Origin of the sequence: Arthrobacter sp. Ld5, assembly GCF_051172775.1 — a bacterium.
Lineage (GTDB): Bacteria > Actinomycetota > Actinomycetes > Actinomycetales > Micrococcaceae > Arthrobacter_D.
On record NZ_JBPKBO010000003.1, the window covers coordinates 1 to 54,109 of the forward strand.

Annotated in this window: 61 protein-coding genes and 1 pseudogene (1 of these 62 cut by a window edge); 33 read left to right on the forward strand and 29 right to left on the reverse strand. The window is 64.2% G+C overall.

Features of this window, described 5'->3' with window-relative positions; all coding sequences use genetic code 11:
• Positions 1-231: 231 nt before the first annotated feature.
• The 4 genes from ACSGDB_RS01235 to ACSGDB_RS01250 all read left to right on the forward strand — a co-directional run bounded on the left by ACSGDB_RS01235 (position 232) and on the right by ACSGDB_RS01250 (position 3,252).
• Positions 232-693 (forward strand): MerR family transcriptional regulator, encoded by a 462-nt coding sequence (locus tag ACSGDB_RS01235; RefSeq protein ID WP_434992179.1) that lies wholly within the window; start codon positions 232-234, stop codon positions 691-693.
• A 130-nt stretch (positions 694-823) separates the two neighbouring features.
• Positions 824-1,870, forward strand: coding sequence for an NAD(P)-dependent alcohol dehydrogenase (locus ACSGDB_RS01240; protein ID WP_434992180.1), 1,047 nt, complete (start codon positions 824-826; stop codon positions 1,868-1,870).
• Positions 1,871-2,036: 166 nt separating this feature from the next.
• Positions 2,037-2,606 carry a DapH/DapD/GlmU-related protein gene (locus ACSGDB_RS01245; RefSeq protein WP_434992182.1) on the forward strand — a complete coding sequence of 190 codons (570 nt, stop codon included), beginning with the start codon at positions 2,037-2,039 and terminating at the stop codon, positions 2,604-2,606.
• A gap of 175 nt (positions 2,607-2,781) precedes the next feature.
• Complete coding sequence (locus tag ACSGDB_RS01250) at positions 2,782-3,252, forward strand: GNAT family N-acetyltransferase (RefSeq protein WP_434992183.1); 471 nt, start codon at positions 2,782-2,784, stop codon at positions 3,250-3,252.
• A 576-nt stretch (positions 3,253-3,828) separates the two neighbouring features.
• Here ACSGDB_RS01250 and ACSGDB_RS01255 read toward each other — a convergent pair.
• Both ACSGDB_RS01255 and ACSGDB_RS01260 read right to left on the reverse strand, forming a co-directional pair.
• On the reverse strand, positions 3,829-4,119 hold the full coding sequence (locus ACSGDB_RS01255; RefSeq protein WP_434992184.1) for a hypothetical protein: 291 nt from the start codon (positions 4,117-4,119) through the stop codon (positions 3,829-3,831).
• A 134-nt stretch (positions 4,120-4,253) separates the two neighbouring features.
• Positions 4,254-4,895, reverse strand: a complete 642-nt coding sequence (locus ACSGDB_RS01260) for a hypothetical protein (RefSeq protein WP_434992185.1) — start codon at positions 4,893-4,895, stop codon at positions 4,254-4,256.
• A 94-nt stretch (positions 4,896-4,989) separates the two neighbouring features.
• On the opposite strand from ACSGDB_RS01260, the gene ACSGDB_RS01265 reads away from it, so the two are divergent.
• Positions 4,990-5,661, forward strand: a complete 672-nt coding sequence (locus tag ACSGDB_RS01265; RefSeq protein ID WP_434992187.1) for a TetR/AcrR family transcriptional regulator — start codon at positions 4,990-4,992, stop codon at positions 5,659-5,661.
• A gap of 150 nt (positions 5,662-5,811) precedes the next feature.
• On the opposite strand, the gene ACSGDB_RS01270 is transcribed toward ACSGDB_RS01265, so the two are convergent.
• The 4 genes from ACSGDB_RS01270 to ACSGDB_RS01285 form a co-directional block, all read right to left on the reverse strand.
• Positions 5,812-6,693: an ABC transporter permease gene (locus tag ACSGDB_RS01270; RefSeq protein WP_434992189.1), complete on the reverse strand. Its 882-nt coding sequence runs from the start codon at positions 6,691-6,693 to the stop codon at positions 5,812-5,814.
• Complete coding sequence (locus tag ACSGDB_RS01275; RefSeq protein ID WP_434992191.1) at positions 6,690-7,667, reverse strand: ABC transporter ATP-binding protein; 978 nt, start codon at positions 7,665-7,667, stop codon at positions 6,690-6,692. The genes ACSGDB_RS01270 and ACSGDB_RS01275 overlap by 4 nt, the downstream gene beginning before the upstream one ends.
• Before the next feature lie 366 nt (positions 7,668-8,033).
• Entirely contained in the window at positions 8,034-9,185 is a 1,152-nt protein-coding gene (locus ACSGDB_RS01280; RefSeq protein ID WP_434992192.1) for a GDSL-type esterase/lipase family protein, read from the reverse strand.
• Positions 9,186-9,535: 350 nt separating this feature from the next.
• Positions 9,536-10,129, reverse strand: a complete 594-nt coding sequence (locus tag ACSGDB_RS01285) for a TetR/AcrR family transcriptional regulator (RefSeq protein ID WP_434992193.1) — start codon at positions 10,127-10,129, stop codon at positions 9,536-9,538.
• A 589-nt stretch (positions 10,130-10,718) separates the two neighbouring features.
• Between ACSGDB_RS01285 and ACSGDB_RS01290 the strand changes: the two genes are divergently transcribed.
• Together ACSGDB_RS01290 and ACSGDB_RS01295 are read left to right on the forward strand one after the other, a co-directional pair.
• Positions 10,719-11,243, forward strand: a complete 525-nt coding sequence (locus ACSGDB_RS01290) for a small multidrug efflux protein (protein WP_434992194.1) — start codon at positions 10,719-10,721, stop codon at positions 11,241-11,243.
• 221 nt (positions 11,244-11,464) lie between these two features.
• Positions 11,465-12,220, forward strand: a complete 756-nt coding sequence (locus ACSGDB_RS01295) for a MerR family transcriptional regulator (protein WP_434992197.1) — start codon at positions 11,465-11,467, stop codon at positions 12,218-12,220.
• 691 nt (positions 12,221-12,911) lie between these two features.
• Here ACSGDB_RS01295 and ACSGDB_RS01300 read toward each other — a convergent pair.
• Positions 12,912-13,760, reverse strand: a complete 849-nt coding sequence (locus tag ACSGDB_RS01300) for an alpha/beta hydrolase family protein (RefSeq protein WP_434992572.1) — start codon at positions 13,758-13,760, stop codon at positions 12,912-12,914.
• A gap of 229 nt (positions 13,761-13,989) precedes the next feature.
• Here ACSGDB_RS01300 and ACSGDB_RS01305 point away from each other — a divergent pair, with 229 nt between their 5' ends.
• Entirely contained in the window at positions 13,990-14,616 is a 627-nt protein-coding gene (locus ACSGDB_RS01305) for a TetR/AcrR family transcriptional regulator (RefSeq protein WP_434992198.1), read from the forward strand.
• 236 nt (positions 14,617-14,852) lie between these two features.
• Here ACSGDB_RS01305 and ACSGDB_RS01310 read toward each other — a convergent pair whose 3' ends face one another.
• Complete coding sequence (locus ACSGDB_RS01310; RefSeq protein ID WP_434992199.1) at positions 14,853-15,743, reverse strand: alpha/beta fold hydrolase; 891 nt, start codon at positions 15,741-15,743, stop codon at positions 14,853-14,855.
• 87 nt (positions 15,744-15,830) lie between these two features.
• On the opposite strand from ACSGDB_RS01310, the gene ACSGDB_RS01315 reads away from it, so the two are divergent.
• Positions 15,831-16,337, forward strand: coding sequence for a CGNR zinc finger domain-containing protein (locus ACSGDB_RS01315; RefSeq protein WP_434992201.1), 507 nt, complete (start codon positions 15,831-15,833; stop codon positions 16,335-16,337).
• Between the two features lie 206 nt (positions 16,338-16,543).
• On the opposite strand, the gene ACSGDB_RS01320 is transcribed toward ACSGDB_RS01315, so the two are convergent.
• The 6 genes from ACSGDB_RS01320 to ACSGDB_RS01345 form a co-directional block, all read right to left on the reverse strand.
• Positions 16,544-16,999 (reverse strand): NUDIX hydrolase, encoded by a 456-nt coding sequence (locus tag ACSGDB_RS01320; RefSeq protein ID WP_434992203.1) that lies wholly within the window; start codon positions 16,997-16,999, stop codon positions 16,544-16,546.
• On the reverse strand, positions 16,996-17,577 hold the full coding sequence (locus ACSGDB_RS01325) for a GNAT family N-acetyltransferase (RefSeq protein ID WP_434992205.1): 582 nt from the start codon (positions 17,575-17,577) through the stop codon (positions 16,996-16,998). The genes ACSGDB_RS01320 and ACSGDB_RS01325 overlap by 4 nt, the downstream gene beginning before the upstream one ends.
• A 42-nt stretch (positions 17,578-17,619) precedes the next feature.
• Positions 17,620-18,147, reverse strand: coding sequence for a tetratricopeptide repeat protein (locus ACSGDB_RS01330; protein WP_434992207.1), 528 nt, complete (start codon positions 18,145-18,147; stop codon positions 17,620-17,622).
• A 47-nt stretch (positions 18,148-18,194) separates the two neighbouring features.
• Positions 18,195-18,854, reverse strand: coding sequence for a uridine kinase (locus ACSGDB_RS01335; protein ID WP_434992209.1), 660 nt, complete (start codon positions 18,852-18,854; stop codon positions 18,195-18,197).
• A gap of 14 nt (positions 18,855-18,868) precedes the next feature.
• Positions 18,869-19,330 (reverse strand): AAA family ATPase, encoded by a 462-nt coding sequence (locus ACSGDB_RS01340; protein ID WP_434992211.1) that lies wholly within the window; start codon positions 19,328-19,330, stop codon positions 18,869-18,871.
• A 260-nt stretch (positions 19,331-19,590) separates the two neighbouring features.
• Complete coding sequence (locus tag ACSGDB_RS01345) at positions 19,591-20,811, reverse strand: epoxide hydrolase family protein (RefSeq protein ID WP_434992213.1); 1,221 nt, start codon at positions 20,809-20,811, stop codon at positions 19,591-19,593.
• 103 nt (positions 20,812-20,914) lie between these two features.
• Between ACSGDB_RS01345 and ACSGDB_RS01350 the strand changes: the two genes are divergently transcribed.
• Positions 20,915-21,439, forward strand: a complete 525-nt coding sequence (locus tag ACSGDB_RS01350) for a MarR family winged helix-turn-helix transcriptional regulator (protein ID WP_434992215.1) — start codon at positions 20,915-20,917, stop codon at positions 21,437-21,439.
• Here the strand turns inward: ACSGDB_RS01350 and ACSGDB_RS01355 are convergent.
• The gene (locus ACSGDB_RS01355) at positions 21,401-21,799 is read right to left on the reverse strand and encodes a VOC family protein (protein WP_434992217.1); all 399 of its coding nucleotides are present in this window, start codon (positions 21,797-21,799) and stop codon (positions 21,401-21,403) included. The genes ACSGDB_RS01350 and ACSGDB_RS01355 overlap by 39 nt on opposite strands.
• A gap of 139 nt (positions 21,800-21,938) precedes the next feature.
• On the opposite strand from ACSGDB_RS01355, the gene ACSGDB_RS01360 reads away from it, so the two are divergent.
• The 4 genes from ACSGDB_RS01360 (at position 21,939) to ACSGDB_RS01375 (ending at position 24,381) form a co-directional block, all read left to right on the forward strand.
• Complete coding sequence (locus ACSGDB_RS01360; protein WP_434992219.1) at positions 21,939-22,454, forward strand: putative immunity protein; 516 nt, start codon at positions 21,939-21,941, stop codon at positions 22,452-22,454.
• Positions 22,455-22,600: 146 nt separating this feature from the next.
• Positions 22,601-23,212 carry a hypothetical protein gene (locus ACSGDB_RS01365; RefSeq protein ID WP_434992220.1) on the forward strand — a complete coding sequence of 204 codons (612 nt, stop codon included), beginning with the start codon at positions 22,601-22,603 and terminating at the stop codon, positions 23,210-23,212.
• 312 nt (positions 23,213-23,524) lie between these two features.
• Positions 23,525-23,863, forward strand: coding sequence for a hypothetical protein (locus tag ACSGDB_RS01370; protein WP_434992222.1), 339 nt, complete (start codon positions 23,525-23,527; stop codon positions 23,861-23,863).
• Between the two features lie 77 nt (positions 23,864-23,940).
• The gene (locus ACSGDB_RS01375; protein ID WP_434992223.1) at positions 23,941-24,381 is read left to right on the forward strand and encodes a DUF805 domain-containing protein; all 441 of its coding nucleotides are present in this window, start codon (positions 23,941-23,943) and stop codon (positions 24,379-24,381) included.
• A 124-nt stretch (positions 24,382-24,505) separates the two neighbouring features.
• Here ACSGDB_RS01375 and ACSGDB_RS01380 read toward each other — a convergent pair whose 3' ends face one another.
• Both ACSGDB_RS01380 and ACSGDB_RS01385 read right to left on the reverse strand, forming a co-directional pair.
• The gene (locus ACSGDB_RS01380; protein WP_434992226.1) at positions 24,506-25,834 is read right to left on the reverse strand and encodes a hypothetical protein; all 1,329 of its coding nucleotides are present in this window, start codon (positions 25,832-25,834) and stop codon (positions 24,506-24,508) included.
• A 907-nt stretch (positions 25,835-26,741) separates the two neighbouring features.
• Positions 26,742-27,383: a Pr6Pr family membrane protein gene (locus ACSGDB_RS01385; RefSeq protein WP_434992229.1), complete on the reverse strand. Its 642-nt coding sequence runs from the start codon at positions 27,381-27,383 to the stop codon at positions 26,742-26,744.
• Between the two features lie 461 nt (positions 27,384-27,844).
• Between ACSGDB_RS01385 and ACSGDB_RS01390 the strand changes: the two genes are divergently transcribed.
• Both ACSGDB_RS01390 and ACSGDB_RS01395 read left to right on the forward strand, forming a co-directional pair.
• Positions 27,845-28,543 (forward strand): class I SAM-dependent methyltransferase, encoded by a 699-nt coding sequence (locus tag ACSGDB_RS01390; protein WP_434992231.1) that lies wholly within the window; start codon positions 27,845-27,847, stop codon positions 28,541-28,543.
• A gap of 58 nt (positions 28,544-28,601) precedes the next feature.
• Entirely contained in the window at positions 28,602-29,126 is a 525-nt protein-coding gene (locus ACSGDB_RS01395) for an NUDIX hydrolase (protein ID WP_434992233.1), read from the forward strand.
• A 132-nt stretch (positions 29,127-29,258) separates the two neighbouring features.
• Here the strand turns inward: ACSGDB_RS01395 and ACSGDB_RS01400 are convergent, their stop codons facing one another.
• Complete coding sequence (locus ACSGDB_RS01400) at positions 29,259-30,191, reverse strand: aminoglycoside phosphotransferase family protein (RefSeq protein ID WP_434992235.1); 933 nt, start codon at positions 30,189-30,191, stop codon at positions 29,259-29,261.
• A gap of 95 nt (positions 30,192-30,286) precedes the next feature.
• Between ACSGDB_RS01400 and ACSGDB_RS01405 the strand changes: the two genes are divergently transcribed.
• Together ACSGDB_RS01405 and ACSGDB_RS01410 are read left to right on the forward strand one after the other, a co-directional pair.
• Positions 30,287-30,733: an NUDIX domain-containing protein gene (locus tag ACSGDB_RS01405; RefSeq protein ID WP_434992236.1), complete on the forward strand. Its 447-nt coding sequence runs from the start codon at positions 30,287-30,289 to the stop codon at positions 30,731-30,733.
• Positions 30,734-30,787: 54 nt separating this feature from the next.
• Positions 30,788-31,225 (forward strand): HIT family protein, encoded by a 438-nt coding sequence (locus tag ACSGDB_RS01410; RefSeq protein WP_434992238.1) that lies wholly within the window; start codon positions 30,788-30,790, stop codon positions 31,223-31,225.
• 172 nt (positions 31,226-31,397) lie between these two features.
• Here the strand turns inward: ACSGDB_RS01410 and ACSGDB_RS01415 are convergent, their stop codons facing one another.
• The gene (locus tag ACSGDB_RS01415) at positions 31,398-31,787 is read right to left on the reverse strand and encodes a GNAT family N-acetyltransferase (RefSeq protein WP_434992239.1); all 390 of its coding nucleotides are present in this window, start codon (positions 31,785-31,787) and stop codon (positions 31,398-31,400) included.
• 71 nt (positions 31,788-31,858) lie between these two features.
• On the opposite strand from ACSGDB_RS01415, the gene ACSGDB_RS01420 reads away from it, so the two are divergent.
• The 3 genes from ACSGDB_RS01420 (at position 31,859) to ACSGDB_RS01430 (ending at position 33,936) form a co-directional block, all read left to right on the forward strand.
• Positions 31,859-32,383: a GNAT family N-acetyltransferase gene (locus ACSGDB_RS01420; protein WP_434992241.1), complete on the forward strand. Its 525-nt coding sequence runs from the start codon at positions 31,859-31,861 to the stop codon at positions 32,381-32,383.
• A complete protein-coding gene (locus ACSGDB_RS01425) occupies positions 32,380-33,003 on the forward strand; it encodes an HAD family hydrolase (protein WP_434992243.1) in 624 nt (207 codons plus the stop codon). The genes ACSGDB_RS01420 and ACSGDB_RS01425 overlap by 4 nt, the downstream gene beginning before the upstream one ends.
• A 159-nt stretch (positions 33,004-33,162) precedes the next feature.
• On the forward strand, positions 33,163-33,936 hold the full coding sequence (locus ACSGDB_RS01430; protein ID WP_434992245.1) for an ANTAR domain-containing protein: 774 nt from the start codon (positions 33,163-33,165) through the stop codon (positions 33,934-33,936).
• Between the two features lie 77 nt (positions 33,937-34,013).
• Here the strand turns inward: ACSGDB_RS01430 and map are convergent, their stop codons facing one another.
• On the reverse strand, positions 34,014-34,805 hold the full coding sequence (map, locus tag ACSGDB_RS01435; protein WP_434992248.1) for a type I methionyl aminopeptidase: 792 nt from the start codon (positions 34,803-34,805) through the stop codon (positions 34,014-34,016).
• A gap of 74 nt (positions 34,806-34,879) precedes the next feature.
• On the opposite strand from map, the gene ACSGDB_RS01440 reads away from it, so the two are divergent.
• Together ACSGDB_RS01440 and ACSGDB_RS01445 are read left to right on the forward strand one after the other, a co-directional pair.
• On the forward strand, positions 34,880-35,182 hold the full coding sequence (locus ACSGDB_RS01440; RefSeq protein WP_394253509.1) for a helix-turn-helix domain-containing protein: 303 nt from the start codon (positions 34,880-34,882) through the stop codon (positions 35,180-35,182).
• A 96-nt stretch (positions 35,183-35,278) separates the two neighbouring features.
• Positions 35,279-35,572 (forward strand): DUF4287 domain-containing protein, encoded by a 294-nt coding sequence (locus tag ACSGDB_RS01445; protein WP_434992250.1) that lies wholly within the window; start codon positions 35,279-35,281, stop codon positions 35,570-35,572.
• 405 nt (positions 35,573-35,977) lie between these two features.
• Here the strand turns inward: ACSGDB_RS01445 and ACSGDB_RS01450 are convergent, their stop codons facing one another.
• Positions 35,978-36,535, reverse strand: coding sequence for an ArsR/SmtB family transcription factor (locus ACSGDB_RS01450; protein WP_434992253.1), 558 nt, complete (start codon positions 36,533-36,535; stop codon positions 35,978-35,980).
• A 74-nt stretch (positions 36,536-36,609) separates the two neighbouring features.
• Between ACSGDB_RS01450 and ACSGDB_RS01455 the strand changes: the two genes are divergently transcribed.
• From ACSGDB_RS01455 to ACSGDB_RS01470, 4 genes are all read left to right on the forward strand, one after another.
• Positions 36,610-37,878: an MFS transporter gene (locus ACSGDB_RS01455; protein WP_434992255.1), complete on the forward strand. Its 1,269-nt coding sequence runs from the start codon at positions 36,610-36,612 to the stop codon at positions 37,876-37,878.
• Positions 37,879-37,937: 59 nt separating this feature from the next.
• Complete coding sequence (locus tag ACSGDB_RS01460) at positions 37,938-38,486, forward strand: adenylyl-sulfate kinase (protein WP_434992258.1); 549 nt, start codon at positions 37,938-37,940, stop codon at positions 38,484-38,486.
• A gap of 148 nt (positions 38,487-38,634) precedes the next feature.
• Positions 38,635-39,273 carry a hypothetical protein gene (locus ACSGDB_RS01465; RefSeq protein ID WP_434992260.1) on the forward strand — a complete coding sequence of 213 codons (639 nt, stop codon included), beginning with the start codon at positions 38,635-38,637 and terminating at the stop codon, positions 39,271-39,273.
• A gap of 420 nt (positions 39,274-39,693) precedes the next feature.
• Entirely contained in the window at positions 39,694-40,272 is a 579-nt protein-coding gene (locus tag ACSGDB_RS01470) for a dihydrofolate reductase family protein (RefSeq protein ID WP_434992262.1), read from the forward strand.
• Positions 40,273-40,436: 164 nt separating this feature from the next.
• Here the strand turns inward: ACSGDB_RS01470 and ACSGDB_RS01475 are convergent, their stop codons facing one another.
• The gene (locus ACSGDB_RS01475; protein WP_434992263.1) at positions 40,437-41,099 is read right to left on the reverse strand and encodes a hypothetical protein; all 663 of its coding nucleotides are present in this window, start codon (positions 41,097-41,099) and stop codon (positions 40,437-40,439) included.
• 967 nt (positions 41,100-42,066) lie between these two features.
• On the opposite strand from ACSGDB_RS01475, the gene ACSGDB_RS01480 reads away from it, so the two are divergent.
• Positions 42,067-42,282, forward strand: coding sequence for an AsnC family protein (locus tag ACSGDB_RS01480; protein ID WP_434992265.1), 216 nt, complete (start codon positions 42,067-42,069; stop codon positions 42,280-42,282).
• Positions 42,283-42,527: 245 nt separating this feature from the next.
• Positions 42,528-43,436 (forward strand): serine hydrolase domain-containing protein, encoded by a 909-nt coding sequence (locus ACSGDB_RS01485; protein WP_434992266.1) that lies wholly within the window; start codon positions 42,528-42,530, stop codon positions 43,434-43,436.
• 125 nt (positions 43,437-43,561) lie between these two features.
• On the opposite strand, the gene ACSGDB_RS01490 is transcribed toward ACSGDB_RS01485, so the two are convergent.
• The 7 genes from ACSGDB_RS01490 to ACSGDB_RS01520 all read right to left on the reverse strand — a co-directional run bounded on the left by ACSGDB_RS01490 (position 43,562) and on the right by ACSGDB_RS01520 (position 50,066).
• Complete coding sequence (locus tag ACSGDB_RS01490) at positions 43,562-44,065, reverse strand: GNAT family N-acetyltransferase (RefSeq protein WP_434992269.1); 504 nt, start codon at positions 44,063-44,065, stop codon at positions 43,562-43,564.
• Between the two features lie 60 nt (positions 44,066-44,125).
• Positions 44,126-44,656 (reverse strand): hypothetical protein, encoded by a 531-nt coding sequence (locus tag ACSGDB_RS01495; protein WP_434992270.1) that lies wholly within the window; start codon positions 44,654-44,656, stop codon positions 44,126-44,128.
• Positions 44,657-44,819: 163 nt separating this feature from the next.
• Positions 44,820-46,007 (reverse strand): FAD-dependent monooxygenase, encoded by a 1,188-nt coding sequence (locus ACSGDB_RS01500; protein ID WP_434992271.1) that lies wholly within the window; start codon positions 46,005-46,007, stop codon positions 44,820-44,822.
• Positions 46,008-46,047: 40 nt separating this feature from the next.
• Positions 46,048-46,812 carry an SDR family NAD(P)-dependent oxidoreductase gene (locus ACSGDB_RS01505; protein ID WP_434992274.1) on the reverse strand — a complete coding sequence of 255 codons (765 nt, stop codon included), beginning with the start codon at positions 46,810-46,812 and terminating at the stop codon, positions 46,048-46,050.
• Between the two features lie 324 nt (positions 46,813-47,136).
• A complete protein-coding gene (locus ACSGDB_RS01510; RefSeq protein ID WP_434992277.1) occupies positions 47,137-47,610 on the reverse strand; it encodes an SDR family NAD(P)-dependent oxidoreductase in 474 nt (157 codons plus the stop codon).
• 243 nt (positions 47,611-47,853) lie between these two features.
• Positions 47,854-48,744, reverse strand: a complete 891-nt coding sequence (locus ACSGDB_RS01515; protein ID WP_434992280.1) for an aldo/keto reductase — start codon at positions 48,742-48,744, stop codon at positions 47,854-47,856.
• A gap of 62 nt (positions 48,745-48,806) precedes the next feature.
• Positions 48,807-50,066, reverse strand: a complete 1,260-nt coding sequence (locus ACSGDB_RS01520; protein WP_434992281.1) for an MFS transporter — start codon at positions 50,064-50,066, stop codon at positions 48,807-48,809.
• Positions 50,067-50,247: 181 nt separating this feature from the next.
• On the opposite strand from ACSGDB_RS01520, the pseudogene ACSGDB_RS01525 reads away from it, so the two are divergent.
• The 4 genes and pseudogenes from ACSGDB_RS01525 to ACSGDB_RS01540 form a co-directional block, all read left to right on the forward strand.
• Positions 50,248-51,145 (forward strand): annotated as a pseudogene (locus tag ACSGDB_RS01525) (IS5 family transposase).
• Between the two features lie 18 nt (positions 51,146-51,163).
• Entirely contained in the window at positions 51,164-52,060 is an 897-nt protein-coding gene (locus ACSGDB_RS01530) for a helix-turn-helix transcriptional regulator (protein ID WP_434992282.1), read from the forward strand.
• 109 nt (positions 52,061-52,169) lie between these two features.
• Entirely contained in the window at positions 52,170-53,141 is a 972-nt protein-coding gene (locus ACSGDB_RS01535) for an aldo/keto reductase (RefSeq protein ID WP_434992285.1), read from the forward strand.
• A gap of 226 nt (positions 53,142-53,367) precedes the next feature.
• Positions 53,368-54,109, forward strand: partial view of a Na+/H+ antiporter gene (locus tag ACSGDB_RS01540; RefSeq protein WP_434992287.1) — the 5' portion only. It continues 872 nt past the right edge of the window; only the first 742 of its 1,614 coding nucleotides appear in the window; its start codon is at positions 53,368-53,370; its stop codon lies beyond the right edge, outside the window.

Below are 54,109 nucleotides of genomic sequence, written 5' to 3' on the forward strand. Positions count from 1 at the left end.
TCTACAATCATGAACGGCCCCACGGCTCCCTCGACGGAATGACACCCTCGACATACTGGAAACGCTGGACCGCAGAGAACCAATTAGCTATCGCATAGCAACTGGACTGCTAACGGGGACCCAATCAGAGCCAGCTGGACACCGGGAGTAGGACGTGGCGCTGTATCGGGTTTCCTCACCGTGTGATGCACGGCTTGTCTTCAAGTACTTGAAGTTCCTATCGTTGATGGGGTGAGCGCACCAGGCATCAGGAAGACGTACAGGATCAGGGAAGCAGCAGCCTTGACGGGGCTTCCGGCCAGTACGCTGCGTTATTACGAGTCGATCGGTGTGATCACGCCGATCTCTCGCGGCGCGAGCAGCAATCACCGGGTGTACACGACGGAAGACCTCGATCTGTTGACCTGGGTTTCCTGTCTGAGTGCGACGGGAATGTCCGTGAGTGACATGCGCCGCTACATCGGCAACGGGGCGCTCGGTGCGGACGCGGCCCCGGAGCAGATCGACCTGTTGATGGCCCAGCAGGAGCAGCTCACCCTCGAAGCGAAGTCCATTGTCCTGCGCAGACGCTACGTTGCACTGAAGATCGACTACTGGCGAGCAGTCCAGGCCGGCGACGATTCCAGGGCCGACCGGCTGTCGAATGACGCACGCTCCATGGCCGATGACCTCAAGAAAACCAAGAAGCGCTGAGCAACCCACGCCTCCGGCGGGGCGGTGCAGGAAACGCGCCCCGGCGACGTCGTCTACAGCGAATGCAACGAGGAACACTGGCACGGCGCTACCGCTGACCGCTTCAACTGAACACCCAAGGAGAACACCGATGACCACCACCGTCCACGCCTATGCCTCACCCTCCGCTGACGGGGACCTCGTCCCCACGACCATCGAACGCCGCGACGTCGGAGCCCACGACGTCCTGATCGAGATCAAGTACGCCGGCATCTGCCACTCCGACATCCACACCGTGCAAGGTGACTGGGGTCCCCAGCCCTACCCCCTGGTGCCCGGGCATGAAATCGCGGGCATCGTCGCTGAGGTCGGCTCCGCGGTGACCCGCCACGCCGTCGGCGACCGGGTCGGCGTCGGCTGCCTGGTCAACTCCTGCGGCGAGTGCAAGAACTGCGCCGCGGGCGACGAGCAATACTGCGTGAATGGGTCGGTCGCCACCTACGGCGCCACCGACCGCGACGGGACCATCACCCAGGGCGGCTACTCCACCCACGTCGTCGTCACCGAGGACTTCGTGCTGAGGATCCCCGAAGGCATCGGACTCGACGCCGCCGCGCCCCTGCTCTGCGCCGGCATCACCACCTACTCACCCCTGCACCGCTGGGGTGCCGGCCCGGGTAGGAAGGTCGCCGTCATCGGCCTCGGCGGCCTCGGCCACATGGCCGTCAAGATCGCCCACGCGATGGGCGCCGAGGTCACCGTCCTCTCGCAGTCCCTGAAGAAGCAGGAGGACGGTATGCGTCTTGGCGCGGATCACTACTACGCCACCAGCGACGACGCCACGTTCACCGAACTGGCCGGATCGCTCGACCTCATCATCAACACGGTCAGCGCCGCGATCGACATCAGCGCCTTCCTGGGGCTGCTCACGGTCGACGGGGCGATGGTCAACGTGGGTGCGCCCGCCGAGCCGCTGCCGGTGAACGCGATGGCGCTCATCGGCGGTCGGCGCTCGTTCGCCGGCTCCATGATCGGCGGCATCGCCGAGACTCAGGAGATGCTCGACTTCTGTGCCCAGCACGGCATCGGCGCCGAGATCGAGGTCATCCCGGCCGGGAAGATCAACGACGCCTACGAGCGCGTCCTCGCCTCGGATGTCCGCTACCGCTTCGTCATCGACGCCGCCACCTTCGCGTAGCCCACCACTCCTGCCGGAACTTGACGCAACCCCTACCACCGCGCCGTACTGGAGCGCGGTGGTAGGGGCGCCCCGCCCCCTCGACGGCGACGGCGAAGGCCTCGCGCTGCTGCGCAGCCGGACCGCCACCATCCCACCAATCAGCACTCTGTCGGAGGAAAGAACCGTGGAACTCAACGACCTACTGACTGCCCTGAACGCGGGGACCCCCATCAATGGTGACTCTCCCTTGCATGAGGTGATGCACGACGTGAGCCGTGAAGCATTACGGATCACAGGTGCGCTCAACGGTGGCTATCGGGAGCCGGCGCGCGTCCGACAGTTGATGTCCCAACTGATAGGCAGGCCCGTCGACGACTCGGTGACAGTGTTCCCGCCGTTCTACTCGGACTTTGGCAAGAACATCATTCTGGGCGAGCGAATCTTCATCAAAGCCGGATGCAAGCTGCAGGACCAGGGCGGAATAACCATCGGAGATGACTGCCTGATCGGGCACAACGTGGTGATGGCGACGCTCAACCACGACCTGCACCCCAACAAGCGCGCCGATATGCACCCAGCCCCGATCGTCATCGGCCGGAACGTCTGGGTTGGGTCCAATGCGACCCTCCTCCCAGGCATCACGATCGGAGACAACGCCGTGATTGCGGCTGCAGCCGTCGTCACGAAGGACGTACCCGCCAACGCCGTCGTCGTGGGATCACCCGCACGAGTCGCTCGGATGATCCAGGACTGACGGTTACGGAGGGGTCCGCCAGGGACGAGACGCTTTCCGCAAGGGACTGTAGGAAAGACGGTGGTTGAGGGTTCGGTCTGATCCGAGAGATCTTCGATCAAGGAGGTCGCTCCACGCCCGCTACCGGTGGGCCTTCAGAGCACGAATACTTCCCCAGCAAGGCCGCCGCGCTGAGATGTCTCTACCTCAGCCTGAAGCTGGTCGAACGCGCCCCGCAAACGGGTGCGGATCGACGGTCTCGTCGGGGGAGATCCCGTTCGATCTTGGCGAGGTCGCCAATCGCCAGCTGCGTCGTTGGAGCAACGCGCTGTACAGGGCGCTGGATACGGGCTTTCCCCCGTACGGTGCTGAGGCCGACTTCGAGCGGGTGACTGCTGAAATCGAGCGGCGCGAATCCGAAGCCCAGGAAGCATCCGCGCCGTCCCTTACACGGGACATGGTTCGTGACAATCCGATCAATAAGCGTTTCGAGTTCTTCCGCGATGGCATGCTCGCGGGGTACGTGAACTACACGATGCGGGCAGGAGTCCTAACGTTGCATCGGACCGTTGTCAGCGACGCCTTCGACGGTGCCGGTATCGACGGAGTACTGGCGCGCCGGGTGATTCTCGCTGCGCACAAGCGCCGGCTGGCAGTATCGACCTAGTGCCCGGCGTTTCAAGGTTTTCTTCACGAGAACCCGCAGTACCGCCAGCTGATGCACACCTTCAATACTCCCGGCGCACAACCAGGATCCAAGCCGGAAGCAAACTGAGCGCCTGTTCCGGAAAAGGCTTCGCAGTGATGGACCGCTCTCCACAAGGAGAAAGTCCTCACAGGCTGGATGAAAACCGAGCCTTCAGCAGCCCCCAGCTCGGTGGTCACATCGAGGCGCATGACGTCTCCTTCGGCATTCGGTACATGCGAGACCCACGTTGACGTGGCTTTCGGCGCCGTGGAGCCGCGAGGCACGCTGACGGCGGCGCGTGAAGGGAGCGAGGCTCTGGGTTGAAATCCTGTTGACGGCCTACCACCGGTCTCGGCGGCCGGACTTGCGGACGCGCAGCGCGCACAAGCTCCAGAGCCGCGCGGTAGAGAAGTTCATGCGTTGGTTTCAGGCAGGCTCGCTCCACATCCCTGCAGCCACTTGGGACGGCGAGCATGTTCACCCCGGGGCCGACATCAGCAGGCCGAGCGGACCGGGGCGAACCGCGCTGCGTCGGGCGAACTCGCCAGGATCGGATCACCAGGAGGAGAGGTAGGCCGGTCCGCCTTCGAAGGAGAACAGGGATCCGTTCTCGTGCTCAGCGGTCTCGGGGACCGGGGTCTGCTCCGCGCGGAGGTTTCCTATCGCCCTGTCCCACGCGACGTCAGGACCACCCCTGCTGGCGAACGCGGCGTCATCGACCAGGCCGGCGGAGTCGCCGAAGCTGATGACGGTCAGCGGCGAGAGATCACCGATGAACAGGCGATAGGACGGCGACGGATAGTCGTCCTCCGGGAAGGCCTCCGCCGGCCGAAGCCGCGGTGGCACGCGGGCGAAGGTGTCATCACGTGTCAGGTCATCCGGCGCTGGTCGATCTGAGAGAAGAGAGGAGACCAGTGCTTGCCGTTGCTGCATCGGCGACGGGTCGGGCGATGTTCTGCATCCTGTTTCCTTTCGTGGGCTCAGCTGGCGAGTTCGTCGATCCAACTCGATCGCATCCGTAGGGCTCGTTCTGTACTGCCTATGACAGCCGCGAGCCCGAAGAGCAGATCGATCTGGAGGGGAAGCTGCACGGGGGAGCTGAAGCTTCCGATCGCATCGGCGATGGCCGGCATATGCGAGATCGATTCGATGATCTGCGGCACTGTGATGCACAAGCCGATGACGACAAACACGGATGAAACAATGCCGATCACTCTGCTCAGGCCGGGATGTTGGTGATGCAACCGAGCACGACGCCCTTCCGCGGATGCGGGGTCGGGAGTCAGCTGCTGCTCGGCCCCGTCAAGACGCACGTAGTGGCAACGTTTGAGTCCGAAGCCGTTGATAGCAACCTCGATGTGACCGCCCGGCACGGAGAAGCGTGTCGGCATCCTCGCGAAAGAGCGCAGGGAACCATCCACGTAGAGGCGTGCACGGATCTCACCGTCTGTCATGTCGCCGGCGTGACGGACGTCGACCGTGTAGATGGTTGGCGTGCCGTCAGGAGAGGGAAGCCTGATGGATCGGAGAGATCTGCCGAACATCTGCCACCAGCGGTACCGACGAAGCGGCTCACCCGATCCGGCCCGCACCCGACGACTGCCCCACGGCTTCATCCTCATGTCCCCACTCCTAATCGCAGCTAGTACAGTGTGATAACAACCGTGAAACACGCTAGCACACTGTATTAGTCGGTGTGACTCCAGAGAGGGAGAGATGGAGACCCCAGCGAACGAACAGGGCACGCGCAGCAAGATCCTCATCGCTGCAGCAACGATGCTAGGCGAGAATCCGACCGCGCGGTTGAGTGTGCGTGCAGTTGCGGCTCGGGCTCAGGTGAGCACGGGGTCACTACGGCACTTCTTCCCGACCCAGCGCGATCTCATCGATACCGTCATCGCCGGAATCTACGACCTCGATATCCCGGACGATCCGATCAACGATCGCCTGCTATCGCCGACCGAGCGCCTCGTTGCGTGCTTGCGCCTGCTCCTGGCGCAGGTGGGTACGGGCGATCGCGCCCGGAAGCAGTGGGGGGATTTGTATGAGACGTATGTGGCAGTCACTCCGTCTCAGGATGCGACGGCGACCTACCTCGCGCTCGAGCGATTGGGGCGCCACCGCATCGAACGATGGCTGACCGTGCTCATAGAGGAAGGCGCCATCCCCGCGGGAGAGATCGAGCAGCGGGCGCGATTCCTGGGGACGGTGATCACCGGTCTTACGAACGAGCGTGCGCTGCCCGCCGACGGAGTGCGGGTCGAAACCGAGACGGAGACTCTCCGTCTCGCCGTCCACGCCGTGACCACGGTGTCGCGCCATCTCTCGCCCGAAGGTGTTGTCGACGCCGGGAACGCTCACGTTATCGCGAGGGCTCCACGAGGTTGAATCGAGGGCTTCACCAGCGCGACCAGGGGGAGTTGTCCATTGTGGTGCGCCTTCCGGCGTCGAGGAAGGCTCGGTGAGGAAACCTCAGCGTTCGCTCTGTGGTTCCCTCACCGAGGGTTTGTGGCCCTGGCATTGGCCAGAGTGGTGTCCTTAGACGTCACGCTTCTTGGTGACGATGAGGGCAGCGGCGAGGAATGCCAGTGCCCAGACGCCCATGACAAGTCCGCCCTGGAACTGAGTCAGGGCGTTGTCGGCTGCGGTCACGGCGACCATTTGGTTACCTGCTTCTTCAGGCAGGAACCGCGCAGCGTCGGAGACCCAGTCAGCGAGTCCTGACAGGAGCTGCATGATGACTGGCAGGACGAAAAGAATGCCGACAGCCGTGACGACGCCGCCCGCGGTGTTGCGTAGCAGGATGCCCAGGGACATCGAGATGACTGCGACGAGCGCGAGAAATGTTCCGGTGTTGATGATGCTCGCCAGAACGCCGCTTTCGGTGAGAGCGAAATCTATGTTCTGGCCTCCAAGGATGGGCTGGGCGATCAGGTAGGACACCAGGGCGCTGAGTAGACCCACGAGGAAGGAGACGGCTGAGACGATCACCGTCTTTGCCAGGAGCGCCTGGGTGCGCCCGGGGACCGCAACCAGGGTGGAGCGAATCATTCCCGTAGCCCACTCGGAGGCGATCAGCACGACCGCTAGGGAAGCGATGAGTAGCTGCCCGAAGACCAATCCGGACGATGGTACGGTCAGCGCTTCATCGGCGGGGCTACCGGGGCCCTGCGCCTGAAGATTGGCGGGGACATTGCCGTCACTGATCGCCTCCGCGAACTGTGCGTATCCCCAAGCGGACAGTGCGGCAAGAGCGACCATGACCACGACGGTGGACGCGATCAGGATGACGGTCGAGCGCACCGTGGTGACCTTGATCCATTCGGATTTGAGCACCCGGGAGAAGGTGATGCCGGAGCCTGGCTGGAGCCCGGATCCGTGTGTCATTGGTGAGGGCGATGAAGTTGTGTGCGTGCTCATGGTCGGCGTCCTTCCACGGGGATGGTGATCTGTGCGGTGTCCTCGGTGGTGTCCAGGACAGCCGGGGAAAGGCTCTGAGACTGGTATTCGACCTCGGCCTGGGTGAGCTGCAGATAGGCGTCCTCTAGGGACACCTGCAGTGGCGTGAGTTCGTACACCAGAACGCGTTCGCGGAGGGCGGTCTCGGCGATCCGGCGCGGCTCGACCCCGGTGATCTCGACCAGTTCGGGCTCGAGCAGCTGGGAGCTGACGCCCTCGCCGGCGAGGCTGCCGAGCAGGTCCTGGGGCCGGTCCGCCCGCACCCTGACCCGGGCCTTGCTTTGACCGTCGATGATGGACTGGATGGGGGCATCGGCGATGATGCGGCCGCGGCCGATCACGATGAGGTGGTCCGCGGTCAGCGCCATCTCCGACATGAGGTGCGAGGACAGGAAGACCGTGCGCCCCTCGGACGCGAGGCCCTTCGCGAGGTGGCGCACCCACTGCACGCCCTCCGGGTCGAGGCCGTTCACGGGCTCGTCCAGGATGACGGTGTGGGGATCGCCGAGCAGGGCCGCCGCGATGCCGAGGCGCTGGCCCATGCCGAGGGAGAACCCGCCGACCCGCTTCTTCGCCACCGATTCGAGCCCGGTGAGCTCGATGACCTCCCTGACCCGGCTGTTCGGGATGCCGTGCGTCGCCGCCATCGCCCGGAGGTGGTTGTAGGCGGAGCGCTTGGTGTGGACGGCTTTCGCGTCGAGGAGCGCACCCACCTCCCGGAGCGGTGCCCGGTGCTGGGCGTAGGGCCGCCCATTGACGGTGACGCGCCCGCCGCTGGGACGATCCAGTCCCATAATCATGCGCATCGTGGTGGACTTGCCGGCACCGTTCGGGCCGAGGAAGCCGGTGACCTTGCCGGGCTGGACGGTGAACGAGACGGCGTCGACCGCCGTCTTCGCGCCGTAGCGCTTTGTAAGACTCTGAGCTTCAATCATGGGCACATCCTTCCAATTGCTGTGTGTGTCGAAATTGCTTCCCATGCCCCCGGGGATAGGACGTAGCCATGGCCAGGGGCGCAGGTCACCTCGCACCTGTCATTCGCGCGGGTCCACGCCAACACCGGGACCAGTCGCCTGTGTCCATTGGCCGCGGAGGATGTCGACTCGCTGACGCATCCTGCAACAAGTCAGGAATACGAAGGTGACACCGAGAGGGAACCTCATCACTCTAACACACTGTACTAGTACGGCGTATTAGGACTAAGAAGGCGTTTGCGGCGTCCGCCGCGTCACCGGTAGGGGCTGATGATGGCGAGCGTGAGCGCGGCGCAGAGAGCGAGGGTGGAGGAATGGGGCGTGGGCTCAGGCGGACGCGAACGCGCCGCCGGTCCCGAATGCGAGCTCGGCGAATCGCTCGCCGATGAGGCGGTGTGCCTCCGGGCCTGGATGCAATGCGTCCGGTAGCGGATGGATTACGGTGTCGGCGGCAGCGTAGAGCTTGAGGCCGTCAAGATAGTGAAGGTTCGGGTCGTCCCGGCGAGACGCGGAGATTTCAGCGAGGGCATCGCGGATCACCCGCAGGGTCAGCCGTCCCTGGGTGATGTCGTCGGGTGTGCCGGTGGCGATGAACTGCACTGTGTCGGTGCCAATGGTTGAGACGTCGATGGATCCAGGTCCGGGGGTGTTCTCGTGGATGCCACAGTACAGAGGCGATACCAGCAGGAGCGGCGTCGTGGGATGGCCGTCGCGGATGGTGTCGAGGAATCCGTGAACGGCGGGGACGAAGCTGCGCAGCCTCATCGCGTCGAGGTTCACGACGTTGATGCCGAGTTTCAGGCTGATGAGATCGGCAGGAGTGTCGCGGATGACGCGGGCGAGGAACGGATCGATGAGGGCGCTGCCGCCGAAGCCAAGGTTGTGGAGTCGTGCGCCGGCGCGGTGTGCGGCGATGACTGGCCAGGTCCCGGTGGGATGAGTGGTGTTGGATCCCTGACTGATGGAACTGCCGTGATGAACCCAGATCCGGCCGGTCTTCGGTGAGGGTTCGACTGGTGCGTCCGAGCGCAATCCGATCAGGTCTACCGCTTCATTGTGAGGAAGCCAGAACTCGACCGTCTTCCGCCCGGTAGGGAGGCTGTCCAGAACGATGTGGTCCACGCCTCCGGCGGTGGTCGAGCTGCCTCCGGTCGCCAGGTCGAGTTCGATGGCGTCGCCCTCCGTGAGTGGATGCGTCCGAATGTGAGCGTCGTCGACCACGATGTCGATGGCGCCGCGTGGCCGCTCCATCGTCCGGTAGCCGACCCGGGTGGATTGGACGTCGAGTTCGATTCGTTGCGCTTCCGTCCGGACGGCGATGCGCGCCCCAGAGGGTTGGGCTTCCATCAGGCGCAACTGTGGATCGATGTCCCGTTCCCGAACGTGTAGGGGGAGTCGATGCGGGCGCAGCCCGCGGTCTACGCGCTCAACCTCAGCGACTCCGTGGATGAGTTCTGGACTGAGGGGGGTGCTGATCATTCGTGGTCCTTTCCGCGGCCGGGCGACAGGGGAGTTGATGGGGAGGAGTGACTTCAGGGTGGCTGGAGCTCGGCATGCCGTCATGTCCCGGAATGCAGGTTCCCCGTGCAGGCCTACGAAACCTGGCGATGAGGGTCTCGGGAACTGTGGCATTTCAGTCAGCGAACACTGTGTTCCCGCCACATGGGCAAATCACGAAGGGGAAGAAACCCCTCGGCGTGAGCTGTTGTGGGAACGAGCCCGCGATGGCGCGGAAACTACACGTGGCCAGGGCCGGTGCAGTCGCACACCGCGGGTGGTTTCGACCTCGGCCGCACCAGCGACGCGTTCTGCCGTGACAGGCGTCCTCGTCAACGGGACTCCCCAGAGTTGTTGATGGTCGCCGTCCAGTCCGAGAGGACGAGGTGCAGAGCGGACAGCAGGTGAGGCCAGGTGTCCGCCGTTGCCGGCAACCTGTGGGAGAAGCTCCCTGCCCGTTCGAGCTCGAGGAACCCGTTCAGGGCGCCACCGAGAATGCGGATGGCGTGCGTCCGGTCGTCTCCAGCGATTCCATAGCCTCGAAGCACGGCCTCGGTAACGCGGACCAGACGTGCCGCCTCCGAACCCTGAACAGCCGTGGCGCCTGCTCGACGTCTGAGTGCGTCCCACCGTCCTGGGTGCTCCTGCATGTAGTCGCGGTGTGCCTGGGCGAAAGCGGTCAGAGCGTCCTTGCCGGACCTGCCGGCAATGCCCTCGGAGATACGGTCAGCGAGCTGACTGAGCGCCACATTCGTGATGCCGTCGTGGAGGGCGCCCACGTCGCGTACATGGGCATAAAGGCTGGGAGATCGCACATCGAACGACCGGGCAACAGCTGCCAGGGTGACGTGTTCAAGTCCGTCTCGGTCTGCGAGCTCCGCGGCCCGCTCGATGACCGCCGAGCTACTGAGCGATGAACGAATCATGAAACAAGCCTAACACAATTAGGCGTTGGTTTAATGTTGTTAGTCTCGACGTGTACATGTCGTGATGCGCAGTATGCGGTCGGGTAGGAAGAACCCGGCGCATCCCGCATCGGCCGCCACGTTCAGCGTCCTGACGGCGGCCGTGTTCCTCCACGATGTGCCGAAGGACCAATGCGACCAGGTAGTCACGTGGTCGGCTGCGGATGTCGAAGCGGCCGGGTATTCGCCCCTGATCGGCGAGCACATCGCCGATAAGTGCATTGAGAACCAGATGTCGAGAATGAGCAGCGGGCAGGCTCGATGCCGCCTTGGACTCCCATCCGGATCACCATGCCCGCAAGCCCGGCCCATTAGAGACAATCGCTCCCAGCCGTCCCGGTGACCGTGGATCGCTTGGACGTACTCACACCGTAGTAGTCGATGTGTCAGGGAACTCATGCCGAGTCCTTGACCCTGTTGTAGGCACAGCCTCTTCACTGGTTTCAGCACACGGCATCACGCCGTGGCCGAGCGCGGCCAGCGCCGCAACAGAAGCTCGACAACGGTGGAGTAATCCATACTCGCCGCTTGGGATTCGAAGGAGAACATCATGGACAACCCGTATGAGGGTATGCAGGAGTGGGTTCAACAGCTCCCCGAGATGGTGCAGCCGTTGGGTGTCGCCGTCGCGGGGATGATCCCGTATATCGAGGGCGAGGGAGCCGCTGGCATCGGCATCCTCCTCGGAATCAACCCTGTGGTGGCAGCGGCCTCGGCGATGATCGGCAACTTCCTGAGCGTGATTGCCGTTGTAACCATCAGTTCCCGGGTACGTGAGAAGGTCGTGGCTTCCCGAGGAGGAGGGCACGAGCCGGCAGGTTCTGCATCCGTTGCTCCGTCAGCCCGGCGCGCGAAGGGGCAGCGGCGTCTGCAGGGCTGGCTCTCTCGGTTCGGGGTGCCGGGTGCAAGTCTCCTCGCCCCACTCGCTCTTCCCACGCAACTCACCGCCACGTTCTTTGCGGCGTCGGGAGTCAGGAAGGAGCGAGTCCTGTTCTGGCAGGCAATCGCCATCGTGGTGTGGACGATCGCCATCTCCGTGCTTGCGACCGGGCTTCTCGAAGTTCTGGGCTGGTGATGGAAACCTGGATTGGCGGCGTCTCACGGCAGGGAACGATCGACGGCGCCGCGATCGACCTAGTCCGCCCTGTACCGCTTCTGGTGCCGACTCACAGGAGCGGCTCTCGCTACACCCCGGTTGCGGGATGGGAACATGAAGTCTCCTTCCAAAGCCCCGACTGACACAGCAGGTGCGGCCTGACTGAACCGGCGACCACGATCGAAGAAGGGGTGACGAGCATGGCTTGGAGCACTCAAGGAATTGCCGAGCTGGCCGGAACGACGGTGAACACTGTTCGCCATTATCATCGGGTCGGACTTCTCGAGCAGCCGGACAGGATGTCCAACGGCTACAAGCAGTACGAGGTCCGGCACCTCGTCCGCCTCCTGAAGATACGTCGTCTCCGGGATCTCGGCGTACCGCTCGACCAGATCGACGAAGTGACTCTCGATGGTGATTCATCGTTCGAGGCGCTGAGGGCGATCGATGCGGACCTCGCGGTGAGCATCGAGAGGTTGCAGCGTGCCAGGGCGGAGATCCAGGCGATCCTGCAGGGGTCCTCGGTGACGGGCGTCCCGGCGGGGTTTGAGGACGTCGCGCCACGTCTTTCCAAGCAGGACCAGTCGTTGATGCTCATCTACTCCCAGTTGTATGACGACGACGCGATGCAGGATCTGCGGAAGATGATCAGAGAGGACGACGCTTCGGTAAGCAAGGAGTTCGACGAATTGGCGCCCGACGCCGACGAAACCGTACGCGCCGCACTCGCACAACGCTATGCACCAACCATTGCTTATGCCATCAGGGACTACCCGTGGCTCACGGACCCGGGAAAGCACCTGTCGAAGAGCCTGGAGGTGACCCAGAACGCGGTCGTCGAATCGCTCACCACTTTGTACAATCCGGCACAACTGGACGTCCTCGCCAGATCGAGTGTCATCGCTGGCGGCATCCTCAAGTCCGAACAGGCCACGAAGGAAGAGCACTCGCCCTGAGGAGGGGGCGTCGTGGCCGCCAGAAGAGCGGACACGCGATAGGTGCCAGGTGACACGAGAGGCATCGGACGCTTCGAGCTGACACGGTTCCGGTGCCTGCCGACGCCTAGTGACATCGACAAAGCCCTGACTGCGGCGTCCCATCGTTGAGTCGGGCCTTCCGCGGCCTCCGGGAACGACCCGTGCACACGAGATGCGCGGATTCCTTCATGACCAGAACTGCCTGCGGACCTCGTCGTTGCCATACATTCCGTGAAGGACGCAGCAGCCGCCACCACGTCGACATCGAGACCGACCACGTCCCTGGTCGAGGTGACCCCGACTCGCCGCAGGGGTAACGGCGCATTGCGTCAGCTGGTCAATGCGGTGCGACCATCCAAGCGGGACAGGGACCAGCTGAGTGCTGGTCGCGTAGCGGAGTACGTGAATCGCCCCTTCGCCATGGCCCAGCCCGACGATGCGTGAGGAACCGATCACGTCCATCCGGGTGAGTACCTGGACAGCCGCGACCAGTTCATCCAGGTGAGACTGCATGTGATGTGAAGGCACGCTCCCGGAGTGGTCATCGTTCAAAACGATCTTGACCATGTAAAAACGACGATGACCGTCTCAGAAGCCACGCGCAGGCCATCGTCTCAACCAGTTCAAATGTCAGGTCGCTCGCCGTGAGCCGGCATGAATAGCGAGGGGCTCAACTGTGTGCCAATGCCTTGCTCTGGGCGCGTCCGATCGGATCGGCGCTGTCACTGAATGCTGCACGCGCCGTGGACCAGCTGTTCTCGTCCACGTGGAGAGCGGTACGGAGGTAGGCGGTGCTCATCCGTTGGATGACGGCGACCCGCTCGGGGTCTTCATCGGTGGTTTCGGCGACTTCGTAGCCGACGATCCCGCCGAGAGCGTGCTCGGCACCGTAGAAGGTCAGGAGGTCGGTGGCGCCCGGGCTGTACGTGTAGGCGTCGGTGAACCAGTCAGGCCCGCGGCTGGACATCTTGGACTGGTCGTGATCACCTGCGACGACGAGAGTCGGCGTAGTCAGTTCCTGAAACGAGGGGCGCATGAAGGGGAAGTTGGCCTGAGCGAACGGATGCAGGTGCTCGCCGCCGACTCCGGTTGCCGCGAACAGGATGCCCGCGGTGACGCGGCTATCGGACATGTCCTCGCCAACTTGCCCTGCCTCATCGAAGATCCGCGCCCCCAGGAGCGCCTGCGCCGTCTGACCACCCCAGGAATGACCAGTGGCGGCAACGCGGCTGCGGTCGATGCGGCCGGCAAGTCCGGGGACCGCGGCCTCGATGGTGTCCAACTGGTCCAGGACACGCCTGAGGTCCGCGATCCGCTCGGTCCAGATACTCGAAAACACCGGGTGGTCGAACTCGAATCCGTTCCGTCGGGAGTCCAGGTGCGTGGGCTGGATCACGAGGAACCCTCGCGAGGCCCAGAATTCGGTGAGAGGCGCGTACCCATCGAGATGCCACCCATTGCCATGGGAGAACAAGACGATGGGTAGGTTCGTGCCGGCGACAGGGGCGGACACGCGCACTTCCAGTTGGACAGCGCGGCCGGGAGCGGTCAGTCGAACGGGGGCAACTGAGGCTACAGGCGTGCCGGTGCCAATGACCGAATCGAGCGTCCTGACCAATGATGGAGTCAAAGTATTTTCCTCTCTTGGGACAGCGCTCTGCGATACTGGTTATCGGAGCGCCGTTCCGCAACATTACGGAACTCTGCTCCGTAATGCAAATGTTTTGCCACGCCCGCTAGGAGAGCGCATGACTGATGCCCAGATCGAGCAGTCGCACGGTGAGCAACCCAAGCAGGTCGGTCGCCCACGGCGTAGCCAGCAGGCGCTGCTCGACGCGGCTGCCGCGGTGTTCGTGAATTCCGGCGTCGACGCTCCGGTCCGGGAGATCGCAGCGAGGGCCGGCGTGGGCGTGGGGACCATTTATCGCCACTTTCCGACACGCCCGGAGCTGGTGGTCGCCGTGTACCGGCACCAGGTGGAGGCGTGCGCAGATGCCGGTCAGCGATTACTTGCGGAGAGTGCGACGCCTGAACTGGCTCTACGTTCGTGGGTGTCTCTGTTCGTGGAGTTTCTGATCACCAAACACGGGCTCGCCGGTGCACTGCAGGGCGATAGTGCGGGGGCTGATGCCCTGCACTCTTACTTCGTCGATCGCCTGGTCCCTGTCTGCGGCTCGCTCCTTGGCGCCGTCCGCCAGTCGGAGACCGCAGCGGCGCAGGTCGATGCGTATAACGTCCTCAAGGGCATCGGAAATCTATGCATCGGCGCCGCGCACGACCCTCGATACAGGGCCGGCACCCTCGTGCAGCTTTTCATCTCGGGCGTACTTGCCCATGGAAGCCCTGTACAGCTGCCAGCTGAGGAGTCGGGGTGAGGGCGCGGTGGTACAACACTTGCACCTGATTCTCATCTCCTTCTACGGTTCAGGTCGCAATCCCTAGCCGAAGTGACGATGGCGCGGATTTCCCAACGGTCCCGGTGCCACCACAGCAGCGAGCTGTGACCCTTCACTTCCTCATTTCTATACAGCTTCCTGATTCGTAGCCGGAGATGTTGCGCTGAGCACGCCCCAGCGCAACTGCGCAGATCGACTCCGATGCGCTCGGGCAATCAGTTCTTGGTACTCGGTGTGCTTGTAGGTTGGAAACCGGCTCTCCATTGGCGGATGGTGGTGGTGACGTCGTCGAGGTGGGATTCGAGGAGGAAATGGCCGCCGTCGAGGAGTTCGATGCGGGCGTGGGGTGCGTCGTGGAGGAACGCGTGTGCTCCTTCGGGTCCGAAGATTTCGTCGTTCTTGCCCCAGATCGCCAGGACGGGCACGTTGGAGGTCCGTAACCAGTTGTGGACGGCCGGGTAGAGGTCCCGGTTGGTTGGGTAGTCGGCGAAGAGCGCCAGTTGCGCCTTGTCGACACCCGGTCGGCTGAGTAGTGCGAGATCGTGCTCCCAGGCGTCGGGGTCGATGGTGGTTGGGTCGGGTACACCGTGGGTGTACTGCCATTCGACGGCATTGCGGCCTAGAGCCGGGCGGAGTGCTTGTTCGTTCTTGGCGGATGGGTCCGCGTGATACGCCCAGATAGGTGCCCAGAAGTCGGGGACGAAGCCTTCTTCGTAGGCGTTGCCGTTCTGCGAGATGACGCCGTTGATTGCGCCCGGGTTGGCCAGGGCGAGGCGCCATGCAATGGGTGCACCGTAGTCCTGCGTGTAGACGGTGTAGGCGCGCACGTTCATGGCTTCGAGGAATGCGGCAGTCACCTCGGTCAATGCGTCGAAGGTGTAGTCGAAGTCCTCGACGGAAGGGGCGGAGGACCGGCCGAAGCCGATATGGTCCGGTGCGATGACGTGATAGGTGTCCGCGAGACGTGGGATGAGGTGGCGGAACATGTGCGAGCTCGTCGGGTAACCATGCAGCAGAAGGAGGACCGGCGCGTCAGCGGAACCGGCTTCCCGATAGAAGACCTCAAGCCCCTTGACGGTGATCGTGCGGTGGTGAACAGCTGGCATAGGACTAACCTTTCAAAATTGTTTTACTGGTTAGCAAGACGGTAGCATGGACACATCGGTGCTGCTTGGAGTGAGGGAGGGTTTCATATGGTCGAGGATGAAGATCTGTTGTTGGCGGTACTCAACAGTGCCCCGGTAGTTGGGGGACGGCAGTCGGAAGAGTTGACCGCTGAGTCCTGGCCTGAGTTCACGGCGCGGTTCGGGGGTACGGGTTCGCCGGGGGAGCGTGAGCAGGTCCGACAGGTGCGCGACGTGCTTCATCATGTGATCCGCGGTGATGCGGATGCGCTCGATGGGTTGGCGGAATCACTGGAGGACGCAGTCCTGGTTCCGCAGGTCTCAGCGCACGGCATTCATTGGGCGCTCTCGACTCACCCCGACGGGCGGATCCCGGCTCGTGCGGTCATGGCTTGGTCCAGGATCCTGCATGATGCGCCTGGCCGGCTGCGGCCCTGTGCGAATGATGAGTGCAACCTGTTCCTGATTGACCGCAGCCGTCCGGGAACGGCCAAGTGGTGCTCCATGGCTACCTGTGGCAACAGGATGAAAGCCCGCGCCCACGCATCCCGACAAGCCAAAACCGCCAGCGCATAGGCTCACGAATCGGACATACGCGAGAGCCCTATGCATCGGACGCTCAAGGGCACTCGTCCAGCAGCCCGAACCCTTCTTCGTGTTGACCGGGCCCCCACTCCGGGTGCGCCGCACGCCACGAAGCCCGTGCCATGAAAGGGGCGCTCAGAACGACCTTGCTGAGACCCTATCCACCCAGTCCCTGGATCTACCCGCCCGTGAGCCAGTCACTGGTCAGTGGCTTCGTCGAGCATGACACCCAGCAGGCCGCCGAACCCGGCTGCGAGGACGTGCGCGTCCGTCAACGGGATCCACCAGCACGTCCAGGTGATGCTCCCCCCACCGTGGGAAGGATCTGTTTCTCCTGCCGTCCACCGCTCCGTCAGGTCAGCGTTGGTCATGCTGAAGCGGAAGTAGTGCCGCACGGCAACCTCGTCCCGAGCCGGCCGGAGATCGTAGCGCTGGGTACCCACGCCGCGTACCAGCTGCCCGTGTCGGCCGGTTTCTTCGGAGAGCTCGCGGATCGCGGCGTCCTCCGGAGATTCTCCGGCCCGGATGGAACCTGCCGGCACTTGGATGCCTGTCCGGGTGATCGGCGTGTCGTCGTGGGTGAACACCAGGAGGTGCCCATCATGGACGACATAGCAGACAACCTTCTGAACTTCGCGGGGGCGTTGCCTCACTGTGCGGATGCCCTGCCTTCCGAGCTGCTGAGGTCCTTGACGTAGAACAGTGAGTGCCCGTGGAGGGCGTCCCGGTCCACTCGAGCGGTTTCGACGAAACCGAGCCTGGTCATCACACGGCGAGAAGCGCTGTTCCACTCACGGATGGTGGCCCACAGGCGTCGGTGACCTGACTCCTTCGCCCAGCCCATGACAGCCAGTGCTGCCTCGGTCGCATACCCCTGGCCCCAGGCTGCGCGGAGAAGTTCGTAGGCCAGTTCTGGTTCGCCGTCCTGCCCGTGGTCGTTCGCGATCAGACCGCAGTAGCCGATGACATCACCGACATCTCGCCGCTCGATGGCCAGAAGCCCCAGGGAGGCATCCGGGTCGTCACGACGGATGCCGTCCTCGATCTCCTCCAGCGTGGGGCGCCCCTCGGCATCAATCCGGCGGTGCTGGGGTACGCGAGGATCGCGTTCGGTCCAGAGGGTGCGCTGCAGCACGGCATCGGACACGCGCCAGCGCCGAAGCAGCAGCCGGTCCGTTTCCAGAACGACCCTGCCTGCACCGGCACGCGCTGTGTCCATATCGACGATCATGCCCTGCAGCCTCGCTTCTCCATAAGCCCTCGTGTTGCCCGCCTACTGATCTTCGGCGGGAATCGCGCCTTGCGGGTGCCCGTTTTCGAGAGCGCGGATGGAGGCCGCATTTCCGTTGATCGCCGGCGTGTACCGTGCGATATCGGGAGTGCTGACGAAGTTCACCACCAGGTCGAGCAACGCCGCGACGGATTCGTTGGATCGACCTGCTGCGTGCAGGGTGATGGCCTCGAAAGCTCCCAGCGCCGGGGAGTCAGGAAACGCAGCACGAGCTGCCTCGAAGACCTCGAGCGACCGGTCGTACGCGCCCAGGTTCCTCAGCGTCGACCCGTACTGGACGTAGCACCGGCGCAGCAGATCACCGTCGAGCCCGGCAGCAAGAGCCATCTCGTAGAACCCCCGCGCGAGGTCCTCCTGGCCCGCGGTGTCGTAAGCCCCGCCCACTTCGTACAGCACCCGCGCGTTCTCCGGATGGGCGGCGTAGTAGGGCATCAGGGCATCGATGGTCGGCTGCATGTTGTCGCGGTTTCGACGCTCGACGATCAGGTCGAGTTCATCATCCAAAGTCATGGCGTCACTTTCGCAGATAGGGCCACATGTGTCCGCAAGCAGATCCTTCAACGGAGTGGTGGGGTCATGTTGGTTGGAATCATCTTGGGCGAGGTGAAGTCGCGGTTGTCGATGACGAAGGTGGCTCGTTCCCAGGGTTGTGCGGCTTCGAAGTAGAAACGCTGGCCGTGCACGTATCGGCGCATCGTCGGGTGTTCGGGGTCAGGGTTGCTGCCGTTCCGGGTTGCCATGCGTGCTGCGGTTTCGGTGAAGGGGACGTTGAGGAACACTGAGGCGTCCCAGAATGCGCGGAGCTCGTCGCGGTGCAGGAACATGCCTTCCACCAGGACCAGCGCATCCGGCGGAGCCTCGAGTGACTTCGCGACTGCTGTCTGGTCGGTCAGCGGGTCGTAGGAGGCCGGCGAGTACCGGCCGTCTCCGTCGGGTCCGAGCGGGATGAGCACGGACTCGCGAAGGGCTGCGTAGTTGTAGCTGTCTCTCCAGAAGCCTTCGGGGGAGTGGCGGCCCTGGGCGTGCCGGACGGGCGAAGGGTTCAGGAAGTCATCGACGTGGATGACGATTACGGGCCGGTGCCGGACTTCGGCGGCCAGGTTGGCGGTGAAGGTCGTCTTGCCGCTGCCATCGACGCCATCGATGGCCACGAGCCGGCCCTTGGGCGCGAGGGTGGCGAGAAGGTCATCGGCCAGTGAGCGCATGAACTCGCGCATGAGTCCATCCTTTTTCACAGTCGGCCATCGGACGTAGCGACGAGGAGACATTCGACCTCATCGGCCAGCCCTGAAACCGGCCGGCGGCCGTCGAGTTCAAGGCTCGCACTGCGACGCAGCAGCGGCTCGACGTCGGACACCTGCCGGCGGATCAGGGACTGCTCTGACTCTGCCCTGCCCCAAGGATTACTCGTTCGTGTCTCGACGCGCTTGATGAGCACGTCCAACGGCGCAGTGAGGAGCACGACCGCTGCGAACCGGTCGTAGAAACGTCCTTGGTTCTCGACCGTTCCCGAGACGACGAGCGTCTGATCGGACGCGAGAAGTGCCGACATACGCGGTTCATCCCACGTACCGTCGGGAAGCACCCAGCCGTCATAGTCCGTGTCGATCGTCCGGTGGCCCCGCCGGGACAGTTCGTCCAGCAGGGTCGTCTTGCCTGCTCCTGACATCCCGGTGATCAGAACGTGAGACATGGTAGCCAGCGTAACGACGCATCAGTTGTTCGGACGCCCAGACCCGCCGAATCGTCGATCACGCATTCATCGCCCCGAAAACTGTCTCGCGACCAACGCATCTGTCGCGATTCGCCGACGCTGCTCGGAAGAGAAGGTAGCAAGACAATCAGCAGGTAATGACTCCAAGGAAGTCGAGGCGTCTTGACGAGCTGTCTTCCAACCGACCGGCTCCAAGACACCGGCCGAAGTCACCCTGCCTTGATGGGGTTCGGGTTGGGCTATTGGAGGGTGCGGAAGGTGGCGCGGATGTCGTCGACGAGGAGGCGGGGTTGTTCGAGGAGGGCGAAGTGGCCGCCGTCGGCCACTTCGGTGAAGTGCACAAGGTTTGTGTACCGCAACTCTGCCCAGCGGCGGGAGCGGCGGATGTACTCGCCGGGCATGATGCTCAGTCCGACGGGGAGGGTGAGGGGTTCCTCGAGCGTGCCGGGGTTGGCCCAGCCGTTCCGGCCTGCTTCCCAGTACATGCGTGCGGCAGATGTTGCCGTGTTGGGGAGCCAGTAGAGCATGATGTCGTCGATCATCTCGTCGAGGGTGAAGATCGCCTCGGCGTTCCCATGGCGATCGTGGGAGCCTCCGACGTCCTGGAACATCGCGTAGATCCAGGCTGCGAGGCCGACGGGCGAATCCGAGAGTGGGTAGCCGATGGTTTGGGGGCGGGTGGACATCTGCTGCGAGTACGCGGAGAGGGTCTGCCAGTAGTAGCCGCCTTCCTGCAGCATGGCCTGCTCCTCGGGTGTGGCCGAGAGCATCTCCTCTTCGGTGGGCATGAAGAGGGCCATGTTCAGGTGGATGCCGGCAAGACCGATGTCCTCTGACTGCTGCAGGGCGGCGAGTTCGGCGGTGACAGAGGCGCCGAGGTCACCACCCTGCGCGAACCAGCGCGCGTATCCGAGGCGCTCCATGAGTGTGGCCCACGCTCTGGCTGTCCGTTGGGTGTTCCAGCCGGTTCCGGTGGGCTTACCGGAGAAACCGAATCCGGGCAGGCTCGGTATGACGAGGTCGAACGCGTCCGCTGCGCTCCCACCGTGGGCCTCGGGATCCGTCAAGGGCCCGATGACGTGCCGGAACTCCAGCACAGAGCCAGGCCAGCCGTGGGTCAGCAGCAATGCGCGCGCCCCTGGAACCGATGATCGGATGTGCAGGAAGTGGATGTTCAGGCCGTCGATGCTGGTGGTGAACTGACCCCACGTATTGAGCAGCGCCTCGGCGCGGCGCCAGTCGTACGCGGATGCCCAATGGTTCGCGAGGGCCTGGAGCTTCTCCAGCTGAGGGCCCTGTGAGGTGTCCGGGACGGTCTCGCGGTCGGGCCAGCGGGTGGACAGGACGCGCCGGCGCAGATCCTCGAGATCGGCCTCGGGAACATCCAGATGGAACGGGGTGATGCCGGCCGCTCCGCCGAAGGAGTGTTCGGCGGGTGCGGAGAGTCGGGTCTCAGGCATGGTGGCCTTTCGGGTGAGGGTCGGCGTGGCGACCGGAATGACGCATCATCATAAGCACAAATCATCTAGAAAAAGGACGATCTAATTTTGGTATGATTTCTACATGGATGCTTCACAAGTACCGGACGAACCTCTCGAGCGCTCTGGCATCGATTGGGGGGCCGGGGGCATCGAGACGGAGCTCGGGTGGTCGCTGCAGGCCATGTCGCAGGGCTTTTCCCGGATTGCGACGGTCGCCGTCGCTGATGTCCCGGGTGGGCCGCGGGGGTACCAGGTGCTGGTGGCCATCACGACCGAGGCCCCGACCTCGCAGCTCGTCCTCGCGCAGCGCCTCGGGATCGACAAGACGGCGATGGTCTATGTCGTCGACGCCCTCGAGGGGGAGTCCTTGGTCGAACGCCGGCCGGATCCGACGGATCGCCGCATCCGTCAGGTCCTCCCGACCGATCAGGGCCGCGCCCGCCTCGCCACGGCACGCGCAGCACTGCGCGAGGTGGAGGGCAGGCTGATGACGAACCTCAACCCGGAGGAACAAATGCAGCTCCGCCGCCTCATGGCCCGCGTCGCCCTGGACGCCGGGGTCGTGGAGTCATGCATCGGGGTGGTGGCGGTACCGGGTGGCCGCTGACGACGCGTCGCGGTCGTCCGTACGGTCGAAGAGGAGCTCAGCTCCCAAGACCAATGCCCTGGAATGTTTACCGGCGAGTGTTTCCCGGTCAGGAACGGTGAGGTCGAGGTGTATCTGCATCGGCACATCAGGTGCGGACCAGGTTGTCCGCTGCAGGTGATCAACGTGCTGAAAAGCGAGTTTCCGGAGGCCGTGGGCGTCGGTCAACACTAACCAATCGGCGTCATCGACCTGATCCTCTGTCGGAGGTTCGTCTCCTGGCCGGTATTGGAGTCCGAGGAGTTGACGGTAGAACTCCGCCAGTTCTCGCACATCGGTCGTGTCGAGGACCGTGTGGAGCAGTTGCGGGTATTCGGTCATGGGGTGAGGCTAATCGCCCCTGACGGTCTTTCACCAGGAAGGCGTGTCCGGGGCGAAGCGGTCACACGCCCATCCTCCTGCGGGCAGCTGCATGGTCGTGTGTTGCAGCCCGGGACGGGTAGGGGTAAGAAACACACTTATGATCTTTCCTGCTGTTCGCGATCCTCGTCTTGTGTCCATTCGGCGCGGAGGGCTCCTGTCCGAAGCAGATCATCAGCTTTTGGCGTTGTGGGCGGCGACCTGTGCCGAGCATGTTCTAGGGCTATTCGAGGACTCGAACAGTGAGGACGGTCGGCCTCGTGCGGCGGTCGAAGCGGCACGAGCCTGGGCGCGCGGCGAAGCGAAGATGATGGTCACCCGCGCAATCGGAGGGCACGCGATGGGCGCTGCCCGTTTTCTACATGGTGCTCCGCGGTTCGCGGCGTATGCATCCGGCCAGGCGGCCTGTGTCGCCCACGTTCCCGAACACGACCTGGGAGCAGCCGCTTATGCGATCAAGGCCGCTGCAGCTGCAGCATCCCGCGATCAAGAGCGGGACGTCGCGCGTACTGAGCGCGACTGGCAGCGTCAGCAGATCCCCGGCCACCTCCGCTCTCTGGTTCTTGAGGACCAAAGCCGCAGGAACAGCATCTGCTGGTCCGTCTTCGACGATTGAACTCTCCGCCGAGGAACAGTCTGTAGCCCATGGTCTGTCGCCCCCCCCCATTCAGGGGGTGGTGTGGCAGTGAGCAGCTTCCCCGCAAGTGTGAAGGACTTCTCGTACAGTGACGTAAGGGGCGACCGAGGAGACACGAGTTCGGCATGACGTACCGGGAACGCTGGATCAAAGCGATCGCACGGAAGCCCAAGGGGCTGTTCGGCAGGGAACACGAATGGACGTACGCCCTCATGGACGGACCGGGCACGGAACGTCGGATGATCGGCTCGCGTAAGCTGTTGGACGAGCTGGTGCCGGACACGAACTTCTCCGGCAACGACGCGTACCTCTGCTTGGATCGGGCCCACGCGGCATTCCTTACCGGCAGCAAGAACTGGATCGGGTACCCGTCAGGGTCCGAGGTGGAGGACCCGCTGACGGCAAATTGGGAAGCGGTCACCCTCGACATGCTCGCCTTCTCCACTCTGCTGAGAGTCTACGGCCGAGCGGGAGCAGGGCAGCGCTACCAGGACATGGCGATGGAGCTGCGGACCGAGGCCACGGAGGAATCGGTGGAGGCTGCTCGCGCTGAGGTGGCGGAGAGCCTGCGTGGGGGAGCCGGGAGCCTCAATGATGTCGTCATCCACAAGCGGGACGCGACACCCGACGCCTACCTGAGCCAGTGGTACGACGCGCTACGCGGTCGGCTCTGGGCGTTCTCGGTCGGCGGCAAACGTTGTGGCGACGATGCTCCTGAGCGCGATCGCAAATCCTAACTATCCGGTCAGTAGGAATCCCGAGCGGGAGAGGACGGGTGACCGAATACAGCGCAGGTACAGTCGTTCGAACGGTGAGCTTGGGGGATTGCAGTGACACGTGCTGGAAACCGCGTAACGGCGGTCGCGTTCGTCGGACTGGGACTGTTCGCCGTCGCGGTGGTCCCTTTCTTGGTCATACCGGCGGTGATCGCTGGTTCTTGGGTTTCAGCAGCACGACTGAGACCTTCACACCCAGGGTTTTCCCGCGCATGGCGTATGGCCGGTGTTGCGGCAGGTCTCCTCGCCGCTGCGGTCGGCGCCAGTATCTTCATGGCTCCCCAGTTCGTCGTGTCCGTTCTCCTGCTCCTGGGATTCATCGCATTCGCGGCGACGGTAGGACTTTTCGGTCAGGCCTGGAGTCAAAGAAGCAATTATTCGAGGGCCGCACTGGTCGGCACCGTGTCGTTTGCTCTGGTGGGCCTGCTCGGTGCGGTGTTGATGGCAGCCTTCGGTCGAGAAATTGCCCTGGCCGATGCAGGCCAGTCCTCCTGGGTAGTCGAGTCTCTGATCCTTTTTAGCGTGATCGGGATCCCTGCCTTTCTCGTGACAGGCCTCCTTGCTGTGCTGAAAATCCGGCAGGCACAACATCCAGTACCACCTATCCGGTGAAGAATCGCGGCTTGGGCTCCACGAGCGGTATAACTAGCGACGCTGCTCCTATGCCGGGGTGCTCACTGCCGGAAGCAATGAGCAGATTTGTTGCTCGGACCTTTCAGCTGCGAGGGCGGGCGAGTCGGAGCGAGTACTGGTGGTGGATGCTCGTGAATGTCGTCGTCTTGTCTGCGACTCAGCTACTTGTTCCCGCGCTGGCCTCAGGTCGGACTCCGCAGCCGACTTTGTCCATTGGGCCGTTCGGGTCTGCAGTCTTTGCGGACATTGAATTAGTCAACGTCTACTTGACGGACGCACCCAGTTCGCCTGTCGCGGCGTTCTCTCTTCTGATCGCGGGTTCTTGGCTGGTCACCACCATCGTCCCTGGTTTCGCTATTGCAGTCCGCCGTTTCCACGACTCGAATCTCTCAGGTTGGTGGGTTCTTCTCGCGCTTATCCCTCCCGGCCCTTTCGTTCTCCTCCTGCTCGCCACCCGTAGATCGAGGTGTGACGGAGCACGGTTCGACACGAGGTAGGACCTTTCCCTGCCGTCCCACAGATCGATCCCTGCAGCGCGCGTTCAGATCCTCGAGTAGGACAGTGGACGGTGTGCTGCGGGTTCGGTAGGTAGATTGAGCGTTCTACTTACGATGAGACGGGTTATTTGACCGGAACGGCGAAGTAGGTTGGTAGGTCCTCGTATCTAAACATGGCAAGGCCGTCGTCGTTGATCGCGGTGGGAAGATCACGCTTGATGTCGTCGAATTGGGGTTGCATCTGGTCCGGGAATTTGAGGTAACCGGTTCTGACGCCGGCAGTGTCCCTCCCGTAGACCTCTCCTGCGTCAGAAATGGAGGTAGGCATGAAGTCGGACGCCGGAGCGATCCTTTCCTGCTTTCCAGTCTTCAAGTTCACCACCCACTGTGCATCAACACCCTGCTCGTCTTGCCAGTGCATCAGGAGCAGATCGCCGTCCGGGCTGGACGCGCCACCGGCTGTCGGGCGCGTAGAGATCGGATAGGCACACCCCTGGGCAGCTCCCTCGAAGGTGAGGGGTTCCCCGGTGTGCAGGTCGAGGATCTTGCAGCTTCCATCAAGTTGGCGTGTGGACATGAAGGTCGGGCCGAAGGTTAAAGACCCGGAAGGGTGGTCGTAGAACGTCGTTGACCAGTCACGAGTACCGGCGGTAGCTACAGGTTTACCAGTCGTCGGGTCAGTGGCTCCCCTCGGGGACCGGTAGACATCGACGCCGTCGATCCTGGCCAGCCATCGTTGCCCTTCGATTTGAGGAACTGCTTCCAGTTCAGCGGCTTCCGGGTCCAATACTCGTGCGGCATCGAGGGCATCTTGACTGGCCGCCACACCGGTTTGCGAGTCGAGGCTGCCATTGGTGGAGGTGAACGCCAGGGCCCTGGTTCCGTCATCTGTGGATCGTGGCCGGTAGTGGCTGAGGTCTTCATCCACCACTGTTGCTGCACCGTTCTCATCGACGACGATCAGCTGAGTGATAGGCGTTTCGCTGCCCGATGCCGCGCCTGGCTGCGCCGGCAAGCCGATCTGGAAGAACGTGACGTACTCCTTGCCGTTCTGCCGCACCCGATCGAGGACAGGTTGGACTGCTTGAGGCTGCTGCAAGCCCAGGGTGGGCGATTGGTACAGGACATCGCCGGCACTGTTGGTGACCACCAATGCCTGATCGTCGGTCGCGGGGTCGCGTTCCACGAGTGCCGCGAGGTCTCCAGAGACTTCCGCGCCTTGTCCGTTCAACGCGTACCAGCCGGTTTGGCTGAGCCACCGCTCGGGTAGGGCTCCGGTCGCGTAGGAGTAGCCCGTCTGGTAGGAATCAACCTTGCCCAATGTCGGCGGCGCCGTTGGAGTCGTGGCCGGGGGCGGCGCCGTTTCGGGATTCATGGTCGGCGTCGCGGTCGTCGAGGATGCCGGCGTAAGAAATGAAGTCTCGGTTGGAGAGGCGCTGCTTCTCTCGGTCACTGGTTCCGTAGCCGGCTGGCTACTCCCGCATCCCGTCGCGGCAAGTCCTGCGGCCAGCGTGATGACCCACAGCGCACTACGATTTCTACGCATAAACCCCATTGGTTCCCCCTCCATCAACCCCACGAAGACATTCGTTACCCACCCAAACTATCGAAGGCTGCGCACCGGACACCAGACACCGACGCCAGGCACAGATACCGATCGCTCTGCGTGCGTAGGGGGTAGACGGCCTGAGTCATGAGTACTTTGACAACGATTCGCTGAAACGAAGGTAGATCGTTAGCTGTTCACCGACGCCGCTCCCGGCCCTCCCTACGCAGGTCTTCTGCATAGTCCATACGTTCACGGGCCCGCATCGTTCCGAGGTAACCCCCATGGTGGCGGCGACTGTCTGTGCTGATGTCGTCGGATCAACTTGTAAGACCATTTCTCGCCAGCAACCACCCGAAGCACACACAGTTGCGATCTCTCCGGCGACGCTGGGAGCAGGAACGGGAGGGAAAGCAGAGTCGGGTGGAACGTTGCCCTCATCAATCTGGCCCCACACCAAACCCCCGACCCAGACCACCAAGAGCACCAGGAACACGCCAAGTCCGAGGAGGCAGGTGCGGACAATGCGCCTGAAGTTCGACGGTCTTCCAGGTTGCCCGACCGGTGATTCCGCGTATTGATACAGCCCTTCTGCGTTCTGAGACAGTCCTTCGGGGTCTGGGCTCATGGGGCTGAGTCTACGGCGGAAATTTCCATGGAAGTTTCCACGGAGGTCCAGGACTCTACGGGGCCGGCAGAGACGCCCGGAAAGTCCTGGAGTAGGACGATCTGCTCGCCGATGATCAGGCCTGATGTCGGGTTGATGGGGATGTTCTGGCGATGCGGCAGGTGTCAGGCGCTCCGTTAGCGGGATCTAGCGGCGTAGGACGTTGACCTTGAGTTGGTCGATCGGGCGTCTGCTCATCGCCCAGACCAGGGCACCGGCCATGAGGACAGTGCATGACAGCCCGACGGCGTGCAGGACGAGTGAGCGCACGCCGTTCTCAGGCATCAGAAACCCGTAGGGCACCCACCCGTCTGTAGCCCCGCGGATCAGAACAACAGCGAGCCAGACGAGCGGGTAGGGCAGGACGATCCACAGCCGCTGCCAGGCCAGGGGGCGTCGGTCGTTCACGAGGGCCCAGTCGAGGAGGGCTATTACGGGAAGCACGACGTGCAGCATCATGCTGACCCATGGCGGAGCCGCACCGGTTCCGGGTACGAGAGTGTTGTAGATCGCGGCTACGACGACGAGGTATGCCGTCGCGACGCCGCGGAGGGTACTTAGCGCGACGGGTGCGTGGCGTCGCGCGAGCGAGAGTCCGCCGGCGGTCATGAGCAGCACGCTCATCAGAAGGCTCGTCTGGTTGGTGAAGTAACCGAAGTAGTTGAAAGGGTTGGCGTCGCCGTCGGTGATACTCAGGCCATAGGCGTACCCGAGAACTACGATCGCGAGCACGCCGACGACGACGCGTACTGCCCCTACCCCGGGATGGATCGACGCTGCCGAACTCATGGCGGTCGCCGATCCCTCAGCGGCCAGGAGATCGCCGTGAGTTGGTGACCGTCCCCAGGAACACGGGAAGGCTGACGACGAACCCGATGAGCCCCACACCGAAAACGCCCACTAGCGGGAAGTATGAGGTGTCCGTCAGATTATTTTCGTCCGCGACGATTCCAGCGCTAATCAGCGCAATCCCGCCGCTCACCAGGAGCGTGATGCTCACCGCTAGAACGACCATCCAGAGTGCTACCGATTTCCTGATCACGTCATCCCCCAAGATCTCTGTCGATACACACGCGACTTGTCATCCTACTGTCCGGACACTCACGAAGGTCGCCCTCGAGAGTCTGTCAACTCATCGTGGCGGAGCAGGGCGACACGGTGCGTCTGCGGTGTGCCTGCGGTGGCCGGGCGGTGCTTGCTCCGTAGAGTCGGCCGTTACGCCCTGCACGTCACCACCCCCAGGAGCAGCAGTGAAGGTAGCCCCCTACGACGCGTTCGCCGAGAACTACTCGACCGAAAACGAGTCCAGCCTGATGAACGCCTACTACGAGCGGCCGGCGACCATCGATCTCCTCGGCGACGTGAGCGGCCGGCGAGTCCTGGATGTCGGGTGCGGGGCCGGGCCCCTGTCCGCTGCCCTGACGGCGACGGGGGCGACGGTGACGGGTTTTGATGCCAGCCCGGCGATGATCGACCTGGCACGCCGACGGCTAGGCATTGAGGCGGACCTGCACGTGGCCGACCTCAGCCAACCATTACCGTTTCGGGATGGCGTTTTCGATGCTGCGGCCGCGTCCCTGGTGTTCCACTACCTGCGGGACTGGTCTGCCCCACTGGCCGAACTGCGGCGCGTCCTGAAACCGGGCGGTCGGCTCGTCCTGTCCGTAAATCATCCCCTGATCTATAAGGTGATCGAGCCGACGGCTGATTGCTTCGCGCTCACGGAGTACTCGGAGGACTACGTCTTCAACGGCCAGCCCGCGACGCTGACCTTCTGGCACCGCCCGCTGCACGCCATGACCGACGCGTTCACCGAGGCGGGGTTCCGTATCGCGGTCGTCAGTGAGCCCCCGATCGCACCGGACACACCCCGGGACCTGCTCCCGCCGCACCTCCAGGACCGGGCCGCGTTCGTCGGCTTCATCTTCTTCGCCCTCGAACGCGGCTGAGGCAAGCGAGGTCCTGAGCTGGGCGACGAAACCCGCGGCAACAGAAAAGGGAGGGGCGATGAGCCGGGACGATGAGTGGTGGGATCTTCTGAACAACGAGGGAACGCCTATCGGTCACACCTTTCGCCGGGGTGGGGAGGGCTGGCCGGAGGGATGCTTTCACCTGGTGGCAGCGGTGTGCGTGCAGCGTGAGGACGGGGCCGTCTTACTGACTCAGCGTTCGGCTGATAGGGAGTTCCCTCTCGGGTGGGAGTTCCCGGGCGGCAGTGCTCTTGCAGGCGAATCGAGCCGCTCTGCGGCGAGCCGGGAACTGCGCGAGGAATCGGGTCTGGAAATAGAAGCATCCGGGCTGACGCTGATTGGCCGGTTCACGGAGACCGCAGCTTTCCTCGATTTCTACCTCGCACGCGTACCGCGCGATGCGGAAACGACCCTGCAGCACAGTGAGGTCAGGGCAGCCGAATGGGTGAGACCTCGGGAGGTCGAACGGCGGTTGGGCGCGGGCATGATGGCTGATCCTTGGGTCGCTCGGTTGGACTCACTCTGGTCCCCCACCAAGCGAGCACTGAGCACTGAGCACTGAGTACTGAGCACCGCTACCAAAGGAGCATTTCGCTTCGTGGGCGGGACGTGGGATCGAACGAAGTCGCCTTGCACGTAGATGTCGTCCGGAAGTTCAGACTACGGACCGTTACCCGGCCGAGAGCCGGTGAGGTCAAAGGGTGCTTGAGGCGGACGGAGCGGGTGGCGCCGAGGGGAAGTCGTTGAGGACGCGCGCGAGGGTGCTTCGGCCGAGGGCGCTCATGCCGGGATTCGTTTCTCGGTAGTACCAGACCAGTCCCATGGCTTGCTGGAAGGCCCAGGCGGCTCCCCGCCGCCATTCCAGCTCACCGATCGCAAGTTCACCTCGTAGGACGTTCCGCCGTCGTTGATCGAGCATGTGCCAGGCGGCGACGAGATCCAGGGCAGGATCGGCGGGACCGAAGCCTCCGGTATCGAGAACACCGACCAGTCGTTCTCCGTCGACGAGGAGGTTGCCGGGTATCAGATCCCCATGGGTCATCACGGTGGAGTCAGCAGCTGGCAGAAGCCGGAAGGCTGCCCACAGGTCGCGCAGACGATCGACGGGCAACAACCCTTCGCTCTGGCGGAAGCAGACCTCCATCCACCCGTCGGAGTCCTGCAGGTTTCCGCCATGGCCGGCACCGGTGAACGTCCGACCCCGTGTGTCAGCGGCTTGAAGGGAACGGATCAGGGTGGCCAGATCGTGGGCGAACCGGTCGGAGTGTTCCAGCCCTTCCGGTGTTGCGACGTCTCCTGGCAGCCAGGTCTGCACGGACCACGGCAGGGGATAGCCGTCCCCCGGCGCCCCGACCGCGACGGGCACGGTTGAGGGAAAGGGACAATACGTGCTCAGCTCCCGCATCGCGGCGGCTTCCCGGGTGAGCTCATCGTTGACCGTGGACGGGTCGGCTGCGCGGAGCGGGAAGCGCGCTGCCAACCCGGTGCCGATCCGGACGATGGCGTTCACCGTCCCGTCCGTCGCGACGTGCTGCATGCGTTCGTCACGCCACTGGGGGAACTGGCTGATGATCAGCCGGCGAGCCATGTCCTCATCGATATGCAGCTGATCGTCATGCATTCCCATGAACGCGACGCTATCCGGTCCTGCGGAGAGCGCCAGCCAAGGCCCCCATGAACGGGACGGCGGGATGCACAGCACAGGATCCGTAGAGTGAGGGGATGGCCCGTGAAGTGCAGAAGGTTGTCTGCTACGTCGTGGAGGAGGGGCACCTTTTGGTGTTCACCCATGACGCAGTCCCGATGACGGAGGCCGGCGTTCAGGTGCCCGCCGGCTCCATCGAACCCGGTGAGACCCCGGAGGAGGCCGCGGTCCGTGAACTCTTTGAGGAAACCGGCCGGCGTGGCCGCATGGCACGAGGGATCGGCACCCAGTACTACGATCTGCGGCCGACCCGAGACGAGATCGCCGTGCGCCACTACGTCCACCTGAGCATGGACGAGGCCGATGTAACAGAGCGGTGGGCGGCGGGAGAAACGGATCCCTCCCACGGCGGAGCAAGTGTCACCTGGACCTGCTGGTGGATGCCACTGGTCGACGCCCACGTGCTCGCGGCGGGTTTCGGCGGTCTCCTCGGGACCATGCTCGAAGAAGGCACAGCCCCGTAGCGGACTCTCAACCGCCCGCTCGCTATCGCGTAGGGCGGATTAGGCTCTCGTCCTATGACAGCCGAGACGGACGCCTGCATCTTCTGTGACATCGTGCGCGGTCAGGCCGGGTCGAACATGGTCTACGAGAACGATGTCGTGGCCGCCTTCATGGACACGAGTCCTGTCACGCCGGGGCATGTACTGGTCGTTCCGCGCCAGCATTGCGCCTACCTGGAGGATGTCAGGGCTGAGGTGGGGGCGGAGATGTTCCGGGTCGCTCATCGGCTTGCCCGGGCGCTGCGTCGCAGCGGGTTGCGGTGCGAGGGAGTGAACATGTTCCTCGCGGACGGTGAGGCCGCGTTCCAGGAAGTGCTCCACTGCCACCTTCATGTGTTCCCGCGGTTCGACGGGGATTCGTTCCGTATCGATGCTGACTGGCAGCGCGTACCCCTGCAGCAGCTCGAAGCACCGGCCCAGCAGCTGCGCAATGGGCTGGAGCTGCTCAGCTGAGGTCTTGGGTGCGCACGGTGGAGTACAGGAGCATGTCTCGTCGCTGGCCGGCGATTTCCTGGTGGGATCTGAGCAGTCCCTCGCGGAGGTACCCGGCCCGCTCGGCCGTCCTGATGGAGGCTGTGTTCCACGGCTCGATGTAGAGCTCTGTCCGGTGCAGCTCGGGGATCGTCTAGGCAAAGGATGTGATGGCGTGCAGCGCATCGGCAGCGAGATGTCGGCCCCTGAAGGGTGGGGCGATGCCGTAGCCGATCTGCGCGCGGCCCGCGGGCCGCTCGCGCACCCACAGGCTGGTGAATCCCGCGCAGCATCCTTTGGTGGTGTCGACGACGGCGAAGGAAAACCCTGCGCCGTCCATGGGCCGGGTCTGCTGCCGGTGGATCCATTGCTGCGCCTGATCGGGTGTCGCATTCAGGGGCAGAGTCCCCGTCGTGGGGACGTAGGGATCCTGGGAGAGTTCCATGGCCATGGGTGCGTCCTCGGCACGGAACGCCCGGAGCGTCACGTTCCCGCAGACCGGGTCGACGGCAGGCCACAGGTCGGTGAGGTCGGGCAGGTCCATCCTCGGAGTCTGCCAGCATCGCGCCCCAGGACCGATAGGCCGGTCGTCGGGTCGACGGATAGGTTGGGGGTATGACCCCCACCGTGCTGCATCTGCGGCCTTTGCAGCACCGGGATGCACCTGCCCTGGCCGGCTGGGGCCGGGATGAGCTTTTCTGCCGGCATGTCGGGTGGGCCGCGACCTCATCCGCCGCCCTGCACGATTTCTGGGTGCGGCAGGTCGAGGACCCGCCGACCGGCTTGATCCGGTTGGCCGTCGAGAACGCGGACGGTGGGGTGGTCGGATACGTGGATCTTCACGGCTCGAACCCCGGCGAGAAGGAGCTCGGGTTCGTCATCGGACCCTCACGCCGCTGGGGGGCCGGGCTTGGCCGACGAGCCGCCGAAGCTGGTCTCACCTACGGCTTCAAGGAACTGGGCCTGGACTGTATCTGGGCGGAAGCCCCGGCCGCGAACACCGCGTCCGTGCGGATCCTTCGCTCCCTTCAGATGCAGGAAACAGGGGAGGGCGGCCCCGGAGTGTTCCTGGGCGAGGACAGCCACTACCTGCACTTCCGTACGAAACGCGCCGACTGGACGGGAAGCCGAGAACGATGAGGATCCCTGCTGGGGTGCGCGGGGTGGTGTTCGACGTCGGCGAGACACTGGTCGACGAGTCCCGCGGCTGGGCCATCCAGGCCGAGCGGGCAGGCGTGACGCCGTTCGCGTTGATGGGGCTCCTCGGGGCGCTGATTGCCCGGGACGAAGACCACCGTCGGGTATGGGATCTAGTGGGAGTCGAGCGCCCCGCGGAGCCTCCACCCATCGAACGAGCCGACCTGTACCCGGACGCGCTTGACTGTCTGCGGGCTGCCAGGGACGCCGGCCTCGTCGTGGGGATCGCCGGGAACCAGCCACGCGGTGTCGAATCCCAGCTCCACGAGTTCGGCTTCGCCGCGGACTTCATCGCTTCCTCCGCCGCCTGGGGCGTCACGAAGCCCTCGGCAGCCTTCTTTGCCCGGATCGTTCAGGCGGCACGGCTCGATGCCGGCGAGATCCTGTACGTCGGGGACCGCCTCGACAACGACATCCTGCCCGCGCGGCAGGCCGGCATGCGAACCGCTTTCCTTCGCCGTGGTCCATGGGGCTACCTCCACGCCCACCGGCCCGAGGTCGGGCTGGCCGACTTGCGCGTCGGGTCCCTGTCCGAGCTGACGACGGCATTCACCGAACGCTGAGCAGATTCCAGCAAGGGATCCCTGAGCGGACGCAAGTCTTGGGGCGGACGCCAATCCTTTTTGGGTTCACATCGGCCCCCCGCCGTTGGCATGATGGTCGCGCTTCCGTTCCCAAGCTGCGCGAAGCATGCTGAGGTACGGGCAGAAAAGGGAAGCGACATGGAACAGCACGACAGCGAAGACGCGGTTGACCCAGGTGATCGGATCCAGGCTTATGCTCGGGGCATTTTCGAGGCGACGGCGGCGGCGTACTCGCTCATGGATCCCGAGTACGTGATCCTCGCCGTGAATCCGGCGTTCGTCGATCTCGTGGGAATGTCAGCGACTGATCTCGTTGGGCGCCAGGCCTTCGAGGTGTTCATCGAAAACCCGTCACAGGCGGAGCAGGGACCGGCCAGGGTCATGCGCGAATCTCTCGAACGAGTGAAGAGAACCGGGCAGAGGGACAGCCTGCTCCTGCACCGGTTCGACATCCCTGATCCTGCCCACCCCGGCGCGTTCCTGGAGCGGTACTGGAGCCCGGTCAACAGCCCCGTCCTGAACGACGAGGGTCACGTCGTCGCTCTTCTGCAGGAGGTGCACGACGTCACCGAGCACCGCGAGGATCTCGTCCGTCTGCTGGCCTATCTCGGTGCTGATCCTGACGCGTCCGACGCGGACCGGAAAGTGCGCTTCACCGAGTACTCGGCGGCGACCATGGTGACGTCCGGTCTCTATCGCTCCGCACGCCGGGAGGTGGAGCAACTGCAGGAAGCCATGAGTTCCCGGGCTGGCATCGAGCAGGCCAAGGGCATCCTCATGGCTCAGCACCACTGCACCAGTGCAGAAGCTTTCCTCCGGCTGGAGAAAATGTCCAACGACGCCCACGTCAAGCTGAAGGACGTCGCAACCGCCATCATCTACCAGGTGACAGCACCGCATAGAGGCGGATAGCCACCCTGCGTCACCTGCGGGCGCGTCCTCAGACAGACTCTCAACAACTCGCCGCACAAAGGGGTCCGTCGCCGAAGCTATTCGCCCGCTGCTCCCTGGTGCGTGGGTAGGGTGAGGATTTCGGCTCCGTTGGTGGTGATGGCGATCGTGTGTTCGCTGTGTGCGGTCCGGCATCCCGTGGCACTGCGCAGAGTCCACCCATCAGGGTCGGTGACGAGTTCGGCGGTGTCCGCCATGACCCAAGGTTCGAGGGCCAACATTAGCCCGGGACGCAACGTGTAGCCGCGGCCCGGCCGGCCCGTGTTGATGATGTGGGGGTCTTGGTGCATGGTCGATCCGATGCCGTGACCGCCGAACTCGGTGTTGATCGGATAGCCGGCCGCGGTGAGGACCGAACCGATCGCGTAGGAGATGTCGCCCGTCCGGGCGCCCGGCCTCGCGGCTGCGATGCCCGCGCTCAAAGCGCGCTGGGTTGCATCGATCATCGCGATGCTCGCGGGCTGTGGAGAGCTGCCCACGACGAAGCTGATGGCGGCGTCCGCCGCGATCCCTCGCAGTGAGACGGCGAGGTCGAGGGTCAACAGGTCGCCATCGGCGAGGGTGTAATCGTGCGGCCGTCCGTGCAGCACGGCGTCATTCACGGCTGTGCAGATATAGTGCCCGAACGGCCCGCGTCCGAAGGGCGGGGCATAGTCGACATAGCAGGACTGCGCCCCGGCCTCGACGATCATGTCCCGGGTCCACCGGTCGATATCCAGAAGATTCGTGCCGACCCTGCTGCGGGTCTTCATCGCCTGGAGGATGTTCGCGACGAGGGCGCCCGTGTCCCTCGCCCGAGAGATCTCCGCGGAAGTCAGGATCTCGATCATAGAAACGCACCCGCTCTCATTGCATGCTCCAATTACTATCCCGGTAAGACTATCCCGGTATTAGAATCGGTGTCATGGTCAGACTGCCTCTCACTCCCGCCGACATAGAGCGCGGCGAACGACTCGGCGCACTCCTGCGGCGTGCCAGAGCCGACCGGTCAATTCTTCATACGGCGCTGGCGGCGGGTGTCTCCCCGGAGACCCTGCGGAAGATCGAGACGGGGCGGGTGGCGACCCCGGCGTTCTCGACGATCGCTGCCGTCGCTGGCGTCCTCGGTCTGTCCCTCGATACCTTGTGGGCCGAGATCAACGACGCTGGGACCAACGGCGACTCAGCCGCCGTTGAGTCGCAAGGGAGCCAGAGGCTGGCCTCGTGATGCCCATTGCTGGCACCCCGTGGATTGTTGCTCAACGCGATCGGCTAGCGAACTCCCAGGGGATGCGGCACACTGGCCGGTGGAAAGGGGACATCGATGTCGTTTCAGGCCTACCTCGATACGGTCGAGAAGAAGACGGGGCTTACACCTCGCCAGCTGGTTGAAATGGCGCGTCGGCGCGGTTTGGGTCCCGAGGCCAAGGCTGGGCCCATTCTCGCCTGGCTGTCGGAGGAATATGGGCTTGGGCGGGGCCATGGCATGGCCATGGTTCGTGTCATCACGAGGGGCGACGGCATCGATAGCAAACACATCGGTACGGGGGGCACCCACAGTGACGCGAAGGATCACCTGTGGCTGGATGGTGTCGCCACCAAGCCAGAGGGCTACTGAGCGGCCGACGCTCTGCATTGACCACAGCCCGTACTCGACCTGCTCAGAGTAGGAACCACCGGGCATCGGGCATCTCGCCGGAGTCTCATGTCCCCTTATGGATCGCCCTACGGACGGTAACGCCTACTCAGCAATTCTGGATGGCGTCCTGCTGCTGGCCAGTGCCGGACGTCTCAGGGGACGAGTCGAAGACGTACGCAAGCGAGCCGCTTCCCAAAAGTAGGAACAGGGCGGCGACTCCGCAGACCAACACCCACATAAATCGCTTCTCTTGAGAAGTCATGAGCACGTCCTTACACCGCTGATGGCGCTATCTGTTCCCAGACGACGTCCCACTAGCCGATCCTTCATTGCGGCGTTTTGAGGTGGTGGTCTCGCGGATTAGTCCTTGAACGGATCGAGGTCCTAGTCGGGTGTCCGATGTAGGACGAAAATGCCGCCGTATGCGGGCTGGTCGGATCGTTGCCTGTCGCTGTCGGTGTATTCGCTCAGGATGGCGTCGACGCGGGTGATGAGGTCCTCGGCGTCTTCCGCGGAGAGGTGCAGTACGAAGCGTGAAAGGCTCGCGAGTGCGTCCGGGCCCGCTTCGGTCAGTTCGTCCCGGAACGCCTCGACCGGCGCCAGGGGACCGTCCGGACCGGCATCGCCGAGGGCGGTATCCAGATTCCAGGACCGCCCGGTGGACCGGTACGGCTTCTCCAGGGCGCCGCTGGCTCCGGTGCGGACCTCGGCCGGTTCGAGGAACCCGGTCGAGAGCAGTTGCCGCACGTGATAGAGCACTGTTCCCGGATCCTGGCCCAGCCGGTCGGCGAGCTGCTTGTTGGTCAGTTCCTGCAGTCCGCACAGGCGCAGGATCCTCAAGCGCAGCGGATGGGCCAGCGCCTTGATCTCCCGGGCCGTGGCAGCCGGCTTCCCAGTCCGGGTTGCCTGCCCGTCCGCGCCCAACGGTGCCGTGTCGCTCATGCGCCCATCCTACCGTCCGATGTACGCAAATCTATCACCTTGAAGTTTATCAATCGCTGTGGAAGGGTCCATGCATGACTCCTCGGGCAACGCAGGCAGCGCAGGCAGCACAGGCGGATAAGACGGTGCGGGCGCCGTTGGGCGCCTCCTATTGGAAGCTGTGGGCGTCCTCGGGGCTGTCGAATCTCGCCGACGGGGTGTTCAAGATCGCGCTGCCGCTGCTGGCCATCGAGCTCACCCAGTCGCCTGTCCTGATTGCCGGGCTCAGTGTCGCAGCGACGCTTCCCTGGCTTCTGTTCGCCCTGACCGCCGGGGCGCTGGCCGACCGGTCGGACCGGCGCAGGCTCATGGTGTGGGCCAACCTCGGCCGGGCCGTACTGCCGGCCCTGCTGGTGGGCGCGATTGTGCTCGAGTGGGGGTCCCTCTGGGCCCTGTACGTTGTCGCGCTGATGGTGGGTGTGGCCGAAACGCTCTATGACACCTCCGCCCAGTCGATCATTCCCCAGCTCGTGCGCCGGGATCAGCTCTCGCGCGCCAACGGCCGGTTGTACGGTGTCGAGCTCGTCACCAACCAGTTCATCGGGCCGCCGCTGGGCGGGCTGCTGGTGGCCCTCGGCGTCGTTGCCGCCTTCGCCATGCCGGCGGCACTATGGCTTGCCGCGGCCGGCGGCCTGCTGCTGGTGCGGGGATCGTTCCGTACCGAACGCGAGCACACGACGACATTGCGCTTCGACATCGGCGAAGGGCTGCGCTTCCTCCGGGGCCATAGGATCCTTCGCACCCTCGCGGTGATGACCGGGGTGTTCAACTTCGCCTCCAGCGCCGCCTTCGCGGTCCTGGTGCTCTTCGCCGTCGGCCCGGCCTCACCGATGGGGCTCACCGCCACGGGCTTCGGCCTCCTGTTGACGACCTCGGCCCTGGGTTCGCTGGTCGGCTCGTTCATCGCCGAACGGGTCGAGGCCAGGCTCGGCCGGGCGGCGTCGCTGACCCTGGCGATCCTCGGGGTCGCCCTGACTGTCGGGGCGCCCGCCCTCACCGACAACCCCTACGTCCTCGGACCCGTCTTCTTCCTCGGAGGGATGCTGGTCGTGCTGTGGAATGTCATCACCGTGTCCCTGCGCCAACGCATCACACCCAACCGGCTGCTCGGGAGGGTCAACAGCGTCTACCGGCTGCTGGCCTGGGGCACCATGCCGCTCGGAGCCGCAGCCGGCGGCCTGCTGGCCCAGGGGCTCGGCCTGCAACCCATGTTCGCCATCATGGGAATACTGACCCTGACACTGCTGGCACTGATGCCCATCCTCACCAATAAGGCAATCACCGCCGCCGACACCCAGCCATGAGCCAATCTGCCACCGGGCACCCTTGCGTGAAGCTCCTGCCGGCTAGCACAGTTGGCCCAATGCGCTCCCACGTCCTATTCATCAGCGGCCGCTCCGGTGTCGGCAAATCCACTTCCGCGCTGGCCCTCCATGAACAACTCATCGATATGAACATCCAGCACGCGGTCATCGAGGGCGATTACCTCGACCTCGCTCACCCGGCCCCACATGAGGCGTTCCCCGCAGCGAACCTCGCTGAGCAGAACCTTGCCGCCATGTGGTCCGCGTACCGGTCCCTTGGATACCACCGCCTCATCTACACGAACACCGTGGCCGCACTCATGTCCGCGGATCTTGCTGCAGCCATGGGAGATGACCCGATCGTGACAGCAGTCCTGCTGCGCAGCAGTGGCAGGCACGCCCACTCACGGCTGGAACGCCGCAACCACGAGGCAATCGACGCCGGGTTGCTTGACCACAGTGCTGCCATGGGAAGACGACTCGATGAGGAGGCTCCTACCTTCGTCCACCGCATCGATACTGACGAACTCAATCCATCAGAGGTCGCGGCACAATTGTTCGCTCTTGCTGGATGGGGTACGCAATCGCCCGTCACCGAGGCACCGTAACCGCCGTTCGCAGAACGATCGGCTTGCGGCTATCGCCGCCGACCGCATTCCGAAGACGGTTGATTCGGCTGGCCGACGTGTCCTATCGACACGACACAAGCTCATTCTCACCTACACATTGTCTATTCAGCCCTAGGGTGACCTTGATGTGCAGAGCGCCCTGCGCAACGCCGAACCGAACAGGGGGACGGACTTAGAATCATCGAAGCTCAGCCGGGACGCGCGAGATGCGTACTTTCCTGAGTTGACCGAACGGGAGGGGCGCATTCTCAGAGCGCTGATAGTCCGGACCCTGAATGATCGTGGTGTTCAAGACACCGATCGAGGCGATCATCTCGAGGCGGGCGAGCGTACCTTCGCTTTGATGCTGTTCACGCGGCGGGCCGCCGTCCTCGACAGAGCCGCCTGGCCACAGATGGTAGCGGATCTGGTCTCCTCCCTTCTCTCCGATCGACCAGCGCCGGACGACCTGACACGTGATGACATGCTCTCCCGCGTGCTACCGCGGCTTTGGCCGGCGGAGGCCTTCCCGGAGGACGACTATCCGTCGCCGTCCTATCGCCTGTTCATCGGTAATCTCTCGCCGCTGACCGTCATCAGCTTCGGCGACTCCGCCGGCCTGGTCGATGACGCCGCGTTCGCCAGCAGGGGTGGTCCTGACGTCGCGTGGGACAGGGCGATAGGAAACCTCCGCGCGGAGCAGACCCCGGTCCCCGAGACCGCTGAGCACGAGAACGGATCCCTGTTCTCCTTCGAAGGCGGACCGGCCTACCTCTCCTCCTGGTGATCCGATCCTGGCGAGTTCGCCCGACGCAGCGCACTCCGCCCGGGTCGGCTCGGCTTGTTGATGTCGGCGCCCGGGGCGAACATGCTCGCCGTCCACCGCCTGAGCGATCAATCCACTCCCGCGGATCTCGAGCTGATGCTGACGTTCACCCGCGACATCCATGCGATGCATTCCGACCCGCTGGGAACAGGTGTGTTCTGGGCCTGGGGGGACAGCATCCGTCTCATCGCCGACTCCGACGGAAAGCGCCGGGAATATGATCTCCCGAGTCTCCTCGGACACTTGCAACCGGTCCCACGACGCGCTCCATCCCGCATTCCCCGATGGCTGCGGGGTCGTTAGGCGAGCCTGCCTGAAACCGGCGCGTGACGTTCGCTAGCGGATCCTTCGTGAACACCCGAAAGATGGCAGGTTCTTCCTGTGGCGCAGTCGTGGAAACCGTGCCAGCCTAAGTCGATGCGGCCTCTGCGATATTCGATCAACGTCTCGCTCGACGGCTGCGTCGACCACATGGCCGGCACCCCGGACGAACAGTCCCATAATTACGCAGCCCGAACCATAGCTCGTGCCGACGCGATTATCCTTGGCCGCACCACCTACGAGCTGATGGAATTCTGGCGTACGGCGGAGGACTTACCGCCATGGATGAAGCCGTTTCAGGAGTCGATCAACGCGGTCAAGAAGTACCTCGTCTCGAGCACGCGTGAACCGGACGGTTGGAACACCGAATCGCTGACCGGTGACCCCGTCGCGGCGATCAGGACGCTGAAGGAGCGGCCGGGCGAAGGACTGTATGTCGGGGGCGTAACGCTGCCCCTCGCTTTGGCCGACGCAGGACTCATCGACGAGTACGAGTTCGTCAGGTACCCCACACTCGTGGGCCACGGACCCAGGCTTTTCGACGGTCTCGGCGGACCTCTGGATCTGCAACTGGTCGGAATCACAGAGTTCGCCTCCGGTGTACGAGCGGAGCGCTACATTCCGGCCGGTAGCTCATAGCCGCCCTCGCCAAGGAGTCCGAACTCAGAGAGCCGGTACCGCCCCACGCTGATCTCGAAGGATCACAGTGGGCGAGCCGATCACGGCTACTAGACAGGAGCGCTGGTCGATCTTCCAACGGTGACCCGCTCGAGGATCCCGCTACGGGCATTGGCAGGTGAGCTTTAGAAGTCCTCGGAAGGAACCATGTCTGATGCGCGGATGAGGTAGGAGTCCAGATCGGGGGCCGCAAGTATCCTGCCGGCGGTGGCGAGGTCACAGCCGACGATGAGGCTTCGTGCGTATAGGTCCTGACCGACGCACCACCGGAGATCTTTCGGCCACCAGTACATGGGAACCCGGCCAGCGTCGGTGACGGGAACAACCGCAGTCCCTCTCTCGTCGACAAGGATGCCCGAGTAGAGCGCCATTTTTCGTCCGGAGGGGGAGAACTCGATGGTCGCTTGGCTGTTTGATTTGGCATAACCGATCCAGCTCGCGAAGTAGTGGCGGTCCTCGCTAACCCGGAGCTCACGGATCAGTGCTGTTACGAGACTCGGATGAGGGTCACCCATCCCGGGTTCTGCGTTGTCGGGCGACAGAGCGGTGCCGAGGTGTGCTTTCAGTTCGTCCCATTGCATCCAAGGACTCGGTTCGAGACCGTTCCGTCCAACCATGTCCGACCACGAGACGATTGATCCATCACCGAATTCGGCAGGGTTGAGGATCCGCAGGTACCGCTCATAGCCAGGGGGGACGATTGACGTGACAAGGTTGCCGGTGCGATCCAGTGAAGTGGCCAGCGGCTCAGCGATTTGACCATCTACCTCGTGCTGCAGAGAACTCATGGCAACCCTTCCGTCGAAGTCACCTTACTGCCCGTCTATGGCGCGCAAGCCGATGCCCTTCCGTGCATTTCAGTGCGGGTGAAACGCACGCCGTCCCATTCACTCGCTCCTTAGCAGCGGCAGGAATGACCGTTTTGGCAAGCGAGGGACCGTTCATCGGCCAGGCCGCCGCGGGGGAGGTGTAGTTCATCTGGCTGCTATGCGATCCGGTACGGTCGGTCAGATGACGCAGCATGCAGGTCAGCAGGGAGGCCCGGGGTTTCCTATTCGACTCTTTCCAGGCTTCCCGTTACCGAGCACTGACTATGCAGAATTTGTTACTGAACTTGGATCTAAGGGTGGTTTAGATCAGTCAATTGTTGTAGCGCACTCCCGCGGTGCTCTGGACGCCCTGGCCTCGAACGCATCTTCGCAGGCGCCTCTGTTTCTACTCGCCCCCAGCGTTCCACGCTGCAGACGCGGGACTGTGCTCCTCAGAACGTCGCTCTCGCTGGTTGGGAGCATCCCGGTCGTACGAGAATGGGCAGCCCGCCGCCTGCGGCACGCGACCTATCGCCGCTACGGTGCCGAGCGGCCGCCCGGTCCGCCACTGGTTCTCAGGGCGGCTGCGAACCGGCTGCGATCGACGCCGTTGGTGGGTGCACGTACTGATCTACCCCCAGTGATAGTCGTAGTTTCCGAAGACGACTCCCGATATACAGATCAGCTCCTCCTTGCAGCACGGCTCGGGGCCACGGTCATTCACCACCAAGGAGGTCACCTGTTTCCGATTACACACCCGTTGTCCGCCGCATCGGCTGTTCGCGCTGCTTTAGCGTCCGGCTAACCATTCCTTAGATCCATCGAATACATCGCTGCGCATGCGGAAAGTGGTCGCGCGTCGCTCGACCGGCGCTCCGCGCTGGGCAACAGATTTTGCCGTGGAACTCATCGCCGGCTTGCGATATCGGTCAACTATCATTGACGGATGACCGCAGAGAAACTCTATGGGCTCGTCGATTCCCTCCCTGGCAAGGGGCCGGCTGACGCGCTGCGGACCGTCGCCCAGCTCCGGGGCGAGGTAGCGCGCACCGAGGCGGGTCTCGTCCGCAGCGCGCGTCAGGCCGGCCTGTCGTGGGAGGCAATAGCGGCGTGTCTGGGCGTGACGAAGCAGGCCGTGCACCGCAAGTACGGCAAGCAGTAAAGCCAGCGGCGACGTAGCGGCATCGAGGACTTAGAAGGCGCACGAGCGTAAAGCGTCAATAAATGTTGACGGCGGGGGTTTGGTCCATTAGGTTGAGCGAAAGGAAGCGTCAACTCGTATTGACAAGCTCCTGACCTAAACGACTGTGTTTGGCTCACGCGGAGGATCTCATGCAGGCACGGGAATGGACAGGGGACGCGGAATTACTCGGGGCGGCCAATCGGGTACTCCGACCATCGTGGCCGGTGGCGATCGCGGTCGCCTCTTCGCGGCGGGTCCTCATTGCCACTGCGGGGACCGATGCGGAGTCCACATTCGAGATCGGGTCAGTCTCGAAGGCGCTCACCGGCCTGCTGTACTCCGACGCGCTGGAGCGCGGCGTCGTTTCACCGACGACGACACTGGGGGAGGTGCTTCCCCTTGACGGCTTCGGGCCGATCGCCGCGGTGTCTCTCGGCTCATTGGCCGTCCACCGATCCGGCCTTCCACGCCTGGCCCCCGGGATGTCCGTTCTGCGACGCAGTCTGGCGTTCTCGATCCGCGGGGCGAATCCATACGGCGAGACCGTCGCTGAGCTCGTGGAGCAGACGCGGGGCGTACGTGTAGGGTCGCCGCGGCCCCGGTACTCGAACCTCGGCTTTCAACTTCTCGGGCACGCGACCGCGAGTGCTGACGGGCGCGGTTATGGCCGCCTCCTCCATGAGGTTCTTGGCCCCAGGTATTCGACGCCGTCGCGTCAGGACGACCTTGACGATGCCGACCTCCAGGGGGCCTCCCGGCTCGGCCGCCTCGTCGAGCCGTGGGTCGGCGAGGCTCTGGCTCCCGCGGGCGGCATCCGGGCGAGCGTCAGCACCATAGGTGGCCTCCTGCGGTCGATTCTGGATCACACTGCTCCGGGTCTCACCGCGCTTAGGCCCGTTGCGGATTTCTCCCCGGGGGTCCGGATTGGTGTCGCGTGGATCACTGTTCCGTATCGCGGCCGGACGATCACGTGGCACAACGGTGCGACTGGGGGATTCAGCAGCTGGATCGGTATCGACCGGGAGGCCGGCGTGGGTGTGGCTGTGCTTTCCGCGCGGCACGGAGCGGTGGATCGGCCGGGCTTTCGCCTCCTCGAGGAGATCGCTACCAGCGGATCAGCCGTGCTCGGCTGACGCGGCCGCACTCGATCGGGTTTGTCACTCATCTGAAAGCAGTGCGCGACCAGATTCGGGCTCCCAGCCGTTCCTTGAACGATCCTCAGCGGAACACCGTCGCCGCATAAGCGATCGACCTGATCTCAAAGTGGGCGGCTCATGACGACTCGGGGCCAAGCATCTAGCCCTGCAGAGGCTTCGTGTTGTCGTATTTCCTGCAGACCAGGAGTGATGTGGTCTGATGGGATGATTTCGAAACCGAGGCGCGCGTAGTAGGGCGCGTTCCAAGGAACGTCCGCGAAAGTGGTGAGCGTCAGCACCGCGTACCCCTGCTGCTTCGCCCATTCCGCCGCAACCTCGATAAGCTGGCGGCCCTTGCCACGGCCTGCATGGGATGGATGTACCGAGACCTGCTCGATGTGTGCCGAGCCGTCGATGACATCTAGGAGGAGGTAGGCAAGGGGGCGATCAACTTCATCAGTGTCGACCCATGCTCTGCCCTCACGTTGGTACCGAAGTAGTTCGGGAATCGGCATTGTTTCGCCGTCAGCAACCGTCTCCATTCCTTCATTACGGAACACGGCATCGGCAGCTCGCTCGATGTCGGACAGCACCTCGACGTCATCTACCTGCGCAAGTCGAATCATTCACCCATTGAAACGCATGGCCACCGGCAACGTCCGTCCGTCCGTGCGTAGGCCGATCGTTCACCGTAGGCGAGTGGTGCGGCGCTCCAGTGATCCTATAGACATGGAAATTTCGTGGTGAGACACAATGACCGTCTTCGTATCATCGAGGATCCACTTCGATTTGATTACCTTGCCCTTTCTGGTCCAGTCCTCTCGTACCAGTGGGCGATGAAGCTGATCCTCTATCCATGCTGCGGCCTTTTCCGCGCACTCCGTTGGCGAGAGCGCCACACCTCCGATCAGGAGATCACCTTCGTCTTGCCCTTGCCCCTCCAGCAGGTGGTCATCGCCCCACTCTCCACTTACCAGTGGAGCGCCAGCCCGATCAGGCCAGTAAGCGATTTGGAGCGTGCACTGATTGTGGGGCACTACGACGCCGGGCACCTGCAGAACGATCACCAACGGGATCAGTCCGCCAACTAGGTCGAAAGCGTCAGGTCCGGCACCGGGAATTCTCCATCCGTTCGTAATCTCGGCGAATCGACGCGCAAACTCCTGACCCTCAGGAGACTGAGGCTCACGTCCGGAAAGTGCGGCGGGTGCAGTCATGCGTCAATCCTATGCGGGGAGGTTCAGCGCCTGCCCGTATGCCGGTCCTCCACCGCGACACTGAGGGCGGGGGCGGTGTTGAACCACTTGACCTACTTGCGTGTGGATCGCAGTGGAAAGTGGCGTGGTTTCCGCAGCGTTATATGGCCGATCAACGTCCGCATCAGGATCGTCTGGCGAACGAGCGGCTGAAGCCTTGTCCTGATTGGACGAGGCTCCGGGCGCTGCGAAGACGCGCGTTCTCATAAGCCTGCAAGGCTGCGGGTGTGGTGCCGTGGTCGGTGATCGCTTCGGCGAGGGCCTCGGCGTCGTAGAGGGATTCCGAGAATCCGCTGCCGGTCATGGGCGTCGGAACGTGCGCAGCATCGCCGATGATCGCTGCACGGCTCCGTACGAGTCGTGTCGGGACGTATTCGGCGATGGGGGTACCGATCACTGCTTTGCGTTCGATGCTGTCGAGGATGGCCTGGCTCCAGGGTGCAGGGAAAAGGTTCTGTGCTTGTCGGGCGAGCTCGCGGTATGTCGTGTTGGGTATGCCGGCTGGCATCAGCGAGTGTCGTACGACGCTGCCTTTGACGCTTCCGCTGGATCTGAGCAGGTCGTTCCTGCTGGAGTCGTACCAGGCCCAGCCAAGGCGTCGGTGCCCGGGAGCGAGGGAACCATCAGCGCCTGGAAGCGGGTAGCCGAGCAGGGTGTCGCCGCCGCCGCCGAGGAAGGCGACATCTGTTGGCCATCGGCGGTGGTCGATGGCCGATTCGTCGGCGATTCCGATCCAGATGACGTAACCGGCGAACGCGGCATCGGGGTGATCGGGGGAGATGTGTTGGCGCACGGTACTGCGGTGGCCGTCGGCCCCGATCACGATGTCCGCTGACATGGTTTGCCCGTCAGCGGTGGCCACGGAGGCGGCGTGCGCGTCCTGGGAGATTTTGCTGACGGTGGTGTTCTGCAGCAACTCGATGAGGGGGTTCGTGTCGACTGCGGCGCGCAGCGCTGAATGGACGGCGAACCACGTCTGGATACCCGGGGCCAGAGGTTGCGGCACCTGCGAGGCGTCGAGGCCGGTGATGCGTTCAAGGAGGCCGTCGGGGGCGTGGAGGGCAGCACCGGTGCGGCCGGTGTCCGTGGACCGTTCGATCATGGTGACTTTGAGGCCTGCCCTGGCGAGCGTCAGGGCGCTCATGAGGCCACTGAGGGAAGCGCCGACGACGATGGCGGTCCCGGAGACGTGGTCGAGCGTTGTGGTGGACGGCGTGCTGGATGGGGTGGTGGTGGGTGTGGGGCGGTGCTGGGTGTGCACGGTGTTTTTTCCTGTCGTGGTGTGCTGGGTGCCCCGGCTTTCCCGATGCACGGGCCCGCTAATAGGCGGGCCCGTGCATCGGGGTGGCGGGTCAGGCTTTGCCTGCGTAGACGGCGGTCATGCCGCCGTCGACGACGAGGTCTACGCCTGTGATGTAGGTGCTGGCGTTGGAGGCGAGGAACACCACGGCGTCGCCGATGTCTTCGGATGAGCCGACGCGGCCGGCGGGGACCTCGGGTGTTACCCGGTCGATGTACTCCTGGACCTGGGTCTCGGTCATGCCGAGTTCGGTGGTGTAGGCCTCGGTGGGGACGACGCCGGGGCTGACACCGTTGACGCGGATCCGCCGGTGTTTGAGGTCCGTGGTCCAGCTCTTGGTGAAGGACCGCACGGCTGCTTTCGTGGCGGCGTAGAGGCTGAAGTCAGCCAGGCCCATGTCGGCGGTGATGGAGGTGTTGATGATGATCGAGCTGCCGTCCCTGAGGATCGGAAGCATCGATTGGACGGTGAAGAGGACCCCTTTGACGTTGACGCCGAACTGGCGGTCGAAGTCCTCGGTGGTGATCTTCTCCAGCGGGATGGGGTGGCCGCCTCCGGCGTTGGCGAAGACGACGTCCAGTCCGCCGTGCTCGTCGCGGATCAGGTCAGCGAGCTGATCGAGGTCGTTCTTGTTCGTGACGTCCGCGCGGACGGCGCGGGCGCGCTCACCGATGTCTGCGGCGACTTTCTCGAGCGGCTCGAGGTTTCGTCCGGTGACGTACACGAATGCGCCTTCCTCGGCCAGGCGGTGCGCTGTTCCGCGGCCGATGCCGGTACCGGCGCCGGTCACGAGGGCGATTTTCCCGTCCAACTGCATGATGTGTTCCTTCAGGGTTGGTGTTGTGTTTCAGAAGAGGGTGATGCCGGTGAGTTCGGCGAGTGTGGCGGTGAGCCGGTCCTGGAAGTCGGGGTCGGTGACTTCCGGCCGGGGTGCCTGCTGCTTGCGGTGGTGCTAGTAGCTGCCGGAGACCAGGGCTGCAGGGTCATCGCTGACGGCCAGCCAACTTTGGGTGTCGTGTCCCATCGCCAGGTCGTCCGGCGCGTACGGGCCGCCCATTTTGGTGGGTACCCACCCCGGATCGACGGAGTTGGAGAGCGTGGCGGACCAGTGGCGGGTGACTGCGGCGGAGATCGCCGAGACTTAGAGCTTGCTCTCCGAGTAGGCCTGGCCCGCGTTCCAAGGCCGCCTGGTCCAGTTGATGTCGCCGAGGTCGGCGGCGGCGTCGTGGTGCATGCCGCTACTGACGTAGATCAGACGGTCGGGTCGCTCGATCAGGGCGGTGAGGAGGTACGGGGCCAGGACGTTGACGGCCAGCGTCCGACTGTGGCCGTCGCGGGTTCCCACGCGCTGGGGTGAGAGGTATACGCCGGCGTTGTGGATGACAGCATCCATCCGGCCGTACCCGTTGACCTGTTCGGCCAGGTCCCGGGTCTCGGACGTGCTGCTGAGATCGCCGACGACGATCCCTACGGCCTGCGCGGCGAGGTCCTCGAGGGCGGTAGCGCGGTCGGCGGTGCGGGCGTGCAGGAGCACCTCGTGGCCGGCGTCCAGGAGTGTTCGAGCGTTGGCGAGGCCGAGCCCATCGGTGGAGCCGGTGATGAAGATGCGGGCCATGGGAGTCCTCCCGGAACGAAGAGATGTAGAGACGTAGAAAAGTAGAAACCTAGGAATGTTGGGGCGTGCCGGAGTCTCGCCGCCCGGACCCAGAGTGGACTGAGGCGGAGGCGCAGGGGCTGAGGGGTGCGGGTGGGGGAGACGGGGTTGTCCCCGCCTGCACCCCAACCGCACCCCTGCCTGAACTCGCCTGTGATGCTTGTCTTTACGGCTGGTTTGTGGTGCTGGTTTGTGTGGTGTGGGTCAGGCGGGGATGGGGAAGCCGTAGTTCTCGAGGGTGAGGCTGTCGGGGTCGGGGCCGCCGCGTACACCGGTGTCGAGGCCGTCGATGTCGGTGATTTCGACGGGGGTGAGGGCGAAGTCGAAGACGTCGAAGTTCTCGATGATGCGGTGGTCCTTCACGGACTTCGGGATGGCGGAGTATCCGTGCTCGAGGTGCCAGCGGATGATGACCTGCGCCGGGGTCTTGGAGTACTTCTCCGCGATGGCGGTGATGATCGGGTCCTCGAGGGGGTTCTTCTCGGAGTCCCCGTAGATGTAGGAACCGCCGATAGGTGACCAGGACTGGGTGAGGATGCCGTGGCGTTCGTTGGCTGCCCGCCACTGGGGCTGGGTGTAGTACGGGTGGACCTGGATCTGGTTCACCGCTGGTACGACCTCGGTGCGGGAGATGAGTTCCTCGAGCTCGGTCGGTGTCTGGTTGGAGACACCGATGGCGCGCACACGCCCATCCTTGAGGAGCTTCTCGATCGCCGTGTACGCGGCGATGGTCTTCTCGAAGTCGGCGGCGAGGGGCTGGTGCAGTAGCAGCAGGTCGACCTGGTCGACGCCGAGCTTGCGGATGCTCTTCTCGAACCCGTTGAGGGCTTCGTCGTAGCCGTAGTCGCTGATCCAAAGCTTGGTCTCGATGAAGATCTCGGACCGGTCGACGCCGGACTGGCGGATCCCTTCACCGACTTCGCGTTCGTTGAAGTACGCGGCGGCGGTATCGATCAGCCGGTACCCGGTGCGCAGCGCGGTGTCCACGGCTGCCCGGGTGTCCTCCGGGGAGCTCTGGTAGACGCCCAGGCCCAGGGCGGGTATCTGCACGCCGTTGTTCAGGGTCACGGTGGTGTTCGGGGAGTTCTCAGTCATGACTGTGTCTTTCCTTCACGGTGTGTTCGGTGGTGGTGTGGTGGGTGGTGTGACGGGCCCGGTCAGACCAGGGCGTTGTGCTCGCGCTGCGCCTCAGTGGTTGCAGGAGCTGCAGCCGGAGTTGAGGGGGCAGCGGTGGTGCGGGTGGCCCGCATGATGGCGAGGATGGCCAGGGGGATCAGGCCGAGGATGGCCATGGCCGCTCCGACGATCGAAGGGCCTGTGGTGCCCAGGGACGAGTCGAGGGCGAGGCCGGCGAGCCAGGTGGCGGCGGCGATTCCGACGTTGAAGGCCGAGACGGTCAGCGCTGCTGACAGGGACGGGCCGGCGTGTCCGAAGCGGACGGCCATGGGGGTCGCGATCGCGGTGACGCCCATGCCGGTGAAGCCGAGCAGGATGACGAGCACGATGGTCGGGACGACGACGGTGGACAGGGGGATGAGCATCAGCAGGACCAGGGCCGAGCCGCCGCCGATCGCGAAGTAGGTGCTCAGGGGCTTGCGGTCACCGGTGCGACCGGCGACGACGGTGCCGAGGAGGGCGCCGATGCCGAATCCGACGAGCAGCAGCGGCACGGCGGCCTCGGAGATCCCGGTGCGTTCGGTCAGCAGGGGGGAGATGTAGCTGTAGGCGGCGAGGAACCCTCCGGAGATCAGCGCGGTGGCGGTCAGGACGAGCCAGAGCTTGCCTTCGCGGATGACGCCGAGCTGGGAGCGGAAGGTGATGGTGTCCTGCTGTTCCTCAGCGGGGGCGAACTTGCCGATGACGACGGCCGCGACGGCGGCGAGGATGGCCAGGGCCCAGAAGATACCGCGCCAGCCGATGATCTGGCCGATGAAGGATCCCAGCGGGACGCCGGCGACGATGGCCAGGCCCATGCCGCTCATCATCACGCCCATGGCGCGGGAGGCGTTCGCGGGGCCCGCGGCGGTGGTCGCGACGACGGCTGCGATGGACAGGAACGCGCCGGTGGCCAGGGCGGTGATCACGCGGGCGATCAGGACCACGGCGAAGTCATCGCTGAGGGCGGCGACGATGTGGCCGGCGGCGAAGAGCATCAGGGACAGGATCAGGGTCAGCCGCTTGGGTAGGCGCATCGTTGCCACGGAGATCGTGGGGGCGCCGACGATCATGCCGATCGCGAAGGCGGTGATCAGCAGGCCGGCTTGGGAGAGGCTGACATCGAGGTCGGTGGCGATGCTGGGCAGCAGGCCGGCGATGACGAATTCGGTGGTGCTCATCAGGAACGTTCCGATTGCCAGGAGCACCACAACGAGCGGCAGCTTGGCTTTCGGAACAGTGGAGGACGTGGGGGAGGACATGGGTGAACCTTCGATTTCGGGGGTGTGTGGTCGGCGTCTGAATGCCGTCTATATCTACGAGACCACGGGTCAGACCTGCCGAAACAGACCCACTCAAGCCGTGTACTGAGAGGGCATGGTTACACCCTGGCCTAGGGCATGTCTCCTAACCCCGAGGTGGGATGAACGGGATCATTGTGGGATGTCTCGTACTCGTAGTCTTTCGGATGCCGCATGGGGGCGTTTGGAGCCGTTGATGCCGGTTGCTGCCCGGGCCGGGGGTCGCCCGTTCCAGGATCATCGTCGGGTGGTCGAGGGGATCATCTGGCGGTTCCGGACCGGGTCGCCGTGGCGTGATCTTCCGGCGGAGTTCGGTCCCTGGCAGACCGCGTGGAAACGACACCGCCGCTTCAGTGCTGATGGCACCTGGGACAGGATCCACGCCGAACTACTCGCTGAGGCCGACGCGGCCGGCGGCGTGGACTGGGCGGTGAGTGTTGACTCGACGGTCAACCGGGCTCATCAGCACGCAACGAACCTTCCCCGCGACACAGGGGGATCTCTCGAGTTACAAGAAACTGCGCATCGAGCCCGCTGACCATGCCATCGGCCGGTCGCGGGGCGGTTTGAGCACCAAAATCCACCACCTGGTCGACGGACGCGGATTGCCCCTGGTCGTACTCGTCGGCGCCGGGCAGGCAGGTGACTCGCCGATGTTCCCGGTGCTCATGGAGCATCTGCGCGTGGCCCGCCGCGGCCCTGGACGGCCACGCTCCCGCCCGGACCGGGTGCGGGCAGATAAGGCTTATTCGTCCCGCGCGATCCGCGCGCATCTGCGCGAGCGAGGCATCATCGCTGTCATCCCCGAGCCGTCCGACCAGCGAGGACACCGGGCACGCCGCGGAAGCCGCGGCGGTCGACCCGTCAGCTACGACATCGAGGATTACAAGGGCCGCAACGTGGTGGAGCGCTCCTTCAACGAGGACAAGCAATGGCGGGGCATCGCGACCCGCTACGACAAACTCGCCCTCACCTACCGAGGCGGCGCCGTGCTACGCGCGATCACCCTCTGGCTCAAACGGTTAGGAGACACGCCCTAGCGTTCTACCGTTGAAGTCATGAGCACCCGAGATGACATTCAGGAGTTCCTGACCTCCCGGCGGGCCAGGCTGACACCCGAGCAGGTCGGCCTGCAGTCCTACGGCCGGCGCAGGGTGCCGGGGTTGCGCCGCGAGGAAGTCGCGATGCTCGCCCAGGTCAGCGTGGAGTACTACAGCCGCCTCGAACGCGGGAACCTGGCCGGCGTGTCCGAAAGCATCCTCGATGCCCTCGTCCAGGCCCTGCGCCTGGACGACGTGGAGGAACGACACCTCCGGGACCTCATCCGGGCCTCCGACACCACCACCCGCAGCACCCGCAGCAAACGCCAACGCGCACCGCAGCAACGCGTCCGCCCCACCATCCAGCGGATGCTCGACGCGATGACGGATCTTCCCGCGATCGTCCAGAACGGTCGGCTGGACATCATCGCCGCGAACCGTATGGGTAGGGCGCTGTACGCCGCCCAGTTCGACACCACGATCCTGCCGCCGAACCAGGCCCGCTTCATCTTCCTGGATCCTCGTGCACGGGATTTCGCCCCGGACTGGGACCGTGCAGCCAACGAATGCGTGGCCATGCTGCGGGCCGCGGCCGGCCGTGACCCCCACGACCGTCAACTCTCGGACCTCATCGGGGAACTGTCCACCCGCAGCGACGAGTTCCGTGTCCGGTGGGCCGCGCACAACGTCCACCAGCACAAAAGCGGCTCCAAACGCATCCGCCTCCCAGCCGTCGGAGAACTCGACCTGGACTTCGAAGTCATGGAACTCGTCGCGGACGCCGGACTGATGTTCATCACCTTCAGCGCCCAACCGGGCACACCCTCCCACGACGCCCTGCAACTGCTGTCCACCTGGACAGCGACCCAGGCCAGCGAGTCCACCACCGCGACCGCCGGCCCCACCACTTCCTAGACCCCACTGCCTAGACCCCACTGCCTAGACCCTGCGTCAGGGGTACCTCTCTTCAGGGCCTGTTCCAAGGCGCTGCTCTGTAGCGCGCTATCGAAAGGAAAGTTTCTCCATGGAATACACACGTCTGGGCCGCTCCGGCCTGAAAATCAGTCGCCTCGCATTGGGCTGCATGAGTTTCGGAGACACCTCGAAGGGCTTCACGCAGTGGGCCCTGGACGACGAGGGAGCCGAACCGATCTTCCGGCAGGCCGTCGACCTCGGGGTGAACTTCTGGGACACAGCGAACGTCTACGGTTACGGATCCTCGGAGGAGATCGTGGGGCGGGCCATCACGAAGTACGCCCGCCGGGAAGACATCGTCCTGGCCACCAAGGTGATGTTCAAGATGCACGACGGGCCCGGCGGCGCCGGACTCTCACGCAAAGCCATCATGGAGCAGATCGATGCCTCCCTCACCCGACTCGGCACCGACTACGTCGACCTGTACCAGATCCACCGCTTCGACCCCGAGACCCCGGTCGAGGAAACGATGGAAGCCCTCCACGATCTCGTGAAGGCCGGCAAGGTCCGCTACATCGGCGCCTCGAGCATGTGGGCGTGGCAGTTCGCCTCCATGCAGCACGCCGCGGACCTCAATGGATGGACGCGCTTCGTCTCCATGCAGGACCAGTACAGCCTCATGATGCGCGAAGAGGAACGCGAGATGTTCGGCCTCCTCGAAGCCCATGGTGTCGGCAGCATCCCCTGGAGCCCGCTGGCCAAGGGACGCGTCGCACGACCGTGGGGACAGCAGACCGCCCGGTCCTCCAACGACCCGGTTGGTGACGCCGCGTTCAGTGACGCCGACAAGCCCATCGCTGACGCCGTCGAGAAGATTGCTGCCGAACGCGGCATCCCCATGGCCCAGGTCGGGCTCGCCTGGGTCCTCCACAACCCCATCGTGAGTGCACCCATCGTCGGCGCCACGAAGGAGAATCACCTCGCGGACGCCGTCGCCGCACTGGACGTGCACCTCACCGATGACGAGGTCGCCGCACTCGAAGCGCCCTACGCACCGAAGAAGCCCACCGGGTTCCAGTAACCAGTCGGGCTGCAGCCACGCGACCAGACAGCCGCGTGACCAGATAGCCGCATGTTTCAAGGGCTGGGCCTCATCCCCGGGTTTACACCACGACCTGTGGGCCCGGGGGTGAGGCCCGGCACATCTCAGGATCCGATGCGCGACGGCTCTGAGCGTCAACGGTCGCGGTCAACAGTCCCGGTCGAGAGTGATCGTTCGGTGGAGTACGAGCGGGAGGGGAGTGGTTGTGGAAGGCCTTGAAACGGTTGTCCTGCTGGGTGTCGCCATCCTCGTCGGGGCCATCCTGGCGCCGCGACTACGCGTCGCTACCCCGCTGCTGTTACTGCTGATCGGCCTCGGTTTGGGCTTCATTCCGGAGCTGCAGAGCATCGAGCTGCCCCCGGAGACGGTGCTGCTGGTCTTCCTGCCCGTCATGCTGTTCTGGGAAAGCCTCACCACATCGTTGCGCTCAATCCGCCGGGACTTCCGCGGCATCGTGCTCATGAGCACGCTCATGGTCGTCGCGACCGCCTTCGGCGTCGCCGGTATCGCCCATCTCCTGGGGCTCCCGTGGAACGCGGCCCTCATCCTCGGCGCAGCACTGGCACCACCGGATGCCACCGCGGTCGCGGCCCTGGGCAGGACGCTCCCACACCGCAACTTCATGCTCCTCAAAGCCGAAAGTCTCACCAACGACGGAACCGCCCTCGTCCTGTACGGGATAGCGGTCGGGATCAGCATCGGCGGCAGCTACACACCCCTGAGCATCACCGGCCTCGTTCTCCAGTCCTATCTTGGCGGTGCAGCTGCAGGGGGCCTGATCGCGGGTATCGCCTACCTGGTGATGCGCCGCCTCACCGACGCCCTGCTGACGAACATCGCCCTGCTGATCACCCCATTCGCGGCTTTCCTCGCCGCTGAACTCATCCACGCCTCCGGTGTCCTCGCCGTCGTCGTCGCCGGCCTGATCGTGTCCTTTACCTCCGCCC

Bases quoted from the DNA above. Each gene is read 5' to 3' on its own strand.
- ACSGDB_RS01475 (WP_434992263.1), bottom strand. From the start codon at position 41,099: ATGAGTTCTCTGCAGCACGAGGTAGATGGTCAAATCGCTGAGCCGCTG.
- ACSGDB_RS01365 (WP_434992220.1), top strand. From the start codon at position 22,601: ATGACGTACCGGGAACGCTGGATCAAAGCGATCGCACGGAAGCCCAAG.
- ACSGDB_RS01285 (WP_434992193.1), bottom strand. From the start codon at position 10,129: ATGATTCGTTCATCGCTCAGTAGCTCGGCGGTCATCGAGCGGGCCGCG.
- ACSGDB_RS01450 (WP_434992253.1), bottom strand. From the start codon at position 36,535: ATGAGCGACACGGCACCGTTGGGCGCGGACGGGCAGGCAACCCGGACT.
- ACSGDB_RS01340 (WP_434992211.1), bottom strand. From the start codon at position 19,330: ATGTCTCACGTTCTGATCACCGGGATGTCAGGAGCAGGCAAGACGACC.
- ACSGDB_RS01440 (WP_394253509.1), top strand. From the start codon at position 34,880: ATGGTCAGACTGCCTCTCACTCCCGCCGACATAGAGCGCGGCGAACGA.
- ACSGDB_RS01455 (WP_434992255.1), top strand. From the start codon at position 36,610: ATGACTCCTCGGGCAACGCAGGCAGCGCAGGCAGCACAGGCGGATAAG.
- ACSGDB_RS01395 (WP_434992233.1), top strand. From the start codon at position 28,602: ATGAGCCGGGACGATGAGTGGTGGGATCTTCTGAACAACGAGGGAACG.
- ACSGDB_RS01345 (WP_434992213.1), bottom strand. From the start codon at position 20,811: ATGCCTGAGACCCGACTCTCCGCACCCGCCGAACACTCCTTCGGCGGA.
- ACSGDB_RS01490 (WP_434992269.1), bottom strand. From the start codon at position 44,065: ATGATTCGACTTGCGCAGGTAGATGACGTCGAGGTGCTGTCCGACATC.
- ACSGDB_RS01355 (WP_434992217.1), bottom strand. From the start codon at position 21,799: ATGACCGAATACCCGCAACTGCTCCACACGGTCCTCGACACGACCGAT.
- ACSGDB_RS01415 (WP_434992239.1), bottom strand. From the start codon at position 31,787: ATGGACCTGCCCGACCTCACCGACCTGTGGCCTGCCGTCGACCCGGTC.
- ACSGDB_RS01530 (WP_434992282.1), top strand. From the start codon at position 51,164: ATGAGCACCCGAGATGACATTCAGGAGTTCCTGACCTCCCGGCGGGCC.
- ACSGDB_RS01430 (WP_434992245.1), top strand. From the start codon at position 33,163: ATGGAACAGCACGACAGCGAAGACGCGGTTGACCCAGGTGATCGGATC.
- ACSGDB_RS01425 (WP_434992243.1), top strand. From the start codon at position 32,380: ATGAGGATCCCTGCTGGGGTGCGCGGGGTGGTGTTCGACGTCGGCGAG.
- ACSGDB_RS01385 (WP_434992229.1), bottom strand. From the start codon at position 27,383: ATGAGTTCGGCAGCGTCGATCCATCCCGGGGTAGGGGCAGTACGCGTC.
- ACSGDB_RS01305 (WP_434992198.1), top strand. From the start codon at position 13,990: ATGACTGATGCCCAGATCGAGCAGTCGCACGGTGAGCAACCCAAGCAG.
- ACSGDB_RS01350 (WP_434992215.1), top strand. From the start codon at position 20,915: ATGGATGCTTCACAAGTACCGGACGAACCTCTCGAGCGCTCTGGCATC.
- ACSGDB_RS01495 (WP_434992270.1), bottom strand. From the start codon at position 44,656: ATGACTGCACCCGCCGCACTTTCCGGACGTGAGCCTCAGTCTCCTGAG.
- ACSGDB_RS01290 (WP_434992194.1), top strand. From the start codon at position 10,719: ATGGACAACCCGTATGAGGGTATGCAGGAGTGGGTTCAACAGCTCCCC.
- ACSGDB_RS01310 (WP_434992199.1), bottom strand. From the start codon at position 15,743: ATGCCAGCTGTTCACCACCGCACGATCACCGTCAAGGGGCTTGAGGTC.
- ACSGDB_RS01535 (WP_434992285.1), top strand. From the start codon at position 52,170: ATGGAATACACACGTCTGGGCCGCTCCGGCCTGAAAATCAGTCGCCTC.
- ACSGDB_RS01360 (WP_434992219.1), top strand. From the start codon at position 21,939: ATGATCTTTCCTGCTGTTCGCGATCCTCGTCTTGTGTCCATTCGGCGC.
- ACSGDB_RS01280 (WP_434992192.1), bottom strand. From the start codon at position 9,185: ATGATCAGCACCCCCCTCAGTCCAGAACTCATCCACGGAGTCGCTGAG.
- ACSGDB_RS01315 (WP_434992201.1), top strand. From the start codon at position 15,831: ATGGTCGAGGATGAAGATCTGTTGTTGGCGGTACTCAACAGTGCCCCG.
- ACSGDB_RS01510 (WP_434992277.1), bottom strand. From the start codon at position 47,610: ATGGCCCGCATCTTCATCACCGGCTCCACCGATGGGCTCGGCCTCGCC.
- ACSGDB_RS01275 (WP_434992191.1), bottom strand. From the start codon at position 7,667: ATGATTGAAGCTCAGAGTCTTACAAAGCGCTACGGCGCGAAGACGGCG.
- ACSGDB_RS01325 (WP_434992205.1), bottom strand. From the start codon at position 17,577: ATGATCGTCGATATGGACACAGCGCGTGCCGGTGCAGGCAGGGTCGTT.
- ACSGDB_RS01400 (WP_434992235.1), bottom strand. From the start codon at position 30,191: ATGGGAATGCATGACGATCAGCTGCATATCGATGAGGACATGGCTCGC.
- ACSGDB_RS01520 (WP_434992281.1), bottom strand. From the start codon at position 50,066: ATGTCCTCCCCCACGTCCTCCACTGTTCCGAAAGCCAAGCTGCCGCTC.
- ACSGDB_RS01370 (WP_434992222.1), top strand. From the start codon at position 23,525: ATGGCTCCCCAGTTCGTCGTGTCCGTTCTCCTGCTCCTGGGATTCATC.
- ACSGDB_RS01410 (WP_434992238.1), top strand. From the start codon at position 30,788: ATGACAGCCGAGACGGACGCCTGCATCTTCTGTGACATCGTGCGCGGT.
- ACSGDB_RS01505 (WP_434992274.1), bottom strand. From the start codon at position 46,812: ATGCAGTTGGACGGGAAAATCGCCCTCGTGACCGGCGCCGGTACCGGC.
- ACSGDB_RS01460 (WP_434992258.1), top strand. From the start codon at position 37,938: ATGCGCTCCCACGTCCTATTCATCAGCGGCCGCTCCGGTGTCGGCAAA.
- ACSGDB_RS01480 (WP_434992265.1), top strand. From the start codon at position 42,067: ATGACCGCAGAGAAACTCTATGGGCTCGTCGATTCCCTCCCTGGCAAG.
- ACSGDB_RS01240 (WP_434992180.1), top strand. From the start codon at position 824: ATGACCACCACCGTCCACGCCTATGCCTCACCCTCCGCTGACGGGGAC.
- ACSGDB_RS01515 (WP_434992280.1), bottom strand. From the start codon at position 48,744: ATGACTGAGAACTCCCCGAACACCACCGTGACCCTGAACAACGGCGTG.
- ACSGDB_RS01375 (WP_434992223.1), top strand. From the start codon at position 23,941: ATGAGCAGATTTGTTGCTCGGACCTTTCAGCTGCGAGGGCGGGCGAGT.
- ACSGDB_RS01260 (WP_434992185.1), bottom strand. From the start codon at position 4,895: ATGAGGATGAAGCCGTGGGGCAGTCGTCGGGTGCGGGCCGGATCGGGT.
- ACSGDB_RS01270 (WP_434992189.1), bottom strand. From the start codon at position 6,693: ATGAGCACGCACACAACTTCATCGCCCTCACCAATGACACACGGATCC.
- ACSGDB_RS01405 (WP_434992236.1), top strand. From the start codon at position 30,287: ATGGCCCGTGAAGTGCAGAAGGTTGTCTGCTACGTCGTGGAGGAGGGG.
- ACSGDB_RS01445 (WP_434992250.1), top strand. From the start codon at position 35,279: ATGTCGTTTCAGGCCTACCTCGATACGGTCGAGAAGAAGACGGGGCTT.
- ACSGDB_RS01420 (WP_434992241.1), top strand. From the start codon at position 31,859: ATGACCCCCACCGTGCTGCATCTGCGGCCTTTGCAGCACCGGGATGCA.
- ACSGDB_RS01295 (WP_434992197.1), top strand. From the start codon at position 11,465: ATGGCTTGGAGCACTCAAGGAATTGCCGAGCTGGCCGGAACGACGGTG.
- ACSGDB_RS01265 (WP_434992187.1), top strand. From the start codon at position 4,990: ATGGAGACCCCAGCGAACGAACAGGGCACGCGCAGCAAGATCCTCATC.
- map (WP_434992248.1), bottom strand. From the start codon at position 34,805: ATGATCGAGATCCTGACTTCCGCGGAGATCTCTCGGGCGAGGGACACG.
- ACSGDB_RS01250 (WP_434992183.1), top strand. From the start codon at position 2,782: ATGTCTCTACCTCAGCCTGAAGCTGGTCGAACGCGCCCCGCAAACGGG.
- ACSGDB_RS01335 (WP_434992209.1), bottom strand. From the start codon at position 18,854: ATGCGCGAGTTCATGCGCTCACTGGCCGATGACCTTCTCGCCACCCTC.
- ACSGDB_RS01330 (WP_434992207.1), bottom strand. From the start codon at position 18,147: ATGACTTTGGATGATGAACTCGACCTGATCGTCGAGCGTCGAAACCGC.